The organism is Actinophytocola xinjiangensis (assembly GCF_001921215.1).
GTDB classification, from domain to species: Bacteria; Actinomycetota; Actinomycetes; order Mycobacteriales; family Pseudonocardiaceae; genus Actinophytocola; species Actinophytocola xinjiangensis.
Genome location: NZ_MSIF01000014.1, coordinates 1 through 55,698, shown reverse-complemented (window position 1 = coordinate 55,698; position 55,698 = coordinate 1). Strand labels below are relative to the sequence as shown.

The window sequence follows — 55,698 nt, the reverse complement described above, 5'->3', positions numbered from 1 at the left end:
GACCAACCGACTGCTGGCGGATTTCCTGGCCCGGTCGTAGTCGCGGGGCCTGAGTCTCCTCGGTTGTCCACAGCCACCTCGCTCACCGCCCAGAACTGTCGGTGCCACTCGGTAGACTGGAAAACGGGGGGATCCCCGCGCCCCAGAGGGTCTCCAGAGGGTCTGACGGTGAGAGGTCAGGCGGCGCAGGAGCCGGTGCCGACGGCCCGGGACAGGCCCGGGGCGGCGCGTAGTTCGTCCTCGACCTCGTCGGCGGTCAGTGCGAAGCCTGTTTCCGACTCGTCCACCGCCGCGCCGAAGATCACGCCGATCACGCGGCCCTGGGTGTCCACCAGCGGACCTCCGGAGTTCCCGCTTCGCACCAGTGCCCGCAGGGTGAACACCTCGCGGTTCACCGTGCTCGCGTCGTAGATGTCCGGCCCGGTGAGGTCGATCCGGTCCCGCACCCGGGCCGGCGACGCCGTGTAGGGCCCGTCGAGCGGATATCCCAGCACGATTCCGTCCTGTCCCGACCGCGCCGGTTCCCCCGCGAACGGCAGCGCCGCGGCCGACAACCCGGGCACCGCCAGGATCGCCACGTCGGTGTTGGGGTCGTAGTGGACCACCCGCGCGTCCAGGGCCCCGTCGTCGGTCTCGACGATGACCTCGCTGGTTCCGGCGACCACGTGCGCGTTGGTCATCATCCGCTCGCGTGAGATGACGAACCCGGTCCCCTCCAGCGCCCGCGAGCACGACGGCGCCTTGGCGTGGATCTTGAGCACGCTGGGCCGCACCCGCTGCACGACGGCGCTGCCCTGCAACGCGGGGTCCGGCGGCGCCACCTCCTTGCTGGGGGTCCGGTCGAACGGGTCGACGGCGGCCGGGAAGCCGGACACGTCCAGCAGTTTGCGCAGTTCGTCTGGCAGGTTCTGGGCGGCGGAGGGCATCACGTTGTTGACCCCGCCGAGCACGGTCGAGCCGCGGATCGCCGACGCGAGCCCGGGCAGTCCACCCACGGTGACCAGCGGCAGCGCGATCAGCCAGGCGACCACGAACACCACCGCGCCCTGCACGATCGCGCCGAGGGCGTTGTCGACGCCGGTCAGTTTCGGGGAGCGGATCCGTTGGCGGATGCTGCGCCCGAGCCACACCCCGAGGGTTTCGCCCAGCGCCACGAGCAGCACGAACACGGCGACCGCGAACGCCACTCTGGTCGGTGTCGATTCGATGTACTGGACGACCAGCGGCGCCAGTTTGATCCCACCGATCGCCCCGAGCAGCACCCCGATGAACGCGGGCAGCGCCGTGATGACGCCCTGTCGCGCACCCGAGATCGCCGCCAGTACCGCGAGCGCGATCACGACCGCGTCGACCCAGTTCACCCGTCAACCTCCCCGACCACAGAGCCAACTGAAGCCCAGGCCGCGTCAAAGTCGCGTATGTCCGTACCGTCCCATGGCCGGTCGAACCCGCCGATGCGCAGCAGGTGCGTCAGCACTCCCGCGGTGAATCCCCAGACCAGCATGCCTGGCAGGGCGAACGCCGGTCCGGAGAATCCGGACGGATGGCGCAGCCGAAACCGGTTGGCCGGGTCCGCGAGCGTGGCCAGCGGCACCCTGGCGACGGCGGCGCTCTCCGCCGGATCCACCGCCCACACCCTGCTCGGTCGCTCCCAGTGTGCGATCACCGGGGTCACGTGGAACCGCGAGACGGGAATGTGCAGGGTCGGCAGCAGCGCCACCGGCCGCACACCGGACGGGTCGACGCCGGTCTCCTCGACGGCCTCGCGCAGCGCGGTGGCGACCGGGCCGTCGTCGTCGGGTTCGGCGGAGCCGCCGGGGAAGGCGACCTGGCCGGAGTGCGCGCCGCCGCCGTTGGCCCGTAGTTGCAGCAGCACGTCCGGGCCGGCGGCCAGGTCGTCGCCGAGCAGGATCAGGACGGCGGCGTCACGCCCGCCTGGCTCGGGCGGGGGCATGCGGTCGCGCAGTTCGGGGTCGCGTGCCGAGTTCGCCATGGCCGCGAGCCAGTCCGGCAGTTCGGCCGGATCGACCAGCGGCCCGGGTTCGGCGCTCATCCCTGTCCGACCGCCTGCCGGATCTCCTCCAGGGTGCGGAACAGCCGGGGGTTGTCCACCAGCGCCACGGTGCCGTCCGCCTGGACCAGGTAGCTGGCCGGCAGGCCGCGCGGCAGCCGCAGTGCCCTGGACGCGGCACCGTCGCGGTCGAGCACGGTCGGCAGCGCGACGCCGAGCTCGTCGAGCAGGCCGAGCGCGTCGCCCTCGCCGCTCTGCACGGCGACGCCGACGACCGGGATCGCGTTCTTCTCGGCGGCGTACTCGGCCAGCAGCGGCAGCTCCTCGCGGCACGGCTGGCACCAGGTGGCCCACACGTTCACCAGTACCGGGCCCCGCGCCAGGGTCCGGGCGAGGTCGACGGTGGACCCGTCGGCCAGGCAGCCGACCTCGACCCCGGCCAGCGTCGCCGGGCCGGGTCGGTCACCGGACGGGCAGGGCTCCAGCGCCGCCTCGGCACGAACCGCGGCGACGTCGGGCGTGTCGGGCGGTTCGGCCGGCGGGTCCTCGCCTCTCGGCCAGATCGCGATCACGGCGGCGACCACCAGGACCAGCCCGGCGAGCGACCACCGTGCCGCGTTCGTCACGCCTGGCCCCGCCCTGGCTTGTAGCCGTTGCGGACGCGTTCGGCGAGGTCGATCAGGTCGGGCGCCTCGGGGCCCTTGACCAGCGCGGCGGCGGTTTCGAACTCGGTGGGGCCCTCGCCGTAGGAGGGGCAGTCCTTGGCGAGCACGCAGGCGCCGCAGGCGGGTTTGCGGGCGTGGCAGACCCGGCGGCCGTGGAAGATCACCCAGTGGGACAGCATCGTCCAGTCCTTGCGGGGGATCAGCGCGCCGACGGCGTGTTCGACCTTGACCGGGTCCTGTTCGTCGGTCCAGCCGAAGCGGCGGACCAGCCGCCCGAAGTGTGTGTCGACGGTGATGCCGGGGACGCCGAAGGCGTTGCCGAGCACGACGTTGGCGGTCTTGCGGCCGATGCCGGGCAGGGTGACCAGGTCTTCGAGCTTGCCGGGGACCTCGCCGTTGAACCGCTCGACCAGTGCGGCGCCCAGGCCGATCAGCGAGGTCGCCTTGTTGCGGAAGAAGCCGGTGGGCCGGATCAGCTCCTCCAGCTCGGCGCGGTCGGCGCCGGCGTAGTCGGCGGCGCTCTGGTAGCGCTTGAACAGCGCGGGCGTGGTCAGGTTGACCCGCACGTCGGTGCTCTGCGCGGACAGGATGGTGGCGACGGTCAGTTCGAGCGGGTTGGTGAAGTCCAGCTCACAGTGCGCGTCCGGGAACGCCTCGGCGAGGACGCGGGTCATCCGGCGCGCCCGGCGGACCAGCGACACGCTCGGTGACGGCGCGGTTTCGGCCTTCTGCCCACGGGGTAGTTGTCGGGAGGCTGGTGGCACCCCGCTAGCCTACGGGCCGCCGAACAACCCTGACCGTGCCCTGGACGTCTACCGGAAAGTCCCGCCAAGCCGACCTGAGCGAGGATCTACGACTCATGGCCATCTGGTTCGTGTTCGCGGTACCCATAGTGGTGATGTTCTTCGCGTTGTTCATGGAACGTGTGGAGAGCCGACTGCGGCATGTCGCGGTCCAGGAGGACGAGGTCGGCGAGTTGCTGGAGCACGCGCGGCCGGACGAGGTGCGCGCGCTCTACGGTCACGGCATCGGCCGGGCGCTGGAGATGTTCCGGCTGCGGCGGCGGGGGCGGAACAAGGCCCGCGCGCGGAAGGTCATGAACCAGCCGACCGTGCGGATCCCCAGGCCAGGCCCCTGACCTGGACCGGTTCCGACATACCGCTAGTACGCCCCATGAGGTGAACCCCCGCACACGCCCTACACTCCCCTTAGTGATCAGGGGCGTCGTTGCCCTCGGTCAGGGCCGGCCCACGTCGGCCCGTGTCTGATTGGGAGGGACGAAGGTGGACGAGACCCTGGCCAGGGCCGGCATCTTCCAGGGCGTCGAGCCGGCGGCCGCCGAGGCGCTTGCCCAGACGCTGGAGACGGTCGAGTTTCCGCGCGGGCACGTGATCTTCGCCGAGGGCGAGCCGGGTGACCGCCTGTACATCATCCAGTCGGGCAAGGTGAAGCTCGGCCGAAAGTCTCCGGACGGCCGGGAGAACCTGCTGGGCATCATGGGCCCGGCGGACATGTTCGGGGAGCTGTCGATCTTCGACCCCGGGCCGCGTACCTCGACCGCCACCACGGTCACCGAGGTCGTCGCCCGCACGATGGACCGGCCGGCGCTGCGCCAGTGGATCGCCACCAGGCCGGAGATCGCCGAGCAGTTGCTGCGCGTGGTCGCACGACGGCTGCGCCGGACCAACGGCATGCTCGCCGACCTGATCTTCACCGATGTGCCCGGCCGGGTCGCGAAGGCCCTGTTGCAGTTCGCCCAGCGGTTCGGCAGCCAGGAGGCTGGCCTGCTGCGGGTCATGCACGACCTGACCCAGGAGGAGATCGCCCAGTACGTCGGCGCCTCCCGGGAGACCGTCAACAAGGCGCTGGCCGACTTCGCGCACCGTGGGTGGCTGCGCCTGGAGGGCAAGAGCGTGCTGATCCTGGACCCGGAGCGGCTGGCTCGACGCGCCCGCTAGCGGAACCGAACAAGACGAAGAGCCGGCCGCCGCCCCCGACGCGGCGTACCGGCTCTTCGCTTCGCGTGAACCATCCCCCGACGGCTCACGCTCCCCGCCCTCCGGCAAACAGGCCCCGACCCATATGCGTCCGGAGGGAGTTGTGTTGGCCCCCGCAGTGGGGGACTCCCTGGGGTGCCCTCGCGTTGTTCGGAAACACCAGATTTCCGGTTTCCGTTATCTTATCGTGACCTTTCGGGCTGAACCAGGCGGGTCGAGCGGCTCCGGCAAATAACTGGTACGCGCGTACCAAAGACCTGCATACTGGGGCTCGTGTCGCACACCGCCCGCTTCTCCGACTACCGCGTCGCGCTCACCACGCCCGGCGCGGGTTGGCCCGTCCTCACCTCGCTGCTCGCCAGGATGCCGATCGCCATGATCGGCCTGTCCCTGCTGCTCTACGTGCAGCGGGAGACCGGCTCGTTCGCGGTCGCCGGGGCCGTGTCGGCCGGGTCGCTGACCGGCGTCGCGCTCGGCGCCGTCGTCCAGGGGCGGATCATGGACCGGCGCGGGCCCACCGTTCCGCTGCTGGTCACGGTGTCGCTGTTCGTGATCGCAGTCACCGCCGCGGTGCTCGCTGTGGAGACCGGGCAGTCGTCGGTGGTCCTCGTCCTGCTCGGCGGCCTGGTCGGGCTCACCGAGCCGATGGTCGGCGCCGCGTCCCGCTCGCTGTGGGTCCACCTCGTGCCGGCCGGGCCCGTCCGGCACGCCGCCTACGCCTACGAGGCCATCAGCCTCGAGGTGTTCTTCATCCTCGGACCCGCCCTGGCCGGCGTGCTGGTCGCCGCCCCCTGGGCGGGCACCGGCGTCGTGCTCGGCGCCGTCTGCATGGTCGTGGGCAGCGTCGGGTTCGCCCTGACCCCCGCCGTGCGCCGGGTCCGGCCGGTCCGGGTGAGCGCCGGGCGGCTGCTCGGCGCGCTCGCCTACCCCGGCATGCGCACCGTCGCGCTCGCCGCGCTCGGGTTCGGCATCACCGTCGGGTTCGTCGAGGTCGCGGTGCCCGCCGTGGCGACCGAGGCCGGCCGCGCCCCGCTCGGCGGCGTGCTGCTGGCGCTGTGGTCGCTCAGCTCGGTCGCCTTCGGCCTGTACTACGCGGTGCGGCCGTGGCCCAGGCCCATGCACCTGCGGCTGCCGGTGCTGCTCGGACTGTTCGCGCTGCTCGTCGCGCCGATGGCGATCCCCACGAACCTGCTCTGGCTGGCGCTGGCGATGCTGGTCGCCGGCGTCTGGATCACCCCCCAGTCCACCACCCACTCCACGACGATCGAGATCGTCGCCCCGCGCGGCCTGGCCACCGAGGCGTTCGGCTGGGTCGTCACCTCGGTGACCATCGGCCTCGCCGCCGGGCACTCGACCAGCGGATACCTCGTCGAACACGTCGGCATCCCGTCCGCGTTCCTCGCCGCCAGCGCCGCCGGCACGCTGATCGCCGTGCTGGTGTGGCTGCGCCGCGACACCATCGCCGAGCCGGTCAACGACCCCGACGCCGAGAACCGGCCGGACGCCGAACCCGACCCGGACCCCGAGCCGGAGACCGCCGCCGCCAACTGACGGACGGAACTGTCGGACCGGCGCGCTAGGTTGCCCGGCATGGACCTCGACCTGACCGCCACCACCGCCGACCTGGCCTCCGCCGCGTCGGCGCTGGTCCGCCTGGTGCCCGGCAAGCTCATCGACCCGGTGCTCTCCGGCGTGCTGCTCACCGCCACCGCCGAGGGCGTGGCCCTGGCCGCCAACGACCGGGAGCGGGCCGTGCGGGTGGCGCGACCGGCGGTCACGCACACCGAAGGACGGGTCCTGGTGCCGGCCAAACCGCTGGCCGACACGTTACGGGCGTTGGAGTTCGAGCAGGTCAGGCTGGTCGTCGAGGGGTCGCGGCTGGCCATCCGGGGCCCCGGCGCGCGGTTCGCGCTGCCGCTGCTCGACGCCGACGTGCACCCCGGGGTGGCGCCGCCGCCACCGCTGGCCGGCACGGTCGACGGCGCGGTGTTCGCCGCGGCGCTGGCCACCGTGTCCACCGCCGCCTCCCGCGACGACGCGCTGCCGATGTTCACCGGCGTGCGGATCCGCTCCGAGGACGACCGCCTGGTCCTGCTGGCCACCGACCGCTACCAGATGGCCGTCGCCAGGATCTCCTGGCAGTCGGCCGGCCAGACCGTCGACGCGCTGGTCCCGGCCACCCTGCTCGGCGAGATCGCCAAGCAGGTCGACCACGGCGGGCCGGTCGCGCTGCACGCCGACCAGGACCGCTTCGGTCTGGTGTGGACGAACCTGGCGGCGACCACGTCGGTGCTGGACGGGAGTTTCCTGCACGAGTCCAAGGTCTCGGTGTCCGACGTGGACACCGAGGTCGAGCTGGACGCCGACGCCCTGGCCGGCGCCGTACGCCGCGTCGGCCTCTACACCGACGCGCGCGGCGTGCTGCTGCTGGAGGTCGGCGACGGCGAGGTCCGGCTGCGCGGCGCCGACCAGCGCGCCGGTGAGGCCGAGGAGACGGTCAAGGCGGACGTCACCGGCGGGCGCACCCCGCAGGCCTACCAGTCCCGCTTCCTGACCGACGCGCTGCGCCCGTTCCACGGCGGCCGGGTGCGGCTGCGCATCCAGCCCGGCATGCGCGCCACCGAGTTCAGCGCCACCGAGCCGACCGACACCAACCTGCGCTACGTGGTGATGCCCATGCTGCCGCCCAAGAACTGAGCCTCAGGAGCGCAGGTAGTCCAGCTGCGCGCGCACCGACCACTCCGCCGGCCCCCACAGCGACCGGTCGACGTCGGCGTACACCAGCTCGACCACCTGGCGCGCGGTCGCGTCCGGCCCCAGCTCGACCAGCGCCGCCCGCACCTGGTCCAGCCGCTGCTCGCGGTGCGCCAGGTACTCGGCGGCCACCGCCGCGACGTCCGGCAGCTCCTGGCCGTGCCCCGGCAGCGCGACCGTGCCGGCCGGCAGCGCGACCAGGGTCCGCAGCGTCGCCAGGTAGGGGCCGAGCGCGGAGATCACCGTGGTCCCCCGGCCCAGGATCGTGTCGCCGGTGAGCACGGCGCCGCCCTGCTCGCCGGTCACGGCCAGGCAGACCGAGTCGTCGGTGTGCCCGGGAGTGTGGAGGACCCGGACCTCCAGGCCGGCCTCGGCGAGGGTCTCGCCGTCGGTCAGCGGCGCCGCGCCCGAACACAGGGCCGGGTCGAACGCGCGCACGGGCGCACCGGTGCGCTCCGCCAGCCACGGCGCGCCCTGCACGTGGTCGGGGTGGCCGTGGGTCACCACGATCAGCGCGACCCGGCCGGCGTCGGCGACCCGCGTCAGGTGCTCGACGTCCTCATAGCCGGGGTCCACCACGATCGACGCGTCCGCGCCGGGCGCGCGCAGCAGCCAGGTGTTCGTGCCGTCCAGGGTCATCGAGCCCGGGTTGTCCTCCAGCAGCACCGAAGCCACCGGCGTCACCGGGCGCACGACGCCGTACGCGGGATGCCCGGTCATGACGGGTCCCGGGGGTCGAGGTGGGCGGCGGCGCCGTCGTAGGCCGGGTCGCCGGGCAGCACCACCCGCAGACCTCCCTCGTCGCGCACGACCTTGGGCATGAGCTTGGTGATCGTCCGGTCCTGGCGCATCGCCTCGGCCACCGTCGGGCACTCCTCCAGCTCGGCGAGCGTGGCCCAGGTCGGCGGCAGCAGCCCGACCCGGCCGGCCTGCCAGTCGTCGAGCGCCTCGCCCGGCCGCTGCCAGTGCACGGCCGACGCCTCGCTGGTCTCGCCGTCGGCCCGCTGCCCCGCCGGCAGCGCCGCCAGGAAGAACCGGGCGTCGAAGCGGCGGGTCTCGGCCTCCGGGGTCACCCAGTCCGACCACGGCCGCAGCAGGTCCGCGCGCAGCACCAGCCCCGCCTCGGCCAGGAACCCGGCCATCGACAGCTCCCGGTTCACCAGCTGGGCGCGCGCCTGGGTGTAGGGCCGCACATCGGACACGACGGTGTCCTCCGACGGTCCGGCCAGCAGCACCCCGGACTCCTCGAACGTCTCCCGCACGGCCGCGCACACCAGTGCGCGCGCCAGCCCGATGTCGCAGGAGAACCGGGAGGCCCACCACGCCGGCGGCGGCCCGTGCCAGGCCAGCGAGGTGTCGGCGTCGCGCCGGTCGACCCCGCCGCCGGGGAACACGGTCATCCCGCCGGCGAAGGCCATACCGGCCACCCGGCGCATCAGGAACACCTCAAGGCCGTCGTCGGTGTCGCGCACCAGCATCACCGTGGCGGCGTCCTTGGCCGGCACGGGCGGGTCGGGCACCTCCGGGGGGACGAAACCACTCGGCAGGACCAGTTCCCTCGGCACCTCACGCACAGCAAGAGCCTACGCAGCCCACCGGCCCGGGGCGGGCAGGATGTGACCATGAACGACACCCGACCGCGCATCGGACTCGTCGGCGCCGGCCCGTGGGCGCAGCGTGTCCACGGGCCCGGCGTCGCCGCCCACCCCGACACCGACCTCGTCTCCGTGTGGGCCCGCCGCCCGGAGGCCGCGGCGGCGATCGCCGCCCCGCACGGCGCCACCCCGACGACCTCCTTCGACGACCTGCTCGCCGCCGTGGACGCGGTCACCTTCGCCGTGCCGCCGGCCGTGCAGGCGCCGCTGGCGCTGCGGGCGGTCGAGGCCGGCAAGCACGTGATCCTGGAGAAGCCGCTGGCCGCGTCGGTCGAGGAGGCCGGGCAGCTGGTCGACGCCGCCGAGCGCGCCGGCGTCACCACGCTGATGATGCTGACGTTCCGCTACGCCCCCGAGGTCGCCGACTGGCTGGCCGCCACGCACCGCACCGGCGGCTGGCACGGCGGCGCGGCGCGCTGGCTGTCGGCGACCCTGCTGGACAGCAAGTACGAGACGTCGGCGTGGCGGCATGCCGGCGGTGCGCTGGCCGACATCGGCCCGCACACCTTCGACCTGCTCGACGCGGCCCTCGGCGAGATCACCACCGTGCTGCACGCGCACTTCGCCGAGCGGGGCCGGACCTGGCACGTGCTGTTCGGCCACGACAGCGGCGCCACCAGCACCGCGACGATGACCATGCACACGCCGGCCGAGCCGCCGATCAACGACTTCAGCGTGTTCGGCGAGCACGGCCTCAGCTACCTCGACCCGAGCGGCGACGCGTCGGTGCGCTACGCCGCCCTGCTGGACCAGTTCGTGGCGATGGTGCGCGCCGGAGCCACCGAGCACCCGACGGACATCCGTCGGGGCCTGCACCTCCAGCGCCTGCACCACCAGGTCCTGGCCCACCTGGACTGAGCCCACCTGGACCGGGTCAGGCCGAGCCGCGTCCCCGGTCGTGACGGGGCGCCTGGCCCGGTTCGAACGGCGAGCCCGGCTTGCCGTGCCGCCCGGAGCGCCACGGTCCGCTCTGGCTGTCCTGCTTCTCCCGGCGGGCCAGCTCGTCCTGCAGCTCACGCAGCAGGTGCCGCTCCTGGGTGTTGAGCATGTCGTCGATCAGCGCGGCGGCGTGCCCGTCGCCCGCGGTGTCGTCGGCGGAGTCGCCGGGGGTGGTGTCGACCGGGGCGGGCACCAGCCTGGGGCGGGCCGGCGCGTCGTCCTGCGCCCGCTTGCGCCGCCGGGGCGATGGCCGCTCGACCCCTTCCTGCTCGAACACCGACCTGATCGACTCGACCGGCCTGGGTCGGGCCGGGCGCACCGGGAGCTCCGCGGCCGGCGGAACCGCCCGCACGGAGTCGATGGTCGGCGGCTCGACCCCGAACGGCGAGGGCAGCTTCGGCTCGGGCGTGCGCTCGGCCGGTGGCGTCTCCCGGCAGACGGCCGGCATGACCGAGGTGGTCTCGGCGGCCGACACCTCGCTCGCCGGGTCCGTCGGGGTGACGCTCGTGAAGGCGGGCTCGGCCGCGACGACCGGTTCCGGTGCCTCGGGCACGGCGGCCGGGCCGTCGGCCAGCTCCAGCGCGGCGGGCTGGGCGACGGGGACGGCGGCCACCGGAACGGCCGCGACGACCGGTGCGGGTGCCGACAGCTCCAGCATCGCCCCGTCGTCCGAACCGACCTCGCTGAACGCGGCCACCGCCGGCCGGGCCGGCGCGGCCTCGGCGACCGGAGCCTGCGCGACCTCGACCGGCTGGGCCGGCGCGACGACCTCGGCCGGCGGTGCGGCCGGGGGTGCGGCCGGGGGTGCGGCCGACGCGAAGGCGGCGAGCCCGGCGGTCGGCGCGGGTCCGTCCTGCGACGACACCTCCACCGACACCTCCGCCGGCACGACCTCGGCGACCTCGGCGACCTCGACAACGGGCGCGACCTCGACCGGCTCAGCCACCGGCGCGACCTCAACGGGCGCGACCTCGGCAACCGGAGCCACCGCGGCGAGGGGCACGACCTTGACCGGCGCGACCTCAGCGACCGGCACGACGTCCGCCGGCGCCGCTTCGGCGACCGGAGCGGCCTCGACCGGGGCCTCGACCGTCGCCTCGGTAACCGGCGCCGTGGGGGCGACCGGAGCGGCCACCGGTGTCTCGGAGGCCGGGGCCTGGACGACCGGGACAACCTCCGCCACCGGCGCATCCTGACCGATCAGGGCATCGGCGACCGGAGCCTGGGCGACGGAGGCCTGGGCGACGGGGACATGAGCGACCGGAGCGGCCTGGGCGACCGGAGCCTCGGCCACCGGAGCGGCCTCGGCCGGGGCCGCCTGGGCGGCCCGGGAACGCTTGGGCTTGGGAGGCTGCGCCGCGAAGGTGTCCACCGGAACGGGATCGGCCGGGCTCACCGGCCGACCGCCACCGCCACCCGGTCCGGGGTCATCGAAAGGGACCTGTCGCGCGCAGCGCATCGCCTCCTGGTGGTAGGCGGTCGGCTGGCCACCGTCGACGAGGACCTCCACCGACGCGCGCACCCCGGCGCGCCGCAGCGCGTACTCCACGCGGTAGGCCGTGGCCGGCGCGAAACCCGCCGGTCCGACCCCCACCAGCACCACCCGGTGCGGCACCGGGCCGGACACCGGGCCGGCCGGCGTCAGCCGCCACACGCACCACACCGACCGCACGTCCGGCAGCACGTCGAGCACCGGGCGGACCGCGTCGGCGACGCCGTGGTCGGGTTCGGTGCCGGCCACCGGGCCGACGGCGAACCGGTGCCGGTAGGCCGGCAGGTCCTCGCTCACCGCCACCCGCTCGATCACCGACGGGTCGAGATAGGTACTGGCGAACAGCTCGTCGATCTCGGCGCGCTGCTGGCCGGACAGCGACACGCCGCCCGCGACCAGACACCCGGCGACGAACTCCAGCGAGCGGTCAAGCTCGGCGGAGGCCAGCATCTGGCGCGCGTCGGCCAGGGCGTCGTCGTCCAGCCGGCCGGCGAGGCCGAGCAGGAGCTCGTGTATTCGGATCGGCAACGCAACACCTGGTCGGTTCCCCCTGGGGACCTGGGTCACGGCTAGCTCCTTCCAGCTCGTCCGGCGTCGATCGGGCCAGCGGAGGAGCAGCTAACCCCGTGCTCCGACCAGCCCGGGCAGCAGCGGCTCCGAGGCCGCGAGCGCCGCCTTGTGGTAAGGCGGCAGGTCGATGCCTTCCGGCATGACCTCGACGCCCGGTTCGTGTGTCCCGAGCGCCCGCAACACACGCTGCAGCTCCCCGGTCAATCGAGCGCAGCCCGCTGACGCCGTGACGAGCACGATCCGGGTGGCCTGTCCCAGCCCGGAACGGTGTCGTCGCCAACTCCCACGCACGTCGACCATCTCGGGACGGCCATGGAGTACCGCCCCGAGCACAACCGCTTCGGAGTCCCCCGCATTCACCCGTTCGGGCGACTCCGAGGTGAATGTGTAGTCCACTTCGTCGATTTGGTCCACCCAGGGGACCGCGTGCAGCCGTCCGGCGTCCGCGCCCGCGTCCAGCAGAGCGGCGTTGAGCAGCAGCGACTCCCGAGCGGTGATCGCGACACGCTCACGGAGCAGGGTCAGCGGCAACGCGCGGGCGAGGGCGTCCAGCGCACCGCCGGCCAGCCAGTCACGCAGCCGCCACAGCTGCCGGTCGGGCAGCCGTCCGGCGAGCCGCAGCAGTAACTCGTGGCACGGGTCGCCGTGGTCTTCGATCTCGGTCATGCTGCCTCCCCTTGGCGAGAAAACTCAGGAAACCTCGACGATGAGCTCAACCTCGACCGGCACCCCGAGCGGCAGCTCCGCGACGCCGACGGCCGACCGCGCGTGCCTGCCCGCGTCACCGAACACCTCGCCGAACAGCTCGGACGCGCCGTTGATCACCGCGGGCTGGCCGGTGAAGCCCTCCGCGGAGGCGACGAACCCGACCACCTTGACGACCCTGGTCACCGCGTCGACGCCGACCAGGTCGTGCACCGCGGCCAGCGCGTTGAGCGCGCAGATCCGGGCCAGGTCCTTGGCCTCCTCGGGGCTGACCTCCTGGCCGACCTTGCCGGTCGCGGCGATCTTCCCGTCGACGAACGGCACCTGGCCGGCGGTGTACACGAGGTTGCCGGTCCGGATGGCCGGCACGTAGGCGCCGGCCGGCGCCGGCACCGCCGGCAGGTCGATCCCCAGCTCGGTGAGCCGCTCGCTCCAGCTCACCGGCTCAGCCCTTCGGCCGCTTGAGGTAGGCCACCATCTGCTCGCCGGTCGGCCCCGGCATCACGGTGACCAGCTCCCAGCCGTCCTCGCCCCACTGGTCGAGGATCTGCTTGGTCGCGTGGCTCAGCAGCGGCACGGTGGCGTACTCCCACTTCGTCATGACCAGGGACTGTAGCGCTGGCATCAGCGGTACCGTGACCCGCGTGGAATCCTGGCGGGTGATCGCGACCGTGCTGCTCGCCGCGGCCGGAATCGTGCTGGTGCTGCTCACCATGGCCAAGACCCGTGACCGGCGCGGCGCGACCGGTGGCCAGGTCGCGATCAACGGGGCCATCGCGTTCACCGTGCTGGTCGTGCTGGCGGTGCTGACGCTGACCACGCTTGCCCCGACCGTGGTCTGGATCGTGGTCGGGGTGGTCGTGCTGGCGGTCGGCGTGATGATGCTCGCTAGTTGACCGCCTGGGCGGCACCCGCCCGAAGTGTCCACTTACCCTGAAGTGGTGGGCGTATCCCCCATCGGCTGGACCGAACAGGTCTCCCGGGCGCGGCTGCATGTCGTCACCGGCAAGGGCGGCACCGGCAAGACCACCGTGGCCGCGGCGCTCGCGCTCGCGCTGGCCACGGGTGGGCGCCGGGTGCTGCTGGTGGAGGTCGAGGGCCGGCAGGGCATCGCCCAGCTGTTCGACACCCCGCCGCTGCCCTACGAGGAGCGCCGGATCGCCTCGGCGCCCGGCGGCGGCGAGGTCCGCGCGCTGCACGTGGACGCCGAGGCCGCGCTGCTGGAGTACTTCGCGATGTTCTACAACCTGGGGATCGCCGGGCGGACGCTGCGCCGGATGGGCGCCATCGAGTTCGCCACGACGCTCGCGCCAGGCCTGCGTGACGTGCTGCTGACCGGCAAGCTCAAGGAGACCGTCGGCCGGGCCGAGGACAAGGGCCGGCACACCTATGACGCGGTCGTGCTGGACGCCCCGCCGACCGGCCGGATCGTGAAGTTCCTCGACGTCACCAAGGCCATGGCCGACCTGACGAAGGTCGGCCCGATCAAGGGTCAGAGCGACGGCGTGGTCCGCCTGCTGCACTCCCAGGACACGGCCGTGCACCTGGTGACGTTGCTGGAGGAGATGCCGGTCAGGGAGACCATCGAGGCGGTGGCCGAGCTGTCGGCCGCCGACCTGCGGCCGGGGGCGGTGTTCGTGAACCGGACCCGCCCGTCGCGGCTGCCGGCCCGGTCGGTGTCCCCGGCGGCGGCCGGGCGGGTGGACGGGTCGCGGGTGCGGGCCGGTCTGGCCGCCGCGGGCCTGCACCTGGCGGCCGAGGACGTCGCGGGCCTGGTCGACGAGACGGTCGAGCACGCCATCGGGGTGCTGGCCGAGCAGCGGGCCCGCGAGCAGCTGGCCGAGGTGGACCTGCCGGCGCTGGAGCTGCCGGACACCAACCACGGCATCGACACCGCCGCCCTCTACGAGCTGGCCGAACAGCTCGTAGACCAGGGGGTCCGATGACCACGACGCTCGACGTCGACCGGCTGATCGACAACCCGGGAATGCGGGTGATCGTGTGCTGTGGCTCCGGCGGGGTCGGCAAGACCACCACGGCCGCGGCCATCGGGCTGCGCGCGGCCGAGCGCGGGCGCAAGACCGTGGTGCTCACGATCGACCCGGCGCGCCGGCTGGCCCAGGCGCTTGGCCTGCGGGAACTGTCGAACACGCCGCGCGAGGTGGAGGTCGAGGGGTTCGAGCCGGCCGGCCAGCTCTCGGCGATGATGCTGGACATGCGCCGCACGTTCGACGACATGGTGCTCGCGCACGCCGGGGAGAAACGGGCCCAGGAGGTGCTGGCCAACCCGTTCTACAAGACGATCTCGACGTCGTTCTCCGGCACCCAGGAGTACATGGCGATGGAGAAGCTGGGGCAGCTGGCCGGTGAGGGCACCTGGGACCTGATCGTCGTGGACACCCCGCCGAGCCGTTCGGCGCTGGACTTCCTGGACGCGCCGCAGCGGATGTCGACGGCGCTGGACGGGCGGATCATCCGGATGCTGTCGGCGCCGGCGCGCACCGGTGGCTGGGGGTTGCGCAAGGTCGTCGGCGCGGGCGTGATGATGTTCGCGAAGGTGGTGTCGACGATCGTGGGCGGGCAGCTGCTGGCGGACGCGTCGGCGTTCGTGCAGGCCTTCGACTCGATGTTCGGCGGGTTCAAGCAGCGGGCGCGCAAGACCTACGAGCTGTTGCGCTCGGAGGGCACGTCGTTCGTCGTGGTCGCCTCGCCGGAGCCGGACGCGCTGCGGGAGGCCAGCTACTTCGTGGAGCGGCTGGCCACCGAGCAGATGCCGCTGGCCGGGCTGGTCATCAACCGCACACACCCGGTATTGTCCGGATTGTCCGGCTCACGGGCGTCGGCGGCCGCCGACAAGCTCGACGAGAACGGCGAGGCGCCGCTGGCCGCGGCGGTGCTCCGGCTGCACGCCGACCGGGTGGCCGTGCGCGACCGGGAGCGCCGCCTGTTGGCCAGGTTCACCAAGGCGCATCCGTCGGTGAAGGTGGTCGGCGTCCCGGCCATGCCGGCCGACGTGCACGACCTGGACGGTCTGCGCACCATCGGCGACCGGCTGACCGGGAGCTGACCACGTCCCCAACCGACTGCTCGACCGACTTCTCGGCCGCGATCTCAGCCGACGCGAACGTCCTCGTCCTCGTCCGAGTGATCGCGTCGGGCCGACTGGAGCAACTCCAGCCAGGAACTCACGTCCGGGCGACGACGCAACAGTGCACGTCGCTCACGCTCGGTCATTCCGCCCCAGACCCCGAACTCGATCCGGTTGTCCAACGCCTCGGCCAGACACTCCATGCGTACCGGACACGCGATACACACGAGCTTGGCCTTGCGCTGCTCCTTGCCACGGACGAACAGCCCGTCCGGGTCCTGTTCGCGGCATGACGCGTTGACTCGCCAGTCCGCCTGCTCGATATACATAACCCCCGCCCCTAGCGTCGTCGCGACCCATCGCTCCGGTCCCCCTCGTGGCGCCACATCATCGTGGGCGTCCCCGTTTCCACCGGAGTGCCGATCGCCGGGTCGTGTTTACCCCGTCGGAGTCGGCTCTTGTCGTTGAGACGTTGACGGACTCTAGAGCCACCTGGTTCCCATTGGAGTGACGGGGTCCACAAGCCGTTACCAATTGTCAATAACTCGGTTGGGTAACGTGGCCTTCATTCCACCCCGCGTAGGCTGGTCCGCGTGCGAGTGGGAGACGGTCTGCTGAAACTTGTCGGTCTGTGCCTCCTGGCCGGTGTGCTGGTCGCCGGCATGCTGTTCCCCATGGTGGGAGCGTTGGGGGTGGTGTCCAACCGGGCCAGCGACACGATCGACAGTGTGTCGGCCGACCTGGTCGCCACACCGCCGCCGTTGATCACGCGGATCACCGATTCCAAGGGCAAGGACATCGCCTACCTGTACGACCAGTACCGGTTGCCGGTGACCGCCGACCAGATCTCGCCGTCGATGAAGGCCGCGTTGATCTCCATCGAGGACCGCCGGTTCTTCGAGCACCACGGCGTGGACTGGAAGGGCACCATCCGCGCGCTGATCAGCAACCAGACCAGCGAGGACACCCAGGGTGCCTCGACGCTCACCCAGCAGTACGTGAAGAACTACCTGATCAACGTCGTGTACCGGGACCAGGTCGGCGAGGCCGACGAGGACCCCGGCAAGAAGATCGAGCGCGAGCGGGCCCAGGAGCAGACCGTCACCCGCAAGCTGCGCGAGGCGCGGCTGGCCATCCAGCTCGAACAGACGATGAGCAAGGAGGAGATCCTCACCGGGTACCTCAACGTCGTCGAGTTCACCGAGCGGATCTTCGGCATCGGGTCGGCCGCCAAGGCGTACTTCAACACCACGCCAGACAAGCTGACGATCGCCCAGTCGGCGCTGCTGGCCGGCATGGTCAACAACCCGTACCTGTACAGCCCGTGGAGCAACCCCGAGGAGTCGCTGCGCCGGCGCAACCTCGTGATCGACGCGATGGTGGAGACCAAGAGCATCAGCCAGGAGGCGGCGACGACGGCCAAGGCCGAGACGCTGGGCATCCTGCCCGAGCCGGTCAAGCCGGCCGCGAACTGTGTCGGTGCCGGCCCCGACTACGGCTTCTTCTGCCAGTACGTCGAGGAATACCTGATGGACATCGGGTTCACCGCCGACCAGCTCTACACCGGCGGCTACACGATCAAAACCAGCTTCGACGCGGCCGCGACGCGCATCGCGAAGCAGGCGGCCGAGCACCAGGTTCCCAAGACCACCAAGGACATCAACAACTCGATGGCCATCGTGCGGCCCGGCAAGGAACGGCACGAGGTCGTCGCGCTGGTCTCCAACCGTGACTACGGCCTGAACATGGACGCCGGCCAGACGACCATCGGCTACCCGTACGGCGTGGAGAACAAGTTCGGCGCCGGGTCGATCTACAAGATCTTCACGTCGGCCGCCTACCTGGAGAAGGGCGGCGGGATCAACAACTCGATCCGCACGCCCGCGCACCACGTGTCGAACAAGTTCACCGGCGGCAACCCGGCGAACTGCCCGCAGACCTCCAACCCGACCGACGGCAACACGACCTGGTACTGCCTGTCCAACGCCTCGGACAGTTATCCGTCGTCGATGACGCTGCGCAAGGCGCTGGCGACCTCGCCGAACACGGGCTTCGTCATCCTGGAGGAGATCATCGGGATGGACGCCGTGGTCGACATGGCGAGCCGGCTCGGGCTGCGCGAGAGCATGGCCACGAACATGGACGGCAACACCCCGGACCCGACGGCGGAGATGTACGAGCGGAAGGTCAGCCAGAGCGAGTTCTTCCGCAGCAAGGGCCCGAACCGTCCGGGCAACGCGTCGTTCACGCTCGGCCCCGCCCCGCTGTCCACACTGGAGCTGGCGAACGTCGGCGCGACCCTGATGAGCGGCGGCGTCTGGTGCCCGCCGACGCCGATCGTCGAGGTGCTCGACCGTGAGGGCCGCAAGGTGCACATCGCCGAGCCGCCGTGCGAGCAGGCCGTGTCCAAGGGCCTGGCGAACACCCTGGTCCACGGTTTGAGCGACGACGACAAGCCGGGCGGCACCGCCGGTCAGGCGGCGGCCCAGTTCAACTGGACCCGTCCGATCCTGGGCAAGACCGGGACGACCCAGCAGCACCGCTCGGCCGGTTTCATCGGCGCCACCCCCCAACTGTCGGCGGCGGTGCTGACGTTCAACGACGGCACCCGCCCCCAGGGCATCTGCGACACGACACCACCGTCCCTCTGCGGCGACAGCGGAAACATCTATGGCGGCAAGATTCCCGCCAGAACCTGGTTCGAGGCCATGGGCCCGATCCACCAGGGTTCGAAGGTGATGCAGCTGCCGCCGATCGACCAGCGCTACGTGAACGGCGGCCCGGAGGCCCAGGTCCCCGACGTGGTCGGCGACAGCGAGCAGGAGGCCGTCGACACCCTCAAGCGGGCCGGCTACGAGGTCGTCACCGACGAGATCAACTCCTCCCAGGCGAAGGGCACCGTGGTGAGCCAGTCACCCCGAGGCAACGCCCTGCGCGGGGAGACGATCACGTTGCGTATCAGCACCGGCTACGTGCCACCCCCGCAGACGTCCGACGAGCCGTCCACACCGCCCAGCTCACCGCCGCCCAGCGGCGGGAACGGCCCAGGGGACAACAACGGGCGACCAGGAGGCGGCGGACGCCCCGGAGAACCCGGCTAGGCAGTGAAACGGCCCGGACCACATCTGGTCCGGGCCGTTCTTGTTTTCGGATCGCCAGAAATCAACCCTGGAGACGAGCCCGGACGAATCCCGCGACCCGCCCACCCTCGGCCCGCCCGGCGACCTTCCCGTTGGCCACCTTCATGACCTGCCCCATCTGCCGCTGCCCCGGCGCACTCCCCAACGCCTCACTCACCTCGGCGACAGCCTCAGCCACCAGCCCCTCAAGCTCCTCGTCGGACAACTGACGGGGCAGGTACTCCCCGAGCACGGCGGCCTCGTCCCGCTCAGCCTGCGCCTGTTCCACCCGGCCGGCGCCGTCGAAGGCCTCAGCGGCCTCCTTGCGCTTCTTGACCTCCCGGGCGAGCACCCGCACAACCTCGTCGTCGGCGAGCTCCCGCGCGGTCGTCCCGGCGACTTCCTCGGTGGTGACCGCCGCCAACGCCATCCGCAGCGACGCCATCCGGACGGTCTCCCGGTTCTTGATCGCCGCCGAGAGGTCGGCCTGCAAGCGTGCCTTGAGCTCAGCCATGCGTCGAACCCTACTGGCCGTTACCGGTCACGCGGCGCACGCATCTAGGCTCGGGTCGTGGGCAACTTGGCGAGAACCATCGGACGGGCGGCACTGGGCGCCACGGCGGTCGGCACCGCGACCGTGGCCTATGCGGCGGGCATCGAACGGACCCGGTGGACCCTGCGCCGCGCCGAACTGCCGGTGCTGGCGGAGGGGGCGCGGCCGCTGCGCGTGCTGCACCTGTCCGACCTGCACATGATGCCCGGCCAGAAGTCCAAGCAGCGGTGGGTCGCCGAACTCGACGCGCTCAACCCTGACCTGGTGGTCAACACGGGTGACAACCTGGCGCACCGGCACGCCGTGCCGGCGGTGCTGCGCGCGCTGGGCCCACTGCTGGACCGCCCGGGCGTGTTCGTCTTCGGCAGCAACGACTACTACGCGCCACGCCCGAAGAACCCGGTCCGCTACCTGGTCAAGTCCAAGCGCAAGATCCACGGCATCCCGCTGCCCTGGCGCGACCTGCGCGCGGCCCTGATCGAACGCGGCTGGCACGACCTGACCCACGTCCGCCAGCTACTGACCGTGGACGGCCAGTCCATCGCCGTGGCCGGCGTCGACGACCCGCACCTGCACCGCGACCGCTACTCCGAGATCGCCGGCCGCCCCGACCGCGCGGCCGCGCTGCGCCTGGGCGTGACCCACTCCCCCGAACCGAGGGTCCTCGACTCCTTCGCCGAGGACGGCTACGACCTGGTGATGGCCGGCCACACCCACGGCGGCCAACTCCGCGTCCCCGGCTACGGGGCCATCGTCACCAACTGCGAACTGGACCGCTCCCGCGCCCGAGGAGCGTCCCGCTGGGGCGCGCACATGTGGCTGCACGTGTCCGCCGGCCTCGGCACCTCGCCCTACGCCCCGGTCCGCTTCGCCTGCCCACCCGAGGCCAGCCTCCTGACCCTCGTCCCCCGCCCGACCGGCAACAACACCCCCGACAACCACAAACACGGCGCCCGCTTCGGAGCCGGCGCCGACGTCCGCTAGACTTCCTCTCGGACCACGGGGTGTGGCGCAGCTTGGTAGCGCGCTTCGTTCGGGACGAAGAGGTCGCAGGTTCAAATCCTGTCACCCCGACCAGGTCAGAGGCCGTCCATTTCGGAATGGACGGCCTCCGCCATGTTCAGGAGTGACTAACTGCCTGACTAAGCAACCGGGTTGAGCTGGTGCCGATAGACGGTCTCCGTCACGGCGGTGCCACTCGATGGTCAGCCCACCGCCCGAAGCAACGACACGAAGCTGTGACGAAGCTCACGAGGCGCCGGTCCTTCGCGCCCAGTTCCGTCCCGACCTCCGACGCGAACACCAAGCCGCGTTCGCGCCAGGTCTCCCCCGCCGCGTCCCGAGCAACGTTGTGCCGTCCCTGCTGCGCCCGTAGGGCATCGATGCACCGTTGTGGGATACCAAGCGAGCGGCGCGACTTCTTGGTCTTGGTGTCCCCACCCGCACGCACCCACCGCCACACCTTGACGTACCCGCACGGCTTCGATGTCCGAATCATTTTGATTTTTGGCATAGTTCTTCCAGTGAGACCACGGTACATTCGTTCAGTTTCCGTATGAGATTCATCGCCCGCGCCCAACGAAGGGCCGAGTTGCCATAGGGGATGTTTTTCTCGCCGATCGGATTCAGTCCATCAGGACCACTGCGGTAGATCATGGCGCGAACACCACTGACGGGAAAACTGCGGGCACGGATGGCCGCGGCTCCTTTTCTCAGCGCGGGGCACTGGCGCGCGGCCACCGGGACGCATGACAGGCAGACAGGCGGTTCGGTGACACCCATGCCCTTGGGCCAGTCAGGCCAGTCGGTGCGTTGGTCCTTGAGCAGCCACAGAACGCCGTCCTCGGTCACGTCCGCGGGTTCAGCGCATACCTGGCAGAGGAGTCGACGCATGGCCCGACGCTGGCGGAGAGGGTGTACACGCTGGAAGTTGGGACGCCCTTGACGTGGCCGGGATATCGTTCGGAACCAGAGGACGCCTCGGTCGTCGCGGTCGGTCACCAATTCATCGGCGTAGACAAGTCCCCTGCCCGGGATCTCGATGACTTTACCGGGAGGGTCTTCCTCCTCGGACCAGGCATTGATGTAGGGCACGAGAGGGTGCCGACTGGAAGGACCGTCGTGAACTTGCGGCGCGTGTCGCACATTATCGGTCATCACTTCTGCTATCCATTGTCGGCGCGGTCATCTTCGATTGGAATCAGCCGGGATCGTAGGCATGAACCGGCCATCGAACGGCGAGAAGGAGAGTCCCACCACGATTACGAACGAGATCCACTCCGACCTGACGCCTCGGACACACCACGTGGGACACACCTTCTTTCGATCGACAAACGCGACCGTATGAAGAGTTCCCAGGTGAAAGGTAGGACGCTCTGCCCCAGTACACGATCGGTGGTAGGACAGAGCGTCCTACCACCGATCGTCTTAGTCAGGATATGCGCCGAGTCGAATCGCCAGCTCACGGAGCGGCGCACTGACACGCCGTTCTTGCTCAACCAACTCGGAAACCATCTGCCGTGGCAGCGCCTGATACTCGATCCAGTCAGGTGCCAATTGCTCCATCGACAGAATTGTCGTCAAGGCGCGGTCGCCATGACCCAGACGAAGGTGCGCCATTGCCACGTCGGCAAGGTGTCGAGCGCGGGACGCGAGAGGCAACGCCGCATCTCTCGGCAGGTTGCGCGCGTTCGCGAGCGCATCGCCGTAGTCGTCCTGGACGACGGCGCAGTCCACACTCATCATGGCGACCTTCGCCGGGCCGAACGTGGTCTGACACTCGGACCGCTCGTACCCCAGCCTGTTCGCCACTTCGCCGGCAACCCCCAACAGATCGTTGGCGGTCGAGGCGCGGCGGCTGCGGGCGGCGGCGGTAGCGGCGGTGCTGGTCAGGACGCCGTACGTGGCCAGTTGAGCGTCATTGACGTCACCAGCCGGTTCGACACCACGTGCGGCGGCGAGCGCCACCCGCTCAGATTCGTCGTAACGACCCTGCACCAGCAGCTGCCAAGCCACCGACACACGCAGCGCCGCGTCGAGCAGTTCGTCGTTGGACTCGCGGGCGGCACGCATGGCTTCACGGATGGCCAGCCACGCGGCGTCCGGCTGGTCGAGATGAACGAGCGTGTCCCCTGCGGCTTGGTAGCCCCGGGCGAGAGCGCGCGCGGCGCGTGGCCTGTCGGCGACCGGCACGGCGGACGCGGTCGCGCGCAGCCCTATGAGCGCTTCAGGCAGCAACCGAGACAGCAACTCGTACCGTCCGGACCAGTAGCACCCCCACATGTAGGTGACGGTGCGTTCGGCGTCTTCGACGGTGAGGGGCGCTGTGTCGATGACGTCATCGTCAAGCAGGTCATCAACCGGGGTGAGTGCGTGGCGGATCGCGACGACCCCAGCGTCGGGGTCCTCGGACGGTACAGCGTCCTGCTTGTCGAGCAGTCGCGAAAGGGGTACGTCGAGCGCACGCGCGATGCGCTGGAACACATCGACCGACGCCGTGTGCCGCTGACCCTGCTCAAGTTTGCGAATCACATCGACACTCACCTGAGCGCGATCAGCGAGTCCCTGTTGGGTGAACAACTTGCCGCGCCGCTTCGCGATGCGTTTGCCAACGCTGTCGTCCATTGGATCACCTTCTTCGCGGATACCCTCCCCGCGTGTCCCCGACCCGTCGGCCGGGGGCGTTCCTCCACGAAGAGGTACACACACCGAGAGTACCTTCGTGCCCACCAGGTGCTGTCGAAAGGCAAGTCGCGCAGAACGGATCCCGTCGCAGCTCGTGAGCGGTTGACATGTGGCCGCGTGGCCGCAGCATCTCAGCGATCAGGCCGCACCTGACGGACGCACTCGAACGCCAGACGACTTTCCCGCACCGGACTCTCTGAACCACCACAAACGCGCGCAATGACCGATAGCGTCAAGCCCAGACCAACGTCACACCACATCCCACCACAATTCAACGGAACTGGAAAAAGCCGAAAAGTGAATGAGAAACGGCACCACCGCGAGCATCGTCCCTGCTCAGGAAGTGTCGTCCCCGCGAGCGCGGGGCTGGTCCGGCGGCGGGCGTGACCATCTCCCCCGCGACGGCGTCGTCCCCGCGAGCGCGGGGCTGGTCCCAGCGCCGCCTCCTCGGGCGTCAGCTCCCGGCCGTCGTCCCCGCGAGCGCGGGGCTGGTCCGTAGTGGTGCTCCCCGCCGCTCTGGGTGCGCACGTCGTCCCCGCGAGCGCGGGGCTGGTCCGTGCTCGCCGAGCGGCGTCGACAAGACGAGACGGTCGTCCCCGCGAGCGCAGGGCTGGTCCCGATCAGGGCATCGCGTGGGGCTACCTGATCCAGTCGTCCCCGCGAGCGCGGGGCTGGTCCTCCGGGCGACCACGTCGAGATCGGCGCGCGGTTGTCGTCCCCGCGAGCGCGGGGCTGGTTCGCTGGTGCGGGCAAGGGGTTGGGTGATGGCGGCGTCGTCCCCGCGAGCGCGGGGATGGTCCGATCGGCACCGTTTCCGGAGGTTCGGGTGAAGATCGCGCTCGTGCTCGCCGAATTAGGTCGCCAGCTGGAAGCCACCGAATCGGGTGCGGTACCGCACAGAAACGAGTGACCAACTGAGTGACAATCGGCGCATTCAACCCGGCACAACCTTGGACGCCCACGGACGCACGATGGCCCCTGAACAGCACATTTATGCCGATCAGGGGCAGCATGGCTTGCATTCGGGACGAAGAGGTCGCAGGTTCAAATCCTGTCACCCCGACCAGGTCAGAGGCCGTCCATTTCGGAATGGACGGCCTCCGCCATGTTCAGGAGTGATCAAGCAATCCGGGTCGGCAGGATGCGATCTATCGCCGTCGCTCCGTCCACCGTGAGGGTTGAGCCGGTGCCGTAGATGGTCTCCGTCACGGCGGTGCCGCCGCGGCCGACAAGGCGCGAAATCTGCTCGATGGGCAGCCCACCGTCCGAGAGCAACGACGCAAAGCCGTGACGAAGCCCCCTGGACGTCCGGTCCTTCGCGACCAGCCCGGCTTCCTTCGCGATCCGGCGGAAGCCACTTCTTACGTTGGCCGCGTCCAGTTCCGTCCCAACCTCCGACGCGAACACCAAGCCGTTCGCGCCAGGTCACCCCCGCCGCGTCCCGAGCAACGCAGCGCGTGATCAGGGGTTACCGCCCCAGGAGCACTGCGCGATTCATAGCTCGCAGTCTGCGTGACGATCACTTCAAACCCGATCTTTCGAACTTGACCGAGCGGCTGGAAGTTGGGATCACGGCTCAGCTGAACCGCGCTGAACACCGTCCCAGCACGCGCCCCCACTTTCCGGGAAGAACTTCTCGCGTACGGCACAGTCGCCACTACTGGGACCGACAAGGTAGTCGACGAGATCGGGGACAACCGGATTGAAGGGCGTGTAAACCCCGGGAGCTAGTGCCACCACCTGCCCGTCAATCAACTGACCCTCGAACCAGGACACGAGCCGCCTGTCAATCGTGCCGACAGGCACGATCAGCGGGTAGCCGGGCAGCACTGGGTCACCTGACGGGTAAACGAACACCACCTCCATTGTAACCGGTGGCGTCGTGGTTGTTGTGGTGGTCGTCGGTACTGGCGTCGTAGTCGTGGTGGTGGTGGTTTCTCCTGCACGCTCAACCGCTTCATCAGATCCGGTACGCGAAGAACAACCGAGAAGAAGTATTGAGGCAGCAACCAGCACACCAACTGCAGGAGATCTTCGCATCTTCGTGGTTTCTCCCTGGACTGGGAACACTCAGGCATTTGCCGGGTACGTCGCAAGGAGGTTGCGGAACGTATCATCACCCGACAGCACAACTACGCAGAGTCAGCTCGCGACGTCACTTCGCCATTGCCCAGCTAAGGTCAGGGCCTGTTCGCCGAGTGCGGGCAGGCCCTTCAGGTCGGGATGCGGCGGATGGGGTGGTGGGAGCAGCGGAAGCCGCCGCCGAAGGGGGTTACGGCGTCGTAGTCGAGGGTGTGGACGGTGACGTCGTGGGTGCGCAGGGCGTCGGCCAGGGCGGGGGCTCGGGGGTCGACGATGACCTCGTTGGGGGCCAGGACCAGGACGTTGGCGGCGAGCAGGTTGAGGGCGTCGTCGAGGGTGACTTCGATGTGGGTCCAGTCTGCGATCAGGGGTGGGAGGCCGTCGGGGAACTGGTCGGGGGCGACGATCGCCAGGCCTTCTCGGACGGCGGCGAGGCCGTCGTCGAGGTGGAGGGCACGGGGGTGGAGGCGGACGGGGTGCACGCGATAGCCGTCGCCCAGTTCGGCACGTAGCCAGGCCACGCCGGCCTCGTCGGTGGCGTAGCGGCCGTCGCCGACGCCGACCAGGACGTCGTCGCCGAAGAGGAGGACGTCGCCGCCTTCCAGGTAGGGGCCGGTGGCGGTGGGGACGCGGTTGAGGGGAACCGGGCAGCCGGGCGGCACGACGACGTGGCGGGCGCCTCGGGCCGCCAGGTCGGCGAACAGGGAGCGCAGGCCGAAACGTTCCCGGAAGCGGTGCGGCATCCGCAGCGACGCCTCGATCACCCGGTCGCCGATCACGATCATCGGGTCCCTGGTGAACACCTGGCTCGACATCGACGACAGGTCCGCCAGCACCGCCTGCTCGTCGTCGGTCAGTTCCGTGGGGCGGTGGACGGCCACGCCCCGGTCGGCCAGGAAAGCGGCCAGGGCGTCGACCTGGGCGCGGCAGCGCTCGTAGGTGTCCGGGTCGGCCTGCGACCAGCGTCTGCCCTCGGCGCCGACCCAGTGGTCGCCGACGCCGGCCGGCAGGAAGTCCAGTGTTGGCGCTGCCTTGACCAGCGCCGGGGTGATGGTGAAGTCGGCCACCCGGCCGACCACCACCTCTTCCAGCCGGTCCCACTCGCGGTCCACCCGTACCGTCATGGGCTCCACGATCGCAGAGCCGGGGCGTTTCGGCAGACTGTCGGGATGGACGTCGACGAGTTGGTCAAGCGGCGGGACCGGGTCGAGTACCTGCTGTTCTGGGGGCACCGGCCCGAGCCCGACGGGCGGATCGGGAAGGGCTGTCTGAGCCAGTGGTGGCCGGCGCCGTTCGTCGTCGACGGCGTCGAGTTCGCGACGGCCGAGCACTACATGATGTGGCGCAAGGCCGAGCTGTTCGGCGACCGGGACAGCGCCGCGCGGATCCTCGACGCCCGGCATCCCCGGCAGGCCAAGGAACTCGGGCGCGGAATACCGGGATTCGACCAGGGCGAGTGGGAGCGCCACCGCTACGACATCGTCGTCGCCGGCAGTGTCGCCAAGTTCGGGCAGCGTACCGAACTGCGGGACTATCTGCTGGCCACCGGGACGCGGGTGCTGGTGGAGGCCAGCCCGCTGGACCGGGTGTGGGGCATCGGGCTGGCCGCCGACGACCCCCGCGCGCAGGACCCCACGGCCTGGCGTGGCCTGAACCTGTTGGGGTTCGCGCTGACCGAGGCGCGGGCCGTGCTCGCCGGCCCACCGGGCGCGGGCGATGAGGCAGGATCTACGGCGTGACCAACCATCCCCTGGCCGAGGTGCCCGACACCCTGTTCGCCGACGCCGACGCGGAAGCCCGCTGGCGGGCACGGTTCACCGCCGCCCGCGTGTCGTTGCCGAGGTGGGCCCACGACGCCCCCGACCGCAACCTGTACCTGTCCAACCTGAGCGGGGTCTGGGAGGTCTACGCCTGGGACCGCGCCACCGACACCCGGCGCCAGGTCACCGACCGGCCCAACGGCACCTCCTACGCCACCATCAGCCCCGACGGCGAACACCTCTGGTGGTTCGCCGACTCCGACGGCGACGAGTTCGGCAACTGGGTCCGGGAGCCGTTCGCCGGGCGGCCCGCCGCCGGAGCGCCAGAAGGCGCGGTGCCGGGCAGTGACGCCGGCTACCCCGCCGGGATCGAGCTCGGCCGGTCGGTGTCGGTCGTCGGGGTCTCCAACGACGACGGCACCACGATCTTCCTGTCCCGCGACAACGCCCCCGCCACCGTCCTGTACCGCGACGAGCACGACGGCGGGGTCGCCGCGCTGTCCCGCGACGAGACCCTGCTGGCCATCGCGCACTCCGAGCACGGCGACAACCGCCACTCCGCGCTGCGTGTGCTCTCGACCGCCGACGGGTCGACGGTCGCCGACAAGTGGGACGGCCCCGGCAAGGGCCTGGACGCCATCGGGTTCAGCCCGGTCCCCGGCGACCAGCGGCTGCTCGTGCTGCACGAACGCCGGGGCCGCGAGGAGCTGCTGATCTGGGACGTGGCCGCCGGCACCGAGACCGAGCTGGTCGTTGACCTGCCAGGGGAGCTGACCGCCGAGTGGTACCCGGACGGCAGCGCGATCGTCGTCGTGCACACCCACGAGGCGCGCAACACCCTGCACCACCTCGACCTCGCCACCGGCACCCGCACCCAGCTGCCGACCGCGCCCGGCACCATCGGCTCGGTCTCCGTGCGCCCCGACGGCACCATCGAGTACGCCTGGTCGGACGCGGCGTCGCCGTCGGTCGTGCGGGCGTTGTACGGCGACGGCACCGAGCGGGTGCTGCTCTCGCCGCCCGGGCACACCGCGCCGCCGTCGGTGCCGTTGCAGGACGTGTTCGTGCAGCGGGAGGGCGTCGGGCAGGTGCACGCGCTGTACGCGCGGCCGCCGCACGCCGGCGACGGGCCGCTGCCGACGGTGTTCGCGCTGCACGGCGGGCCGCACTCGGCCGACGAGGACCGCTTCTCCGCCTACCGCGCGGTGTGGCTGGACGCCGGGTTCGCCGTGGTGCACGTCAACTACCGGGGCTCCACCGGCTACGGCTCGGCCTGGCGCGACGCCATCGAGGGCCGGCCGGGGCTGACCGAGCTGGCCGACGTCGCGGCGGTGCACGCGTGGGCCGTGGACAAGGGCCTGGCCGACCCGGCGCGGTGCGTGGTCAACGGCGCGTCCTGGGGCGGGTACCTGTCGCTGCTGGCGCTGGGCACCCAGCCGGGGCTGTGGGCGGCCGGGATCGCCGGGGTGCCGGTGGCCGACTACCTGGCGGCCTACGCCGACGAGATGGAGCCGCTGCGCGCGTTCGACCGGGCCCTGTTCGGCGGTTCCCCCGACGAGGTGCCCGACCGGTACACCGAGTGCTCGCCGATCACCTACGTCGACCAGGTGCGCGCCCCGGTGCTGGTGGTGGCCGGCGAGAACGACCCCCGGTGCCCGATCCGGCAGATCGACAACTACCTCGACCGGCTCGCCGCGCGCGACGCCGACTACCAGGTGTACCGCTACGACGCCGGCCACGGCTCGCTGGTGGTCGCCGAGACGATCAAGCAGATCGCCATCGAGGTCCAGTTCACCCGCACCGCGCTCGGGCTCTGAACGGGAGGGGGTCCCTTCACGCGGAAGGGACCCCTCGCCTCACGCGGTCTGGGCCTGCCACATCCAGTGCTGCTTCTCCAGCTCGGCGGCCAGCGCGATCAGCAGGTCCTGGGTGACCAGGTCGGACTTGTCGGTCTCGTCGATGCCCTTGCGGACGCGGGCGATGACCGCGCCGAGCGTCGCGACGATCGCCGCCACGGTGGCCTCGACGGACTGCCAGTTGTCCGGGTAGTCCGGCAGGCCGGAGCTCTCCACGACGGTGCGGGCCTTGCCGTTGGGCGAGACGCCGATCGCGTTGGCGCGTTCGGCGACCTCGTCGGTGTACTGGCGGGCGGTCGAGACCAGCTCGTCGAGCTGGAGGTGCGCGCTGCGGAAGTGCGGGCCGACCACGTTCCAGTGCGCCTGCTTGGCGATCAGCGACAGGTCGATCAGGTCGACGAGCGTCGTCTGCAGGACGGCGCCGGTGGACTTGCGGTCGGAATCAGACAGTGGGCTGGTGATCGGAGACTTCGTCATGGCAGCGGCGTACCCGCTGCGGCGCGGTCATACCCGTGATGTGGCGAACTCGACGACCTGTGACCCGATCGTGCGCAGCGAGTCGGCGACCTTCTCGTCGGTGCAGTCGCCGTCCGGGCCGAACACCACGTGCCGGGCGTTGACCGCCGCACCCAGCGGGGTCGGCCAGCCGCGCAGCGCGTGCACGATCGAGCGCAGCGAGGCCAGCGTGTTCACCGCGGCCTGCCAGCCGTGGGCGGTGGCCACACAGCCCACGGCCCGGCCGTCGAGGTAGGGCCGGTCGTCGCCGCGCATGTCCTCGATGTAGTCCAGGGCGTTCTTCACCAGCCCGGAGATCGCGCCGTGGTAGCCGGGCGAGACCAGCACGACGCCGTCGGCCGCGCGCAGCTCCTCGACCAGCCGGCAGGCCTCGGGTGAGCGGTGCGGGTCGGCCGGGTCGTAGAAGGGCAGCACCAGGTCCGAGCCGGAGACCAGGGTGGTTTTCGCGCCGGCCAGGGCCGCGCCGGACAGGGCGATCCGCAACGCGCGCTCGGACTGCGACTCCTGGCGCAGGGACCCACCGATCCCCACCACGTTCACCGTCACACCACATCCCTCTCCCACGCCGGCCTGCGCTCCTCCGATCATCCCCCATTCGATGCCACGATGGGGGAATGGTGGGGACGCTCATCTTCGACGGGGACTGCGGGTTCTGCACCCGCAGCCGCGACCTGCTGGCCCGGCTGGACCGGCGGGGCCGGATCCGGACCGTGCCGTTCCAGCGGGCCGGGGTCGCCGAGGACGCCGGGGTGCGCCGGGAGGACCTGGCCCGCGCGGTGTTCTGGGACGGCGGACCGGGCCGGCGGTACTGGGGCGCCGAGGCGGTCAACGCCGCGCTGTCGGCCGCGCTGGGGACGCGGCTGCCGCTGTGGTTCTACCGGCTGCCGGTGATCCGCCAGGTGCAGGACAGGGTGTACCGCTGGGTGGCCGACAACCGACACCGCCTACCGGGCGTAACGCCGTGGTGCACGTCACACCCCGAGTTCTGCGTGTCACACTTTCGTGCAGGTCAGGATGCACACGAGGCGTGATTTCGGTGAGTAGCCTCTTCCGGGACGTTCTGGGAGGCCAACACAACATGTCCACGGCGATGAGCAGGGTGGCGCTGTCCGTCCAGGGGGCCGCGCTGCACGCGGTCTTCGCCCTTCCCCGGCCGGTGCGCCGGGCACTGGCCGGCCCACCGGTCCGCCGTGACGGCCTCGAACTGGCGTTGGACGCGCAGCTGTTGCTGCGAATGGTGGCGCTGGGCGACCGGCGGCCGGCGGTTCCGTCGGTCGAGGACGCCCGCGCACGGGTCGAGGCGGGCCGCACGATCCTCGGCGGGCCGATCGTGGACGGTGTCGGCACCCGTGCCCTCACCCTGCCTGGCTCCGACGGCCCGATCCCCGGGCGCCTCTACGAGCCGGACGGCCTGCCGACCGGGTCGCCGCTGCTGGTGTACCTGCACGGCGGCGGCTGGGTCGTCGGCAGCATGGACACCCACGACGGCGTGTGCCGCTACCTGGCCAAACACGCGAACGTGCGGGTGCTGTCGGTGGGCTACCGGCTGGCGCCGGAGTACCCGTTCCCGGCCGCGGCCGACGACGCGTACGCCGCGTTCCGCCACGCCGCCGAGAACGCCGAGTCGCTGGGCGCCGACCCGCTGGCCATCGCCGTCGGCGGCGACAGCTCCGGGGGCAACCTGGCCGCGGTGGTGTGTCTGGACGCGCTGCGCCGGGGCGGCCCGCGGCCGGTGTTCCAGCTGCTGTTCTACCCGGCGACCGACCCGTCGATGCGCCGCCCGTCGCGGGACCTGTTCGGCGACGGGTTCCTGCTGACCGACGATGACATGACGTGGTTCATCGAGCGCTACTGCCCCGACCTGTCGGCCCGCACCGACCACCGGCTGGCGGTGCTGCTGGCCGACGACCTGCGCGGGCTGCCGCCGGCCTACGTGGCGACCGCCGGTTTCGATCCGCTGCGCGACGAGGGCAACGCGTACGCCGACCGGCTGCGGGAGGCCGGCGTGCCGGTCGTGAAACGCCAGCACGACGACCTGATCCACGGGTTCGTGACCTTCGTCAGCCTGGGTTCCCGGTTCCGGGAGGCGGTCTCGGAGGCCGCCGGGGCGCTGCGCACGGGCCTGGCGCTGCGGTCGCGGGCCAACGTCGTGGACCTGTTCCGCCCCACCGGCTGACCTGCTCGCCCGCCGCTGTCGGTGCCCGCTCGTAAATTGGGTTGCCGGCACCCGGCGAGGAGGAGGTCAATTCCAGCCATGCGCCTCTACCGCCAGACGCTGGCCCTGCCCGGGGTGCGCGGGCTGATGATCCTGGTCTTCTTCGCGCGGATCCCCGCCACCGCCGCCGGCATGGTGCTGACGTTGCACGTGGCGGTCGGTCTCGGCCGGGGCTACGGCGCGGCGGGCACCGTCGGCGCGGTCGCCACGATCGGCATCGCGCTGGGCGCGCCGGTGTGGGGGCGGGTCGTCGACCGGTTCGGCTTACGCCCGGTGCTGGTGGTGACGACCCTGGGCGAGGCGGCGTTCTGGCTGTTCGGCCGGTTCCTGCCGTTCCCGCTGCTGATGGTCGCCGGGTTCTTCGGCGGGTTGCTGGTGCTGCCGGCGAACTCCATCGGCCGGCAGGCGATCGCCGCGCTGGTGCCGCCGGACCTGCGGCGCACGGCGTACTCGATGGACTCGATCTCCGCGGAGCTGTCGTTCATGGTCGGGCCGGCGGTGGCGGTGCTGCTGGTGACCCAGTACTCGTCGACGGTGGCGATGCTGGGGATGGCGATCGGCCTGGTCGGCGCGGGGGCCGCGCTGATGGTGACGAACCCGTCGGTGCGCACCGAGGAGGAACGGGCGGCCGACACCGGGGAGCGGATCCCGCGCCGCAGCTGGCTGACGCCGAGGATGTACGCGGTGCTGCTGATCGGCGCCGGCGCGGTGTTCATCCTGGCGGGCAGCGAGGTGGCGCTGGTCGCCCAGCTGCGGGAGAACGACGAGCTGGCCTACACGGGGCTGGTGATGATCGTGTGGTCGGTGGCCTCGGCGGCCGGCGGCATCGCCTACGGCGGGCTGCGGCGGGCACCGACGCAGGTGACGCTGATGGCCTGGCTGGGTCTGCTGACGCTGCCGATCGGGTTGGCCGGCGGGCAGTGGTGGCTGTTGGGGTTGGCGTTGGTGCCGGCGGCGGCGCTGTGCGCGCCGGCGATCGCGGCGACCGCCGAGGAGGTGAGCCGGCTGGCGCCGGCCGCCGCACGCGGTGAGGCCATGGGGGTTCAGTCCTCGGCGTTCACGCTCGGCTCGGCGGCCGGCGCGCCGCTGGTCGGTTTCGTGGTGGACCACTCGTCGCCGGTGTGGGGGTTCGCGCTGGCCGGGACGGGCGGGGTGCTGATCGCCGGGGTGGCGTCGGCGCTGATCGTGCGGCAGCGGCGGGTCGAGCCGGTGCCGGTCGCCTGAGGAGTTGTCCACAGGCTCCATCCACACTGTCCACAACCCTCAGGCGCGAGCGGCCCAGACCGCGCTCTGGACGTAGTGGTTGTCGAACCGGTCCTGGGTCTCGACGAGTTCCCGCTGGTCGGCGTCGCCGGTGTAGAGGCGTTCGAGCAGGCGGTAGTAGTCGAACCGGGGCTTGCTCGGGGTGTACACGAACACCACGTCGGCGCGGCAGCCGGCGCTGGGCGCGAACGCGTGCGGCATCCCCGCCGGCACGACGAGCAGGTCGTGGGCGGTGATGGTCACGATCTCCTCGTCCAGCAACACGTCCAGCGATCCATCGAGGACGAGGAACAGTTCGGCGGCTCCCGCGTGGAAGTGCGGCGGGGCGCCGGCGGAGCCGATGTCGAAGCGGGACCGGTTGCTGGTCAGCGCGCCGGCGGTGTCCGGCGCGTCGACGAGCAGGGTCACGCCGCTGGCCGGCAGGACCTCGGCCTCGGCGGCCCGGACGAGAGTGAATCCTGGATTCGTCATATCCAGGACCTTACATATCCAGAACTTGACCGACAAGTGGTTGCGGCAGATTTCCTGGATACGTACTGTCCAGGACATGCGCATGGCCGAAGGCGTCGAGTGGGCACTGCACAGCTGCCTCAACCTGTCCTGGATGGACGTGCCGGTCCCCGCCGCCAGGCTCGCGGCCTACTTCGACCTGCCCGCCCCGTACCTGAACAAGCAACTCCAGGCGTTGGCCAGAGCCGGCATCGTCGCCTCCACCCCCGGCCCACGCGGCGGGTTCCGGCTCGACCGCGCACCGGCGGCGATCACCCTGCTGGACGTGGTCGTGGCCATCGAGGGACCCGAGCCGGCGTTCCGGTGCACCGAGATCCTGCGCGGCTCCCCCTTCGGCGACCCGAAGGGCAACTACCTCGACGGCTGCGTCGTGTCGGCGGCCATGTCCCGCGCGGAGCTGTCCTGGCGGCGCGAACTGGCCGCCACCACGGTCGCCGACCTGGCCGGCGACGTCGAGCGGACCTACCCCGGCTCGGCGGACCAGAGCCGGGACTGGCTGGCCGCGGCCAGGGCCTGACCGCTCACGCGTACGGGTCGAACGGGATCCCGGCGGGCCTGGCCTTCGCCAGGTTGGACTCGAACGCGCCGTTCTTGATCGCCAGGCTGGCGCTGCCGAAGTTCGCGCCGGTCAGGATGTCGCGGATGCCCGGCGGGTAGTGGTCCCAGCTGACCAGGTCCGGGTACTGCCAGGTGCCGTAGTGGTTCTCCGGTTGCTCGGTCGCGCCGGCCAGCCGGAAGCAGTGCGTGCTGATGCCGTCCTTGTGGTAGACGACCTTCGCGTGTGTCCCCTCCCAGGCGACCGCCGACCGGGGGTAGGTCAGGTACTCGCCGTGAGCGGAGACCGACACGTGCTCCGCGCTGTCGGACGCCTGGTTCACCCACACCACGACGTGCTCGATGTCGTGGCGGTGGCCGCAGCAGTCGATCAGCGGGACGGCCTGGTCCTTCTCGAAGTACAGGTCATACAGGTACGCACACCACCCGGCGTCACACTTCGACCGGGCATAGGAGTTGGTGTTGTCCAGGTCCGACTGGTCGTGGCAGTTGCCGTTGAGCGCGCCGGAGTTCTTCAGACCGGGGTTGAGCGTGCCGTCGGGACCGATCGCCGGTGTCGGGTAACAGCCGTCGCCGTCGTAGTCGAACGCCGGCTGCCAGCGGGCGTCAGCCGCCGTCGCACTCCCCGGCAACGCCGACGGTGGCTCGGCCGACGCCACTCCAGGAACCAACACGATCAGGGCAACGGCCCCGAGGACAGCACGCAGCGTGAACGCAACCCGACCCATTGTCCGACCGTAACCCGACGTGGCCGGTCGAACACAGGGCCGAAGGTGTGCATCACGCCCTGGCGGCCAGCGCCTCCGCGATCTCGTAGGTGTTCAGCGCCGCGCCCTTGCGCAGGTTGTCCCCGCACACGAAGAAGTCCAGCGTGTTCGGGAAGTCCAGCGCCTGGCGGATCCGGCCGACATAGGTCGGGTCGCCGCCGACGACGTCCGCCGGGGTCGGGAACACGCCCCGCTCCGGGTCGTCCACCAGCACCACCGACGGCTGGGCGTCGAACACCCGCCGCGCCTGCTCGACGGTGACCGGCCGCTCGAACGTGGCGTGCACGGCCAACGAGTGCGTGGTCACCACCGGCACCCGCACGCAGGTCGCGGAGACCTTCAGGTCCGGGATGCCCAGGATCTTGCGGGACTCGTTGCGGACCTTCAGCTCCTCGGAGTACCAGCCGTCGCCCTTGTAGGAGCCGGCCGAGGGCACCACGTTCAGCGCGAGCGGCGCCGGGAACGGCGAGTCGGCCAGCGGCAGCCCGGCCGCCTCCAGCGCCTCGCGCACGTCGCCCGCCCGCACGCCGACACCCTTGCCGACCACGGCCGCCAACTCGGCGTAGAGCCGCTCGACACCGGCGACGCCGGCCCCGGACACCGCCTGGTAGGAGGCCACGACCAGCTCACGCAGGCCGAACTCGCGGTGCAGCGCGCCGAGCGCGGCCATCATCGACAACGTCGTGCAGTTGGGGTTGGCGATGATCCCGCGCGGACGCTCACCGATCCGGTCGAGGTTGCACTCCGGCACGACCAGCGGCACGTCGTCGTCCATCCGGAACGCGCCGGAGTTGTCCACGACGACCGCGCCGCGTTCGGCCGCGACCGGCGCCCACCGCGCGGAGATCTCGTCCGGCACGTCGAACATGGCGACGTCCACGCCGTCGAAGACCTCGGGGGCCAGGGCCTGGACGGTCAGCTCCTCGCCGCGCACGGTCAGCTTCCGGCCGGCCGAGCGCGGGGAGGCGATCAGCCGCACCTCGCCCCACGGCCACTCCGGGCGGCCGTTCAGGATGTCGATCATGACCGAGCCCACGGCGCCGGTGGCGCCGACGAGGGCGAGCGTGGGGGCCATCAGCGACCACTCCCCGCGTACACGGTGGCGACCTCGTCGCCGCCGAGGTCGAACGCCGCGTGGATGGCACGGACCGCGTCGTCCAGCTCGGTGTCGCGGATCAGCACGGAGATCCGGATCTCCGAGGTGTTGATGATCTCGATGTTCACGCCGGCCTTGGCCAGGGCCTCACAGAACGCAGCCGTGACACCGGGGTGTGACCGCATTCCGGCACCGACGAGTGACACCTTGCCGACGTGGTCGTCGTAGAGGACGGCGGTGAAACCCAACTCGTCCTTGATCTTCTCCAGCGAGGCGACCGCCGTCGGACCGTTGTCCTTGGACAGCGTGAAGGTGATGTCGGTGCGGCCGGAGACCGTGCTCGACACGTTCTGCAGCACCATGTCGATGTCGATCTCGGCGTCGGCGACCACCCGGAAGATCCGGGCCGCCACACCGGCCTGGTCGGGCACACCGGTCACGGTGACCTTCGCCTCCGACCGGTCGTGGGCGACGCCGGTGATCATTGCCTGTTCCACGGGAAGATCCTCCACTGAGCCGGTGACGATGGTGCCCGGCTTGTTGGTGTACGACGAGCGGACGTGGATCGTGACGCCGTAGCGGCGGGCGTACTCGACGCAGCGCAGCATCAGCACCTTCGCGCCCGAGGCCGCCATCTCCAGCATCTCCTCGTAGGGCACCCGGTCCAGGCGCCGCGCGTTGGTCACGATCCGTGGGTCCGCGGTGTAGACACCGTCCACGTCCGTGTAGATCTCGCACACGTCCGCGTTCAGTGCCGCCGCCAGCGCGACGGCGGTGGTGTCCGATCCGCCGCGACCCAGCGTGGTGATGTCCTTGGTGTCCTGGCTGACGCCCTGGAAACCGGCGACCAGGCAGATGTAGCCGTCGTCCAGGGCGTGCTGGACGCGGCCGGGGGTGACGTCGATGATCCGCGCCTTGCCGTGCGTGGAGTCGGTGATCACCCCGGCCTGCGAGCCGGTGAACGACAGCGCCTCGGCGCCCAACGCGCTGATCGCCATCGCGACCAGCGAGTTCGAGATGCGCTCACCGGCCGTGAGCAGCATGTCCATCTCGCGTTCCGGCGGCACCGGGTTGACCCGCTGAGCCAGGTCGAGCAGCTCGTCGGTGGTGTCCCCCATCGCCGAGCAGACCACCACGACGTCGTTGCCCGCCTTGCGGGTGGCGACTATTCGCTCGGCGACCCGCTTGATCCGGTCCGCGCTCTCCAGGGAAGAACCGCCGTACTTCTGGACCACGAGCGCCACTGTCCGAAACCTCCTCGAAGCGACCGATCACGAGCGTAACCGAGGGGTCGAATCGATAAGGTCGCGCTTGTGGCGCCCACCACGTGCGAGGACGGGCCCTAGGCTGTAGCGGCCGACGTCCGCCATGGGGAAGGGATCGGGGTGTCCGCGACGGATGTGACACGTGCTCACCCGGGGGAGGGTGAGCCGGCACACACAGCCGGGCCGACGACCGAACGGACCCCGCCCGGCCGGTCGTGGACCGCGCGGCGGATCTGGACCCTGCTCGCCCCGGCGATGATCTTCCTCGGCATCCGCGAGTTCGGCCTGCTGGTGCTGACCTGGATGGCCGCCGCCAACGACCGCTCGGTCACCGAGGCACTGCGCTCGTGGGACGGCCAGTGGTTCCTGGCGATCGCCGAAGGCGGGTACTCGGGCGTCACCGAGGGCCTGGTCGACGCGTTCGGCAACCGCAGCGCCGAGACACCGCTGGCGTTCTTCCCCGGCTACCCGGCCGTCGTGCGCTGGTTCGCCGCGATCGACGGCGCCGGCGGGATCGGCCTGGTGACCTCGGCGTTCACCGTGACCATCGCCTCGGGCGTGGCCTGCGCGTACGCCCTGGCCAGGCTGGGGCGACACATCAACGGCGGCTCGCGGCGGACCGGACTGATCCTGGTCGCGCTGTTCGCGGCGTCACCGATGTCGGTGGTGCTGTCGATGGCGTACTCGGAGGCGATGTTCTGCGCGCTGGCGGCGTGGGCGCTGGTCGGCGTACTCGAACGGCGGTGGCTGCTGGCCGGCGTGTTCTGCGCGGCGGCCGGCCTGGTCCGCTCCACCGGCGCCGCGGTCCTGCTGGCCGTCGGCCTGGCCGTACTGGTCGCCGTACTGCGCCGCCGCGACGGCTGGCGCCCGTGGGTCGGTGGCCTGATCGCACCGGTCGGGCTGCTGGGCTACCTGGCGTGGGTCGGCGTGCGCACCGGCGAGTGGAACGGCTGGTTCACCCTGCAGGAACGCGGCTGGGGAACCGGTTTCGACGGCGGTCTCGCGACGGTCACGTTCAGCCTGGAAGCCCTGGCCGACGCCCGCTCGGTCCTCGAGGTGACGACCGTCGCGCTGATCGTCGTGGCCATCGCACTGCTGGTCATCGGCTTCGTGCGGCGGGTCGAATGGCCACTGATGGTGTACGCCGTCGGGGTGCTGGCGATGGACCTGGGCGCCAACGGCCTGATGAACTCGAAGGCGCGGCTGCTGGTGCCCGCGTTCACCCTGCTGATCCCCCTGGCCCTGGCCCTGGCCAAACGCCGCCCGTCGACGGCGGTGCTGACCCTGTGCGCGCTGACCGTCGCCAGCTCGTGGTTCGGCGCGTACTCGATCACCTCCTGGAACTACGCGATCTGAGGGACATGAACAAGGACGCCGAGACGAGTGCGCCGGTCCACCCGCTGATCCGTCAGCGCTGGAGCCCCCGCGCCCTGGACCCCGACGGCCAGGTCAGCGAGCAGGCCCTGCGCGCGATGCTCGAAGCCGCCCGCTGGGCGCCCTCACACGGCAACACCCAGCCCGCGCGGTACCTGATCGGGCGACGCGGGGACCAGACCCACCAGCGGATCTTCGACCTGCTGTCGGACCGGAACAAGGGGTGGGCGCGGGCCGCCCCGGTGCTGATCCTGGGCTGCGTCGTGACCAGCAACGAGAAAGGGCCACTGCCGATGCCGGAGTACGGCGCGGGGTTGGCCACCGAGAACCTGGTGCTACAGGCGGTCGCCGAGGGACTGGTCGCCCACCAGATGGGCGGCTTCCGCAAGGACGAGGCAGCAGCGGTGTTCTCCCTACCGGACGACGTGCGGGCACTGGTCGTCATCGCGGTGGGCGCCCTGGGCTCCCCCGACCTGCTCGACGACGACCGGCGCAGGAAGGAACTGTCACCCCGTTCCCGACTCCCGCTCGCGGACATCGCCCTGTCGGAATGGGGCCGACCGGCTTTCTGACAAGGTCGTCCACCACCGGGGTCGGCCCACCACCAACCGCACCCCGAGTTGTCCACACCCCACCCACGACCCCCGCTCCACCCCCCACCACCGGGATAGAATGGCGCTGAGGGGTGCCCCCGGAGGGTGGGGTTGCCTTCCTTGGGCGTGTTGAGCGAGAGCGCGTTTTTCTGGTTTGTTTGGTGGAGTTCACGGACGGGTTTTTGGTCGTCGTTCTCGGGAGTTGTTGGGCTGGGCTGTTGTCCGGTCGAAGTCGGTGGCGCGGATGCGGGCGGCCACGATTTCCCGTGTGGTCCGCAGGCCGGTCAGGTTCCGTAGACCGGTACTTCGGGTGGGGCGGCCGCGAGGAGGGACTCGACGGCTGGGCCGACGGCGTTCTGGTAGCCGTCGGTGCTGGGGCCCCGGGTGTGGCCGGCGATCACCGTGATCCGGTCGCCGGCGACCTCGAACACCCGGCCGGTGACCGCCCCCGACGCGCTGCTTCCCAGCCAGACCACCAGGGGCGCGACGTCCCGGGCTTCCGGCAGGCCGGGGAACAGGCCTTCGGTCAGTCGGGTTCGGGCGACGGGGGCTATGGCGTTGACGGTCACGCCGTAGCGGCCCAGCTCGGCCGCGCCGACCAGGGTGAGGCCGACGATGCCGGCTTTCGCCGCCGTGTAGCTGGCTTGGCCGACGCTGCCGAACAGGCCCGCGCCGGAGGTCGTGTTGATCACCCGCGCGGTCACGGGTTCGCCGGATTTCGACTGGGTGCGCCAGTGGTCGCCGGCGATCCGCATCGTGAGGAAGTGGGCTCTGAGGTGGACCTGGACCACCTCGTCCCACTCCCGCTCCGACGTGCCGACGAGCATGCGGTCGCGCAGGATGCCGGCGTTGTTGACCAGGACGTCGAGGCCGTCGAACGTCGTGCGGGCCTTGTCCACCAACGACTCGGCGCCCGCCCACGTCGACACGTCCTGGTCGTGGGCGACGGCCCGGCCGCCGGCGGCGGTGATCTCGGCGACGGTCTCCCCGGCGCCGGAGACGTCGTTGACGACGACGGCCGCGCCCTGCCGGGCGAACTCGAGGGCGTGTTCGCGGCCGATTCCCCGGCCGGCGCCGGTGATCGCCACAACTCGGCCGGCGCAGATCATGGGGCACCTCCGTGGACGGCGAGGGCGGCGCCGCTGACGTAGGCCGCCGCGGGGGACGCCAGGTACAGGCAGGCCGATGCCACGTCGGCCGGGGTCGCTGGTCTGCCCAGCGGGATGCCGGGGGCGTCGTCGGTTCCGACCGGGCCGACGACCAGGGTGTTCACCCGCACCTTCGGGGCCCATTCGACGGCCAGGCTCGCGGCCAGGTTCGCCAGGCCGGCCTTCGCGGCGCCGTAGGCGGCGTAGGTCGGGGACGGGCGGGCGCCGGCGACGCTGCCGATCATCACGATGGTGCCGCCGGTGTCCTGGCTCTGCATCACGACGTTCGCCCGCTGCGAGACGTGCAGGGGGGCCACCAGGTTCAGCTCGATGATCTTCGCGTGGAACCTCGGGGAGACGGTCGCCGCGTCGGCCGGTGGGGCGCCGCCGGCGTTGTTGACCAGAACGTCCAGCCGGCCGTGGTCGGCCAGGACGGCCGCCACCAGATCGTCCACCTGGGACGGGTCGCGGACGTCGGCCACGCGGTGGCCGGGCAGGTCCGACGGGGTGCGCCCGCAGCTCACGACGGTGGCGCCGGTGGCGGCGAACGCCTCGACGATGCCCCGGCCGACGCCCCGGGAGCCGCCGGTCACCAGTACGACGGTCACAGTCGCTCCAGGATGGTCACGTTGGCCTGGCCGCCGCCCTCGCACATGGTCTGCAGGCCGTAGCGGGCGCCGGTGCGTTCCAGGTTGCCCAGCAGCGTGGTCATCAGCCTGGCGCCGGTCGCGCCCAGCGGATGACCGAGGGCCAACGCACCGCCGGTGACGTTGACCCTGGTCGGGTCGACGCCGGTTTCTCGTTGCCAGGCAAGGACGACGCTGGCGAACGCCTCGTTGATCTCGACCAGTTCGATGTCCTGTATGGACAGTCCGGCGCGGCGGAGGGCGAACGCGGTGGCCTCGATCGGCGCGTCCAGCATGATCACCGGGTCGCCGCCCCGGGCGCTCAGGTGCGCCACGCGCGCCCGGGGCGTGAGGCCGTGGCGGCGCAGGGCCCGGTCGGACACGACCAGCAGCGCCGCGGCGCCGTCGGCGATCTGGCTGGCCAGGGCGGCGGTGAGCCGGCCGCCGGGCAGCAGCGGGTCCAGCGCGGCCATGCGCGTCAGGCTGGTGTCGGGGCGGGGGCACTCGTCGGTGGTCGCCGCGCCCAGCGGGGCGATCTCGGCGGCGTGCTGGTCGCGGGCCGCCAGCGCCAGGGAATGGCTGCGCAGCGCGAACTCCTCCATGTCCGCGCGGGTCAGCGACCACTTCTCGGCGATCGCCTCGGCGCCGTGGAACTGGGAGATCTCCTGGTCGCCGTAGCGGGCCTGCCAGCCGGTCGAGCCGCGGAACGGGTCGGCGAAGCCGTATTCGCGGCCGGCGAGCATGGCCGCCGAGATCGGGACGGCGCTCATGTTCTGCACGCCGCCGGCCACCACCACGTCGGCCGTGCCGGACAGGACGGCCTGCGCGGCGAAGTGCACGGCCTGCTGGGAGGACCCGCACTGCCGGTCGACGGTCACGCCGGGCACCTGCGCCGGCAGGCCGGCGGCCAGCCAGCAGGTGCGGGCCACGTCACCGGCCTGCGGGCCGATGGTGTCCACACAGCCGAAGATCACGTCGTCGACGGTGGCCGGGTCGAGGTCGACGCGGTCGAACAGGGCTGCCAGGACGTGGGCGCCGAGGTCGGCGGGGTGCACGCCGGACAGGGCACCGCCACGCCGGCCGACCGGGGTCCGCACGGCGTCGACGAGGTACGCCTCAGCCATCCTGCTAAGCTACCAAGCTAGCGCTTGGGTAGGAAGTGGAGACGATGGTCACGAAGCAGGGCAAGCCCTCCGAGCGGCGCGACGCGCTCGTGCGGATCGCCGCCGAGCTGTTCGCCGAACAGGGCTACCGGGCCACCACGGTCCGCCACATCGGCGACGCCGCCGGCGTGCTGTCCGGCAGTCTCTACCACCACTTCGACTCCAAGGAGACCATCCTCGACGAGCTGCTCTCCAGCTACCTCGACGAGCTGCTGGCCACCTACCGCACCGTCGTCGACGCCGGCCACGGCCCGGCCCGCACGCTGCGCGAACTGGTGAGGGCCTCGTTCCGGTCGATGGCCGGGCACCGCGCGGCGATCACCGTGCTGCAGAACGAGCGCAACCACCTGCGCACCCTGCCCCGGTTCGGCTACCTCGCCACGACCGAGGACGAGGTCCGCCACCTGTGGATCACCGCGCTGCGCGAGGGCGTCGAGACCGGCGAGTTCCGCGCCGACCTCGACCCGGCGATCGCCTACCGGTTCCTGCGCGACTCGGTCTGGGGCTCGGTGCGCTGGATCCGCCAGGACGGCGCGCGCAGCCTCGACCAGCTCGCCGACCAGTACCTCACGCTCACCTTCGACGGGCTCACCGCAACAGGCGCTTGAGCACCTTGCCCGACGGGTTGCGCGGCAGCTCGTCGACGAACTCGACCGCGCGCGGCACCTTGTAGTTCGCCAGCCCGGCCCGGCAGTGCTCCAGCACGTCCTCGGCGGTCAGCAGCGGGATCACGTCGGGCCGGCGCACGACGAAGGCCTTGCCGACCTCGCCAAGACGCCCGTCCGGCACGCCGACCACGGCCGAGTCGGCGATCCGGATCATCCGCGCGAGCACCTGCTCCACCTCGGCCGGGTAGACGTTGAAACCGCCGCAGATGTACATGTCCTTGAGGCGGTCGGTGATCGTCAGGTAGCCGCGCTCGTCGACCCGGCCGACGTCGCCGGTGTGCAGCCAGCCGTCGCGGTCGATCGCGTCGGCCGTGGCGGCCGGGTCGTCGAGGTAGCCGAGCATCACGTTGGGCCCGCGCAGCAGCACCTCGCCGGTGTCCGGCGCGATCCGCAGCTCGAACCCGGCGGTCGGGAGCCCGCAGGTGGCGGCGACGGTCGCGGCGTCGTCACCCGGCCGGCACATGGTCGCCACCACCGCCTCGGTCAGCCCGTAGGCGGTGAGCACGGTGTCGAACCCCAGCGCCTCCTGGATCCGGTCCACGAGGACGGCCGGCACGAGGGCCGCGCCGGTGACCGCGAGCCGCAGCGAGGAGAGGTCCACCGGCGTGACGGCGGCGCGGAAGATCATGGCCTGGTAGATCGTCGGCGCGCCGGGCAGCACGGTGATCTTCTCGGCGGCGACCAGCCGCAGCGTCTCGTCGACGTCGAAGGCGGCCTGCGGCACGATCGTCGCGCCGGTCAGCAGGCAGACCAGGATGCCCGCCTTGTAGCCGAAGCTGTGGAAGAACGGGTTGACCACCAGGTAGCGGTCCCCGGCGGTCACCTCGCCCAGCTCGGCCCAGGCGCGCGCGACGCCCAGCGCCTGGCGGTGCGCGCTCATCGCGCCCTTGCTCACGCCGGTGGTGCCGGAGGTGAACAGGATGTCGGCGACGTCGTCGGGGTCCACGGCCACCGGGGCCGCCGGCACGTGCTGGTCGAGGTCGTCGATCGTCGCCGTGTGCGGGGCGGCCGTCGGGCCGAGGACCAGCGTGGCCGGCACGTCGTGGCCGGCGGCCCGCAGTTCGGCGAGCCGGTCGCGGCCGAGGAACTCGCCGGCCACGACCAGCACACGCGCCCCGGTGCGGGTGAGGATGGCGGCCGTCTCGGCGGCGGTGTACCGGGTGTTGACCGGGACGAGCACGGCGCCCAGGTAGGTCACGGCGAGCGCGGCGGCGACCCAGTGGTGGGTGTTCGGCGCCCAGATCGCGACCCGGTCGCCGCGCTCGGCGCCCAGCCCGCGCAGGCCGGTGGCGACGACCCGGACCCGCTCGTGCAGTTCGGTCCAGGTCAGCCGCACCGGCCCGTCGACGACGGCCTCACGCTCGCCGAAGCGGTCGGCCGCTTCGGCGAGCGCGGCCGGGATGGTGGTCACCGGCCCATACTAGAACAAGTTCTCATCAGTCTCAGCTGACGATCCTGGCGACGAAACCGGCCACCACGACCCAGAACACGGCCGCCAGACCGTAGTTCAGCAACGTCTCCAGACTGTTGTTGGCGAGGTTGAACAGGCCGGGGAAGAACAGCGCCAGCGGTTCGGCCAGCGACTTCACGAACTGGAAGAAACTGTTCACCTGGTTCGCACCGAAGAGGATCAGCAGGATGTAGACGACCTCGATCAGCGCGAACAGCGCGCCGACGCCGGTGATGATCCGTGCCGCGGTGCCCCGACCGTTGCTGACTGCCCACCTACGTCGTGTAGTCATGAAAAAGGAGTGCCCGTGCACCCGGTGACCAAACAGCCCCCCGGAGCAACTTGACTGGTCCGTTCGGCGTAGCGCCGCCGCCCCTGGTGTCGTCCCTCCTGGACACGGTGGTTAGGCTCCAGGGCGTGGCGCGTGTTCTCCTCCTTCGCTGCCGCGACGGGGCCTGACCAGACCGGCTCCCCGCCGCGGGGCGAAGCCTTGCCGGTCGCTCTCATCCGTATCCGGCCAGCAGGAGCAACTCCACCATGACCATTCAGGACGTCCACCGCAGCAATGCCACCAGCCGCCTGCGCCAGCCGTCGCGGCCGGCCCCCGCCGACCAGCCGGCGTGGAACACCCAGCGCGGGTCGGCCATGCCCGTGCACCGCTACCGCCCCTTCGGCCAGCTCGTCGAGCCGGTGTCGCTGCCCGACCGCACCTGGCCCGACCGGGTCATCGACCGCGCCCCGCAGTGGTGCGCGGTGGACCTGCGCGACGGCAACCAGGCCCTGATCGACCCGATGTCACCGGCGCGCAAGCGCAAGATGTTCGACCTGCTGGTGCGCATGGGCTACAAGGAGATCGAGGTCGGCTTCCCCGCCGCGTCCCAGACCGACTACGACTTCGTCCGCGAGATCATCACCGACGGCGCGGTCCCCGACGACGTGTCGATCCAGGTGCTCTCGCAGTGCCGCCCGGAGCTGATCGAACGGACCTTCGAGTGCCTGGCCGGCGCCCGCAAGGCGATCGTGCACATCTACAACTCGACGTCGATCCTGCAACGGCGGGTGGTGTTCCGCGAGGAACGCGAAGGCATCAAGAAGATCGCCACCTCGGCCGCCGAGATGGTCCAGGAACTGGCCGGGAAACACCCCGACACGGAGTTCCGCTTCGAGTACTCCCCGGAGTCCTACACCGGCACCGAGCTGTCCTACGCCGCCGAGGTGTGCAACGCGATCACCGAGATCTGGCGCCCCACCCCCGACCGTCCGGTGATCATCAACCTGCCGGCGACCGTCGAGATGGCCACCCCGAACGTCTACGCCGACTCGATCGAATGGATGCACCGCAACCTGGAACGCCGCGACGCGGTGGTGCTGTCGCTGCACCCGCACAACGACCGGGGCACCGGCGTGGCCGCCGCCGAACTGGGCTACCAGGCCGGGGCGGACCGCATCGAGGGCTGCCTGTTCGGCAACGGTGAGCGCACCGGCAACGTCGACCTGGTGACGCTGGGCATGAACCTGTTCAGCCAGGGCATCGACCCGCAGATCGACTTCTCGGACATCGACGAGATCCGCCGCACGGTCGAGTACTGCAACCAACTGCCGGTCCCCGAGCGCCACCCGTGGGGCGGCGACCTGGTGTTCACGGCGTTCTCCGGCAGCCACCAGGACGCGATCAACAAGGGCTTCGACGCGCTGCGCGCCGAGGCCGACCGCGCCGGCCACCCGGTCGAGGACCACCCGTGGGAGGTCCCGTACCTGCCGATCGACCCCAAGGACGTCGGCCGCACGTACGAGGCGGTCATCCGGGTCAACTCCCAGTCCGGCAAGGGCGGCGTCGCCTACGTGATGAAGACCGAACACCAGCTCGACCTGCCCCGGCGGCTGCAGATCGAGTTCTCCCAGGTCATCCAGCGCTACACGGACAACGAAGGCGGCGAGGTCTCCCCCACCCTGATGTGGGACACCTTCGCCACCGAGTACCTGACCGCCTCGGCGCCGCTGACCCTGCACGAGCACCGCATCACCGGCTCCGACCCCGCCCACGGCACCGGCCAGGACGAGATCACCGCCACCATCGAGGTGGAAGGCGACCGCCACGAGGTCACCGGCACCGGCAACGGCCCCATCGCCGCCTTCGTCGACGCCCTCGCCACCGTCGGCTACGACGTCCGGGTCCTCGACTACACCGAACACGCCCTCACCGCCGGCGACGACGCCCGAGCAGCCGCCTACGTGGAGTGCACCATCGCCGACCGGGTCCTGTGGGGCGTAGGTGTGCACAGCTCCATCGTCACCGCGTCACTGCGCGCGGTCGTCTCCGCGATCAACAGGGCACACCGCTGACCTCGGCGACGGACGACCACGACCGTCGCCCCACCCGGCCCCACGACGACGATTCCCACGGTTTTGCCTGGTCAAGGCCGTGGGGATCCCCCCGTTTTCCAGCCTACCGCGCAACACCGACGCCTTTCGGCGGCGAGCAGGGGCCTGTGGACAACTGTGGACGGCTGGTGCCTCGCTCTGTTGACGCGGCGAAGGCAGACGAAGAACCACAGCCGAAACCCGCGACAAACTCAAGAACCCAGAACCGAAGCCAAACAATCACCCAAGAGTCTCGGTGACCGAAGCCGGCCCGGCCAACGAAGAATCAGGCGACACATCCCAGTCGTCCTGCACCAGCTGGGCCTTCACCTCGTGCGCCCGAATCCGCCCGTCCCGAATGTCCTCGGCATAGTGGCAGGCGACACGATGTCCCGGCAGAACCTCCCGCAGTTCCGGCCGTTCGGTGTCACACAACGTCTCCTGCCGCCAGGGGCACCGGGTGTGGAACCGGCAGCCGGAAGGCGGATTGGCCGGCGACGGCAGGTCCCCGGCCAGCAGGATCCGCTCCCGCAGGTCCTCGACCTCGGGGTCCGGCACCGGAACCGCCGACATCAACGCCTTCGTGTACGGGTGCAGCGGTGTCGCGTACAGCTGGTCGGAGGACGCCTCCTCCACCAGCCCGCCCAGGTACATCACGCCGACGCGGTCCGAGATGTGTCGCACCACGGCCAGGTCGTGCGCGATCACCAGGTACGTCAGCCCGAACTCGGCCTGCAGGTCCTCCAGCAGGTTGATCACCTGGGCCTGCACCGACACGTCCAGCGCCGACACCGGCTCGTCGGCCACGATCAGATCCGGTTGCACCGACAGCGCGCGGGCGATGCCGATCCGCTGCCGCTGGCCGCCGGAGAACTCGTGCGGGTACCGGCGCAGGGACGTGCTCGGCAGACCGACCGCCGAGAGCAGTTCCCGCAGCCGCGCCGCCGTGGACGCCTTGTCCTTGTCCAGCCCGTGTGCCCGCATGCCTTCGACCAGCAGCGACTCGACCGACTGCCGGGGGTCCAGCGACGACATCGGGTCCTGGAACACCATCTGCATCCGCCGCCGCATGGTGCGCAGCGGCTCGCCCTTGAGCTTCGACAGGTCGACCCCGTCGAACACCACCCGGCCGGCGGTGGGCTCGGTGAGCTTGAGCATCGCCCGGCCGAGCGTGGACTTGCCGCAGCCGGACTCGCCGACCAGGCCGTAGGTCTCGCCCTGCCGGACCGCCAGGTCCACCCCGTCGACGGCGTAGACGTAGCCGACGGTCTTGTCCAGCACCACCCCGCGCCTGATCGGGAAGTGCACCTTCATGCCGTCGACCTCGACGAGGTTGGGGGCATCTGTCACGACAGCATCTCCTGCTCGGCACGGCCGGCCGGCTCGACCGGGTTGTGGCAGCGCAGCAACCGGTCACCCTCGACCACCTGGTCGACCACCATCTCCGGCGTCGTCTCGACGCACCGGTCCACCGCGTGCGGGCAGCGGGGCGCGAACGCGCAGCCGCCGGTCCACGGGATGTTGTCGGCCACCGAGCCGCGGATCGGCGAGAGCCGTTCGCCCTTGGGCGCGTCCAGCCGGGGGATCGAGGCCAGCAGCCCGTGGGTGTAGGGGTGGCGGGGCACCCGGAACAGGTCGTGGCGCCCGGAGCGTTCGACGACCCGGCCCGCGTAGAGCACGTTGACCTCGTCGCACAGCCCGGCGACCACGCCCAGGTCGTGCGTGATCATGATCAGTGCGGTCTCGGTCTCGCGGACCAGTTCGGCCAGCAGCGCCAGGATCTGCGCCTGGATGGTCACGTCCAGCGCGGTCGTCGGCTCGTCGGCGATCAGCAGCCGGGGGCGGCAGGCCAGCGCGATGGCGATCAGCGCGCGTTGGCGCATGCCGCCGGAGAGCTGGTGCGGGTACTCCGTGAGCCGCCGTTTCGGGTCGGGGATGCCGACCTTGTCCAGCAGTTCGGCGGCCTCGACGGCGGCCTGTTTGCGGGACAGTCCTCGGTGGCGTTCGAGCACCTCGGTGACCTGCAGGCCGATCGAGATGACCGGGTTCAGCGAGGACAGCGGGTCCTGGAACACCATGCCAAGGTCGCGTCCGCGCCGGTCGCGCATCTGCCTGTCCGACAACGTCAGCAGTTCGGTGCCGTCGAACTTCGCCGAGCCGGAGACCGTCGCGCCGCGTTTGGCCAGCAGGCCCATGATCGCCAGCGACGTGACCGACTTGCCGCAGCCGGACTCGCCGACCAGCCCGACCGTCTGGCCGGGTTCGACGTCGAAGCTGACGCCGTCGACCGCGACGGTCGACTTCTCGCCCCGGCGGTGGAAGGTGACCGACAGGTCCCGTACCTCGAGCAGTGCCATCTCAGCTCACCGCCGGCTCTTGGGGTCGAGGGCCTCGCGCAGCGACTCGCCGACCAGCGTGAAGCCAAGGGCCACGACGATGATGCAGCCAGCCGGCCAGAACGCCAGCTGCGGATGGCTGTCGATGACGGTCTGCGCCTGGCCGAGCATCTGCCCCCACTCCGGGATCCGGTCGTCCGGGTTGCCGAGTCCGAGGAACGACAGCGCCGCCGCCTCGATGATCGCGATCGCCAGCACCAGCGTCGCCTGGACGATCACCGGGCCGAGCGAGTTGGGCAGCATGTGCCGGAACACGATGGCCCGCTGCTTGACGCCCAGCGACCGGGCGGCCAGCACGTGGTCGCTGTGCCGTTGGGCCAGCATCGTGCCGCGCAGCAGCCGGGCGAAGATCGGGATCTGCACGATCGCGACCGCCAGGATCACCGTGTACTGGTTGGGCTGGGCGAACAGCGCCCCGATGGACACCGCCAGCAGCAGGCCGGGGATGGACAGCATCACGTCGACCGCGCGCATGACCACGGTGTCGACCCAGCCGCCCAGGGCGCCGGCCAGCGTGCCGAGCAGCAGCCCGCCGCCCAGGCCGATCAGCGTGGCGAACACGCCGACCAGCAGCGTCTGCTGCGAGCCGAGCAGCAGCCGGGACAGCAGGTCGCGGCCGTTCTGGTCGCCGCCGAGCGGGTGGCCGTCCTGGACCGCGGGGATCTGGTTGCGGGCCTTGACGACCTGGTCGCCGAGCATCGGCACGCTCGGGTCGTGCGGCGCGAGCCACGGCGCGGCCGCCGCCAGCACCACGAACAGCACGATGATCCCGGCGCCGGCCAGGAAGACCGGGTTGCGGCGCAGCCGGCGCCACGCGGCCGCCGCCAGGCTGACCCCGGCGTCGTCGGCGGCCCGCGCGCTCAGTTCGTCGATCTTGTCGGTGCGTGTGCTCATCGGACACCCCTGGTCCGGATGCGCGGGTCGATCACCGCGTAGGACAGGTCAACGAGCAGGTTGATCAGCACGAACACCCCGGCCGCACACAGGATCAGCAACAACAGGACCGGGTAGTCGCGGCGCTCGAACCCGAGCGCGAGCGCCTGTCCGATCCCGGGGAAGGCGAACACCTTCTCGGTCAGGACCGCCCCGGCGAGCAACGCGCCGGTCTGCAAACCGATGGTGGTCACCACCGGCAGCATGGCGTTGCGCATCACGTGCCGGCGGCGGATGACCGGGGAGGTGAGGCCCTTGGACTCGGCGGTGCGGACGTAGTCCTCGTCCACCACGTCGAGCACCGAGGCCCTGGTGATCCGGAAAACCACCGAGAACGGGATGCTGGCCAGCGCGATCGCCGGCAGGATCAGATGTCGCAGCGCGTCCCAGGCGGCGTCCCACTCCTGGGTGAGCAGCCCGTCGAGCACGAAGAACCCGGTCACCCGGGTCGCGTCGATGCCGCCGGCCTGTCTGCCCGCGGTCGGGAACCAGCCGAGGTCGACGGCGAAGACCTGCTTGAGCAGGAAGGCGAGGAAGAACACCGGCACCGCGACACCGATCAGCGAGCTCACCACGCTGAGGTTGTCGAGGATGCCGCCGCGGCGGCGGGCGGCGAGGTAGCCCAGCGGGATACCGACCGCCAGCGCGATGACGATCGCGAGGATCGACAGCTCCAGCGTCGCCGGGAAACGCTGGACGAAGATCTCGGCCGCCGAGTCACCGGGCTGCACACCGGTGGACACCCCGAAGTCGCCGGTCAACGCACGGCCGACGAACTTCAGGTACTGCACGAAGATCGGCTCGTTGAGACCTAATTCCTCGGTGAGCCGTTCGCGGGTCTCGGCGGTGGCGCGCTCCCCCAGGAGGGCCGAGACCGGCCCTCCTGGGAGCGAGCGCAGCCACGCGAACAGCAGCAGCGACAGCACCAGTACGACTACCAGTAGTTGCAGCAGCCGCCGAATCGTGTAGCGAAGCACCTAGTCGGTTCCTGTGGTCGGGTCAGCTGCTCGCGATGCTGACCGTGTCGAACCGCTCGTCGGTGAGCGGGCTCGCGACCAGACCCGACACGTCCTTGGTCACGACCAGGGCCGGCGGGGAGTGCGAGATCGGCACGGCCGGCAGGTACTCCGACTTGAGCTTCTTGTTCAGCTCGACGTACATCTGCTCGCGCTTGTCCGCGTCCGGCTCGGAGTCGGCGGCCTTGATCTCGTCGGACAGCGTCGCGCCCCACGGGGAGTTGCCGGTGCCGAAGCGGTTGTTCGGGTCGGAGAAGAAGTTGCCGACGAAGTTGTCGGGCGTGTTGTAGTCGCCGTTCCAGCCGAGCAGGAACAGGTCGGCCTTGCCGCTGTCGACGTCCTCCAGGTAACCGCCGTTCCACGGCTTGCTGACGACGGTCAGCTTGATGCCGACGGCCTCCAGGTTGCCCTGGATCAGGCCGAACAGGTCACGCGGGCTGGGCATGTACGGACGGGTGACCTCGGTCGGCCAGTAGATGTTGACCGTCAGGTTCTGCGCACCGGCCTCGGTGAGCAGCTGCTTGGCCTTGTCCGGGTTGTAGTCGTAGGACTCGACCTCGTCGGTCCAGCCGGTGACCGTGTCGGGGTAGAAGTTCTCCGCGACCTCGGCGCCCTCGGGCAGCTGCTGCTTGACCAGCGCCTCGCGGTCGATGGCGTGCGCGATGGCCTGGCGGACCTTCAGGTCACGCAGCTGCGCGACGTTCTTCTGACCGATGCCCAGGTAGAAGATGTTGAACGCCGGGCGGATCAGCAGCTGGTGGCCGGCGGACTTGAGGCCTTCCCAGTCGGCGGGACCCGGCAGGTCGTAGCCGTCGATGTCGCCGGCCTCAAGGGCCTGCTTGCGGGCGGTCTCGTCGGGGATGGCGCGGAAGATCAGCTTGTCCAGCTTGGCCGGCTCGCCCCAGTAGTCCTCGTTGCGGACCAGCTCGACGGTGCCGTTGGCCTCGTCGTACTTGGAGAACTTGAACGGGCCGGTGCCGGTCGGGTGCTCGGTGGCGTACTCCGGGTAGACGAAGGAGTCGCCCTGCGCCACGACCTCGTCGGCCTTGTACTTCTGCAGCGCCTCCGGGCTCTGCATCGCCCAGGACGGCAGGCCCAGGATGTCGGGCAGCTTGGAGGTCGAGCGGGTGACCTTCAGCTCGACGGTGCTCTCGTCGGTGGCCGCGCAGGACTCGTACAGCGACGGGGTCTTGCCGTCGGCGAACCCACCGAAGTTGTCCTGCCAGTACCCGGTGACCGCGGGGCTCTGCCCGGCGCCGGTCTGGTTGTACCAGCGGTTGAAGTTGAAGCAGACGGCCTCGGCGTTGAAGTCGGTGCCGTCGTGGAACTTCACGCCCTTGCGGAGGTTGAAGGTCCAGGTCTTGCCGTCCTCGCTCGACTCCCACTTCTCGGCGAGGCCCGGCTCGGCGTCCGCGGTGCCCGGCTTGAACTCGACCAGCCCCTCGAAGATCTGCTGGGACGTGCGGAAGGTCGCGCCGTCCGTCGCGTAGAAGGGGTCGAAGAGCTTCGGCGCGCCCTCGGTGGCGAAGGTCATGGTGCCGCCTGTTTGGCCGCCGCCTGACTGACCGTCGTCGTCGCCACGCTCGGATTCCGCGCACGCGGTCATGACCAGCGCGGCTGATATGCCGAGCGCCGCCAGGCGAACCGTGCGGATGTGGACCATTTCGCACCTCAGAGAGTTGGTGTCTCACGTTTCGGTTGGCGACCTTATCCCGCCGGGGTGCCGGCACAACAAAGCAGCCTGGTCACAACTCGGTCACGCATGCCCGTTATTCGAACTTTCGCTGGTGGTCGTCACCTGGTAATCGGCTCGTTGCCTGGTCCGGTCCACCGCGAACCAGCCGTTCTCGAACAACTGCCAGCGCGTCAGGGATTTCCTGGCCGGCTCGCCGTCGCGGGCCACCGCCCGCTCCAGGCGGCGCACCGGGTCCGGGTCCACGCACCAGACCAGGGCCGAGAGCAGGGGTCGCACCGAGCGGCGGCCGGCCGAGACACCTTCCAGGACGAGGACCGTCGGCACCTCGACGGTGACCGTCGCGCCGGGGTGCGGCCGGCCGGCGGTCCACTCGGTGCGCACGTAGCGCCCCGGCCGGCCGGCGGCCAGCGGCTCCAACACGCCCTCGACCAGGCGCGGCCACCAGGAGACCGGGTCGTCCCAGGTGGCGAAGTCGTCGGTGCTGATCAGCCGGGCCCCCAGCCGGGCGGCCAACCCGGCGGCCCAGGTCGACTTCCCGGACCCGGAGGGCCCGTCGACGGCCACCAGCGCCACCCCACCCAGCCGGGGCTCCCCCAGGATCACACCGTGCGACGCCCGGACATGGCCCGGCCCAGGGTCAGCTCGTCGGCGAACTCCAGGTCGCCGCCCATCGGCAGGCCCGACGCCAGGCGGGTGACGGTCAGGCCGGGGAAGTCCCGCAGCATGCGCACCAGGTAGGTGGCGGTGGCCTCGCCCTCGGTGTTCGGGTCGGTGGCCAGGATGACCTCGGTGACCTCCTGGTCGGAGATCCGCGCCAGCAGCTCACGCACCCGCAGCTGGTCCGGGCCGATGCCCGACAGCGGGTCCAGCGCACCGCCGAGCACGTGGTACCGGCCGCGGAACTCCCTGGTCCGCTCGATGGCCAGCACGTCCTTTGGCTCCTCCACGACACACACCGCACTCACGTCGCGGCGCGCGTCGCGACAGATGCGGCAGGTCGCCTCCTCGGAGACGTTGCCGCAGATGTCGCAGAACACGACACCTTCCTTCACCCGCTGCAACGCCTGCTGGAGCCGGGCGATGTCCGCCGGGTCGGCGCCGAGCAGGTGGAAGGCGATGCGCTGCGCGCTCTTGGGACCGACGCCGGGCAGCCGCCCCAGCTCGTCGATCAGGTCCTGGACCGGGCCCTCGTACATGTCCTCACATGCCCGGCAGGCCGAGCCCACCCAGCCCGCCGGCCAGCGGCCCCATCCGTTCCTGGGCGAGCTGCTGGGCACTGGTCGACGCGTCCCGCACGGCGGCCACGACCAGGTCGGCGAGGGTCTCGACGTCGTCCGGGTCGACCACCTTCGGGTCGATCGTCAGCGACTTGAGCTCGCCGGCACCGGTGACGGTCGCGGTCACCAGGCCACCGCCGGCCGAGCCGGTGGTTTCCGCGTTGGCCAGGTCCTCCTGGGCCGACATCAGCTGTTCCTGCATCTTCTGCGCCTGGGCCAGGATCTGCTGCATGTCTGGTACGCCACCGGGTTGCACGCCGGCTCCTCTCCTCGGGTTGTCGACGTCGGCTCCAGCGTAGCCGGGTCGGGGGTGTGGCATCGTGAGCGCGGTGTGGAAGCGCGCGCTGCTGGTGACGTCGGTGTTCGCACTGGCCGCCTGCGGCGCCACCCCGGCCGCGACCGTCCGGCCGACGGCCACGACCACCCGGTCGCCGGTGTCGACCGCTCCCCCGGCCACCACCACCGCGCCGGCTCCCGCACGTCGGGTGGTGGTGCTCGACCCCGGGCACAACGGCGCGAACGCGGCGAACCCGGGGCGGATCAACCGGCGGGTGCCGGCCGGGCGGGGACGGACCAAGGCGTGCAACACGACCGGCACCGCCACCGACGCCGGCTACCCCGAGCACCGCTTCACCTGGGCGGTCTCGACGATGGTGCGTGAGCTGCTGGTCGCGCGCGGCGTCGAGGTCCGGCTGACCAGGCCCTCCGACGACGGCATCGGCCCGTGCGTTGACGAACGCGCGGCGGTCGGCAACCGGGCGGGGGCCGACGCGGTGGTGTCGATCCACGCCGACGGCTCGACCTCGCCCTCGGCCAAGGGCTTCCACGTCGCCTACTCGGCGCCGCCGCTCAACGCCGCCCAGGGCGAGCCGTCCCGGCGCCTGGCCGAGTCGATGCGCGACGCGCTGCGCGCCCGGTTCCCGGTCTCGACCTACATCGGCGACGCCGGCCTGTCCCCGCGCGACGACCTCGGCGGGCTGAACCTGTCGACCAGACCGGCGGTGCTGGTGGAGTGCGGCAACATGCGCAACGCCACCGAGGCCGGCGCGTTCAGCAGCCCGGACGGTCAACGCGCCTACGCGTCGGCGATCGCCGACGGAATCCTGGCCTACCTCGCCTGAAGCCCCGACCGGGTGACCGCGGGCTCAGCGGTCGATCGGGCGGGCGCCGAGCTTGTCGGTGAGCAGCTTGACCATGTCGTCCTCGGGACTGCTGACCGGCGGCGGCTCGGGGACCGGGCCGGCGTCGTAGTAGTCCTCGTCCTCCGGGGGTTCCGGCGGGAGCGGCTCGTCGGACACCGGGGCCGGGGCCGGCCTGGACGGCGGCGCCTCGGGTTCCTGGCGCTGCTGCCTCGGGGCCGGCTCGGGCGGGGCCTGCTGGGGTTGGGCCTGCTGGGTCGGGCGTTGGAAGGTCGGCGCGGCCTTGGGCTTGTCGGCGGCCGGCGCGGCGGCCGCCCCGGGCTCGGCGTGCACGCACCGGACCTGGAACTTGCCGCCGAACAGGCTCTCCAGCGCCTTGGCGATCGCCTCGACGTTGCGGGCCTCGCCGAGCCGGCGGGCCAGCGGGGCGGCCGTGTGCCCGATGGTGACCACGTCACCCTCGACGGACTGGACGCTCGCGTTGGTCAACATCGCCTCGGTGCTGCGGCTGACCTTGCGCACCTCACCGAGCAGGTCCGACCACAGCCGCCGGATCCCGGCGGCGTCGACCGTCCCCTGCGCGGCCGGCGCCTCGGCCGGCGGCGCGCTGGCCTGCGGTGCGGGAGCCGGCGTACCGACCTGGGCCGGTGCCGGCCAGCTGTCGGCGGGAGCCGGCGCACTCGGCCGGACCGGGACCGCCGGGGCCGGCGGGGCCGGCGAGATCGGAGGAGCGTCGTGTAG

58 protein-coding genes, 1 tRNA gene, 1 pseudogene and 1 CRISPR repeat array (1 of these 61 only partly in view) are annotated in these 55,698 nt (G+C 71.1%); of the genes and pseudogenes, 23 read left to right on the top strand and 37 right to left on the bottom strand.

The features are described 5' to 3' along the window. Positions 1-40 carry the end of an alpha/beta fold hydrolase gene (locus BLA60_RS25720; RefSeq protein WP_075135576.1) on the top strand. Its footprint begins 902 nt before the window's first position, so only the last 40 of its 942 coding nucleotides appear in the window; its start codon lies beyond the left edge, outside the window; the stop codon is at positions 38-40. A 136-nt stretch (positions 41-176) separates the two neighbouring features. Here the strand turns inward: BLA60_RS25720 and BLA60_RS25715 are convergent, their stop codons facing one another. The 4 genes from BLA60_RS25715 to nth are packed head-to-tail and all read right to left on the bottom strand — an operon-like array spanning position 177 to position 3,350. Then, positions 177-1,361 (bottom strand): MarP family serine protease, encoded by a 1,185-nt coding sequence (locus tag BLA60_RS25715; protein WP_075135575.1) that lies wholly within the window; start codon positions 1,359-1,361, stop codon positions 177-179. Then, on the bottom strand, positions 1,358-2,053 hold the full coding sequence (locus BLA60_RS25710; protein WP_075135574.1) for an NUDIX hydrolase: 696 nt from the start codon (positions 2,051-2,053) through the stop codon (positions 1,358-1,360). The genes BLA60_RS25715 and BLA60_RS25710 overlap by 4 nt, the downstream gene beginning before the upstream one ends. Further along, positions 2,050-2,637, bottom strand: a complete 588-nt coding sequence (locus BLA60_RS25705; protein ID WP_075135573.1) for a TlpA family protein disulfide reductase — start codon at positions 2,635-2,637, stop codon at positions 2,050-2,052. Before BLA60_RS25705 ends, BLA60_RS25710 begins: the two co-directional genes overlap by 4 nt. Further along, positions 2,634-3,350 (bottom strand): endonuclease III, encoded by a 717-nt coding sequence (gene nth / locus BLA60_RS25700; protein WP_084735278.1) that lies wholly within the window; start codon positions 3,348-3,350, stop codon positions 2,634-2,636. The genes BLA60_RS25705 and nth overlap by 4 nt, the downstream gene beginning before the upstream one ends. Positions 3,351-3,535: 185 nt before the next feature. On the opposite strand from nth, the gene BLA60_RS25695 reads away from it, so the two are divergent. The 4 genes from BLA60_RS25695 to dnaN all read left to right on the top strand — a co-directional run bounded on the left by BLA60_RS25695 (position 3,536) and on the right by dnaN (position 7,370). After that, a complete protein-coding gene (locus tag BLA60_RS25695) occupies positions 3,536-3,814 on the top strand; it encodes a hypothetical protein (protein WP_075135571.1) in 279 nt (92 codons plus the stop codon). Positions 3,815-3,959: 145 nt separating this feature from the next. Next, positions 3,960-4,634 carry a Crp/Fnr family transcriptional regulator gene (locus tag BLA60_RS25690; protein WP_075127188.1) on the top strand — a complete coding sequence of 225 codons (675 nt, stop codon included), beginning with the start codon at positions 3,960-3,962 and terminating at the stop codon, positions 4,632-4,634. 312 nt (positions 4,635-4,946) lie between these two features. Beyond that, entirely contained in the window at positions 4,947-6,224 is a 1,278-nt protein-coding gene (locus tag BLA60_RS25685) for an MFS transporter (protein ID WP_075135570.1), read from the top strand. Between the two features lie 39 nt (positions 6,225-6,263). After that, positions 6,264-7,370: a DNA polymerase III subunit beta gene (gene dnaN, locus BLA60_RS25680; RefSeq protein WP_075135569.1), complete on the top strand. Its 1,107-nt coding sequence runs from the start codon at positions 6,264-6,266 to the stop codon at positions 7,368-7,370. Positions 7,371-7,373: 3 nt separating this feature from the next. Here the strand turns inward: dnaN and BLA60_RS25675 are convergent, their stop codons facing one another. After that, entirely contained in the window at positions 7,374-8,147 is a 774-nt protein-coding gene (locus BLA60_RS25675) for an MBL fold metallo-hydrolase (protein ID WP_075135568.1), read from the bottom strand. Continuing rightward, positions 8,144-8,992 carry an NUDIX hydrolase gene (locus BLA60_RS25670; protein WP_425427093.1) on the bottom strand — a complete coding sequence of 283 codons (849 nt, stop codon included), beginning with the start codon at positions 8,990-8,992 and terminating at the stop codon, positions 8,144-8,146. Before BLA60_RS25670 ends, BLA60_RS25675 begins: the two co-directional genes overlap by 4 nt. Before the next feature lie 57 nt (positions 8,993-9,049). Between BLA60_RS25670 and BLA60_RS25665 the strand changes: the two genes are divergently transcribed. Next, entirely contained in the window at positions 9,050-9,940 is an 891-nt protein-coding gene (locus BLA60_RS25665; protein ID WP_075135566.1) for a Gfo/Idh/MocA family protein, read from the top strand. 16 nt (positions 9,941-9,956) lie between these two features. Here the strand turns inward: BLA60_RS25665 and BLA60_RS25660 are convergent, their stop codons facing one another. From BLA60_RS25660 to sp36, 4 genes are all read right to left on the bottom strand, one after another. Then, on the bottom strand, positions 9,957-12,041 hold the full coding sequence (locus BLA60_RS25660; protein WP_075135565.1) for a flagellar biosynthesis protein FlhF: 2,085 nt from the start codon (positions 12,039-12,041) through the stop codon (positions 9,957-9,959). A 90-nt stretch (positions 12,042-12,131) separates the two neighbouring features. Further along, a complete protein-coding gene (locus BLA60_RS25655; protein ID WP_075135564.1) occupies positions 12,132-12,749 on the bottom strand; it encodes a hypothetical protein in 618 nt (205 codons plus the stop codon). A gap of 24 nt (positions 12,750-12,773) precedes the next feature. Then, complete coding sequence (locus BLA60_RS25650; RefSeq protein ID WP_075135563.1) at positions 12,774-13,229, bottom strand: RidA family protein; 456 nt, start codon at positions 13,227-13,229, stop codon at positions 12,774-12,776. Between the two features lie 4 nt (positions 13,230-13,233). Then, positions 13,234-13,395, bottom strand: coding sequence for a Sp36 family protein (gene sp36, locus BLA60_RS25645; protein ID WP_211288850.1), 162 nt, complete (start codon positions 13,393-13,395; stop codon positions 13,234-13,236). Positions 13,396-13,432: 37 nt separating this feature from the next. Between sp36 and BLA60_RS25640 the strand changes: the two genes are divergently transcribed. From BLA60_RS25640 to bagB, 3 genes are read left to right on the top strand one after another with little or no spacing between them, the layout of a single operon-like run. After that, a complete protein-coding gene (locus BLA60_RS25640) occupies positions 13,433-13,684 on the top strand; it encodes a hypothetical protein (protein WP_075135688.1) in 252 nt (83 codons plus the stop codon). A 45-nt stretch (positions 13,685-13,729) separates the two neighbouring features. Beyond that, positions 13,730-14,734: an ATPase BagA gene (gene bagA, locus BLA60_RS25635; RefSeq protein ID WP_075135687.1), complete on the top strand. Its 1,005-nt coding sequence runs from the start codon at positions 13,730-13,732 to the stop codon at positions 14,732-14,734. Continuing rightward, the gene (bagB, locus tag BLA60_RS25630) at positions 14,731-15,855 is read left to right on the top strand and encodes an ATPase BagB (RefSeq protein WP_075135561.1); all 1,125 of its coding nucleotides are present in this window, start codon (positions 14,731-14,733) and stop codon (positions 15,853-15,855) included. Before bagA ends, bagB begins: the two co-directional genes overlap by 4 nt. Positions 15,856-15,899: 44 nt before the next feature. On the opposite strand, the gene BLA60_RS25625 is transcribed toward bagB, so the two are convergent. Then, the gene (locus tag BLA60_RS25625) at positions 15,900-16,205 is read right to left on the bottom strand and encodes a WhiB family transcriptional regulator (protein ID WP_075135560.1); all 306 of its coding nucleotides are present in this window, start codon (positions 16,203-16,205) and stop codon (positions 15,900-15,902) included. A 264-nt stretch (positions 16,206-16,469) separates the two neighbouring features. On the opposite strand from BLA60_RS25625, the gene BLA60_RS25620 reads away from it, so the two are divergent. Then, positions 16,470-18,977, top strand: a complete 2,508-nt coding sequence (locus BLA60_RS25620) for a penicillin-binding protein (RefSeq protein ID WP_075135559.1) — start codon at positions 16,470-16,472, stop codon at positions 18,975-18,977. Positions 18,978-19,038: 61 nt separating this feature from the next. Here BLA60_RS25620 and BLA60_RS25615 read toward each other — a convergent pair whose 3' ends face one another. Then, entirely contained in the window at positions 19,039-19,509 is a 471-nt protein-coding gene (locus BLA60_RS25615) for a GatB/YqeY domain-containing protein (protein WP_075135558.1), read from the bottom strand. Positions 19,510-19,566: 57 nt separating this feature from the next. Between BLA60_RS25615 and BLA60_RS25610 the strand changes: the two genes are divergently transcribed. Continuing rightward, positions 19,567-20,532, top strand: coding sequence for a metallophosphoesterase (locus BLA60_RS25610; protein WP_245812149.1), 966 nt, complete (start codon positions 19,567-19,569; stop codon positions 20,530-20,532). A gap of 16 nt (positions 20,533-20,548) precedes the next feature. Further along, positions 20,549-20,625, top strand: a tRNA-Pro gene (locus BLA60_RS25605). A 417-nt stretch (positions 20,626-21,042) separates the two neighbouring features. Here BLA60_RS25605 and BLA60_RS43570 read toward each other — a convergent pair. From BLA60_RS43570 to BLA60_RS25580, 5 genes are all read right to left on the bottom strand, one after another. Beyond that, entirely contained in the window at positions 21,043-21,399 is a 357-nt protein-coding gene (locus BLA60_RS43570; protein ID WP_154814575.1) for a hypothetical protein, read from the bottom strand. 576 nt (positions 21,400-21,975) lie between these two features. Continuing rightward, on the bottom strand, positions 21,976-23,172 hold the full coding sequence (locus BLA60_RS25595; protein WP_075135557.1) for a helix-turn-helix domain-containing protein: 1,197 nt from the start codon (positions 23,170-23,172) through the stop codon (positions 21,976-21,978). A 405-nt stretch (positions 23,173-23,577) separates the two neighbouring features. Then, a CRISPR array of direct repeats spans positions 23,578-24,030; the repeat unit is 26 nt; unit sequence GTCGTCCCCGCGAGCGCGGGGCTGGT. A gap of 321 nt (positions 24,031-24,351) precedes the next feature. Beyond that, positions 24,352-24,639: a site-specific integrase gene (locus BLA60_RS25590; RefSeq protein ID WP_245812148.1), complete on the bottom strand. Its 288-nt coding sequence runs from the start codon at positions 24,637-24,639 to the stop codon at positions 24,352-24,354. Between the two features lie 162 nt (positions 24,640-24,801). Then, on the bottom strand, positions 24,802-25,089 hold the full coding sequence (locus BLA60_RS25585; protein ID WP_154814574.1) for a hypothetical protein: 288 nt from the start codon (positions 25,087-25,089) through the stop codon (positions 24,802-24,804). A 356-nt stretch (positions 25,090-25,445) separates the two neighbouring features. Continuing rightward, positions 25,446-26,438 (bottom strand): arginine deiminase family protein, encoded by a 993-nt coding sequence (locus BLA60_RS25580; RefSeq protein WP_075135554.1) that lies wholly within the window; start codon positions 26,436-26,438, stop codon positions 25,446-25,448. Positions 26,439-26,483: 45 nt separating this feature from the next. Here BLA60_RS25580 and BLA60_RS25575 point away from each other — a divergent pair, with 45 nt between their 5' ends. Together BLA60_RS25575 and BLA60_RS25570 are read left to right on the top strand one after the other, a co-directional pair. Beyond that, the gene (locus tag BLA60_RS25575; RefSeq protein ID WP_075135553.1) at positions 26,484-27,053 is read left to right on the top strand and encodes a riboflavin biosynthesis intermediates N-glycosidase; all 570 of its coding nucleotides are present in this window, start codon (positions 26,484-26,486) and stop codon (positions 27,051-27,053) included. Continuing rightward, entirely contained in the window at positions 27,050-28,891 is a 1,842-nt protein-coding gene (locus BLA60_RS25570) for a S9 family peptidase (RefSeq protein ID WP_075135552.1), read from the top strand. Before BLA60_RS25575 ends, BLA60_RS25570 begins: the two co-directional genes overlap by 4 nt. A gap of 39 nt (positions 28,892-28,930) precedes the next feature. Here the strand turns inward: BLA60_RS25570 and BLA60_RS25565 are convergent, their stop codons facing one another. Continuing rightward, complete coding sequence (locus tag BLA60_RS25565) at positions 28,931-29,407, bottom strand: Dps family protein (RefSeq protein ID WP_075135551.1); 477 nt, start codon at positions 29,405-29,407, stop codon at positions 28,931-28,933. Positions 29,408-29,434: 27 nt separating this feature from the next. Further along, the gene (locus BLA60_RS25560) at positions 29,435-29,992 is read right to left on the bottom strand and encodes an NADPH-dependent FMN reductase (protein WP_075135550.1); all 558 of its coding nucleotides are present in this window, start codon (positions 29,990-29,992) and stop codon (positions 29,435-29,437) included. A gap of 68 nt (positions 29,993-30,060) precedes the next feature. Here BLA60_RS25560 and BLA60_RS25555 point away from each other — a divergent pair, with 68 nt between their 5' ends. The 3 genes from BLA60_RS25555 to BLA60_RS25545 all read left to right on the top strand — a co-directional run bounded on the left by BLA60_RS25555 (position 30,061) and on the right by BLA60_RS25545 (position 32,885). Then, positions 30,061-30,477, top strand: coding sequence for a thiol-disulfide oxidoreductase DCC family protein (locus tag BLA60_RS25555; RefSeq protein ID WP_075135549.1), 417 nt, complete (start codon positions 30,061-30,063; stop codon positions 30,475-30,477). Positions 30,478-30,524: 47 nt separating this feature from the next. After that, positions 30,525-31,622: an alpha/beta hydrolase gene (locus BLA60_RS25550; RefSeq protein WP_075135548.1), complete on the top strand. Its 1,098-nt coding sequence runs from the start codon at positions 30,525-30,527 to the stop codon at positions 31,620-31,622. A 78-nt stretch (positions 31,623-31,700) separates the two neighbouring features. Further along, entirely contained in the window at positions 31,701-32,885 is a 1,185-nt protein-coding gene (locus BLA60_RS25545) for an MFS transporter (protein WP_075135547.1), read from the top strand. 39 nt (positions 32,886-32,924) lie between these two features. Here the strand turns inward: BLA60_RS25545 and BLA60_RS25540 are convergent, their stop codons facing one another. Then, positions 32,925-33,395, bottom strand: a complete 471-nt coding sequence (locus BLA60_RS25540; protein ID WP_075135546.1) for a cupin domain-containing protein — start codon at positions 33,393-33,395, stop codon at positions 32,925-32,927. A gap of 76 nt (positions 33,396-33,471) precedes the next feature. On the opposite strand from BLA60_RS25540, the gene BLA60_RS25535 reads away from it, so the two are divergent. Next, complete coding sequence (locus BLA60_RS25535) at positions 33,472-33,951, top strand: RrF2 family transcriptional regulator (protein WP_211288845.1); 480 nt, start codon at positions 33,472-33,474, stop codon at positions 33,949-33,951. 4 nt (positions 33,952-33,955) lie between these two features. Here BLA60_RS25535 and BLA60_RS25530 read toward each other — a convergent pair whose 3' ends face one another. From BLA60_RS25530 to BLA60_RS25520, 3 genes are read right to left on the bottom strand one after another with little or no spacing between them, the layout of a single operon-like run. Then, the gene (locus BLA60_RS25530; RefSeq protein ID WP_075135544.1) at positions 33,956-34,717 is read right to left on the bottom strand and encodes an NPP1 family protein; all 762 of its coding nucleotides are present in this window, start codon (positions 34,715-34,717) and stop codon (positions 33,956-33,958) included. 52 nt (positions 34,718-34,769) lie between these two features. Further along, entirely contained in the window at positions 34,770-35,831 is a 1,062-nt protein-coding gene (locus tag BLA60_RS25525; RefSeq protein WP_075135543.1) for an aspartate-semialdehyde dehydrogenase, read from the bottom strand. Beyond that, positions 35,831-37,096: an aspartate kinase gene (locus BLA60_RS25520; RefSeq protein ID WP_075135542.1), complete on the bottom strand. Its 1,266-nt coding sequence runs from the start codon at positions 37,094-37,096 to the stop codon at positions 35,831-35,833. Before BLA60_RS25520 ends, BLA60_RS25525 begins: the two co-directional genes overlap by 1 nt. A 156-nt stretch (positions 37,097-37,252) precedes the next feature. Between BLA60_RS25520 and BLA60_RS25515 the strand changes: the two genes are divergently transcribed. Then, on the top strand, positions 37,253-38,473 hold the full coding sequence (locus BLA60_RS25515; protein WP_245812147.1) for a mannosyltransferase family protein: 1,221 nt from the start codon (positions 37,253-37,255) through the stop codon (positions 38,471-38,473). Positions 38,474-38,478: 5 nt separating this feature from the next. After that, entirely contained in the window at positions 38,479-39,063 is a 585-nt protein-coding gene (locus tag BLA60_RS25510; RefSeq protein WP_075135540.1) for a nitroreductase family protein, read from the top strand. Between the two features lie 305 nt (positions 39,064-39,368). Here the strand turns inward: BLA60_RS25510 and BLA60_RS25505 are convergent, their stop codons facing one another. From BLA60_RS25505 to BLA60_RS25495, 3 genes are read right to left on the bottom strand one after another with little or no spacing between them, the layout of a single operon-like run. Then, positions 39,369-40,193 (bottom strand): SDR family NAD(P)-dependent oxidoreductase, encoded by an 825-nt coding sequence (locus tag BLA60_RS25505; protein ID WP_075135539.1) that lies wholly within the window; start codon positions 40,191-40,193, stop codon positions 39,369-39,371. Beyond that, a complete protein-coding gene (locus tag BLA60_RS25500) occupies positions 40,190-40,840 on the bottom strand; it encodes an SDR family oxidoreductase (RefSeq protein WP_075135538.1) in 651 nt (216 codons plus the stop codon). Before BLA60_RS25500 ends, BLA60_RS25505 begins: the two co-directional genes overlap by 4 nt. Further along, positions 40,837-41,982: an acetyl-CoA C-acetyltransferase gene (locus BLA60_RS25495; protein WP_075135537.1), complete on the bottom strand. Its 1,146-nt coding sequence runs from the start codon at positions 41,980-41,982 to the stop codon at positions 40,837-40,839. The genes BLA60_RS25500 and BLA60_RS25495 overlap by 4 nt, the downstream gene beginning before the upstream one ends. A gap of 44 nt (positions 41,983-42,026) precedes the next feature. Here BLA60_RS25495 and BLA60_RS25490 point away from each other — a divergent pair, with 44 nt between their 5' ends. Next, on the top strand, positions 42,027-42,629 hold the full coding sequence (locus BLA60_RS25490; protein ID WP_075135536.1) for a TetR/AcrR family transcriptional regulator: 603 nt from the start codon (positions 42,027-42,029) through the stop codon (positions 42,627-42,629). Here the strand turns inward: BLA60_RS25490 and BLA60_RS25485 are convergent. Together BLA60_RS25485 and BLA60_RS25480 are read right to left on the bottom strand one after the other, a co-directional pair. Further along, positions 42,610-44,100 carry a FadD3 family acyl-CoA ligase gene (locus BLA60_RS25485; RefSeq protein ID WP_075135535.1) on the bottom strand — a complete coding sequence of 497 codons (1,491 nt, stop codon included), beginning with the start codon at positions 44,098-44,100 and terminating at the stop codon, positions 42,610-42,612. The two genes, BLA60_RS25490 and BLA60_RS25485, sit on opposite strands and share 20 nt — an antisense overlap. A 31-nt stretch (positions 44,101-44,131) precedes the next feature. Then, positions 44,132-44,431: a hypothetical protein gene (locus tag BLA60_RS25480; RefSeq protein ID WP_075135534.1), complete on the bottom strand. Its 300-nt coding sequence runs from the start codon at positions 44,429-44,431 to the stop codon at positions 44,132-44,134. Between the two features lie 245 nt (positions 44,432-44,676). Here BLA60_RS25480 and leuA point away from each other — a divergent pair, with 245 nt between their 5' ends. Further along, positions 44,677-46,482 carry a 2-isopropylmalate synthase gene (gene leuA, locus BLA60_RS25475; RefSeq protein ID WP_075135533.1) on the top strand — a complete coding sequence of 602 codons (1,806 nt, stop codon included), beginning with the start codon at positions 44,677-44,679 and terminating at the stop codon, positions 46,480-46,482. A gap of 258 nt (positions 46,483-46,740) precedes the next feature. Here leuA and BLA60_RS25470 read toward each other — a convergent pair whose 3' ends face one another. The 8 genes from BLA60_RS25470 to BLA60_RS25435 all read right to left on the bottom strand — a co-directional run bounded on the left by BLA60_RS25470 (position 46,741) and on the right by BLA60_RS25435 (position 54,050). Beyond that, entirely contained in the window at positions 46,741-47,814 is a 1,074-nt protein-coding gene (locus BLA60_RS25470; RefSeq protein WP_075135684.1) for an ABC transporter ATP-binding protein, read from the bottom strand. Positions 47,815-47,846: 32 nt separating this feature from the next. Then, complete coding sequence (locus BLA60_RS25465; RefSeq protein WP_075135532.1) at positions 47,847-48,857, bottom strand: ABC transporter ATP-binding protein; 1,011 nt, start codon at positions 48,855-48,857, stop codon at positions 47,847-47,849. A gap of 6 nt (positions 48,858-48,863) precedes the next feature. Then, positions 48,864-49,790, bottom strand: a complete 927-nt coding sequence (locus BLA60_RS25460) for an ABC transporter permease (RefSeq protein ID WP_075135531.1) — start codon at positions 49,788-49,790, stop codon at positions 48,864-48,866. Further along, complete coding sequence (locus BLA60_RS25455) at positions 49,787-50,806, bottom strand: ABC transporter permease (RefSeq protein WP_075135530.1); 1,020 nt, start codon at positions 50,804-50,806, stop codon at positions 49,787-49,789. Before BLA60_RS25455 ends, BLA60_RS25460 begins: the two co-directional genes overlap by 4 nt. Positions 50,807-50,828: 22 nt before the next feature. Then, the gene (locus tag BLA60_RS25450) at positions 50,829-52,508 is read right to left on the bottom strand and encodes an ABC transporter substrate-binding protein (protein ID WP_075135529.1); all 1,680 of its coding nucleotides are present in this window, start codon (positions 52,506-52,508) and stop codon (positions 50,829-50,831) included. Positions 52,509-52,601: 93 nt separating this feature from the next. Then, positions 52,602-53,144, bottom strand: a complete 543-nt coding sequence (locus tag BLA60_RS25445; protein WP_075135528.1) for a uridine kinase family protein — start codon at positions 53,142-53,144, stop codon at positions 52,602-52,604. Continuing rightward, on the bottom strand, positions 53,141-53,737 hold the full coding sequence (gene recR / locus BLA60_RS25440) for a recombination mediator RecR (protein WP_075135527.1): 597 nt from the start codon (positions 53,735-53,737) through the stop codon (positions 53,141-53,143). Before recR ends, BLA60_RS25445 begins: the two co-directional genes overlap by 4 nt. A gap of 4 nt (positions 53,738-53,741) precedes the next feature. After that, positions 53,742-54,050 (bottom strand): YbaB/EbfC family nucleoid-associated protein, encoded by a 309-nt coding sequence (locus BLA60_RS25435; RefSeq protein WP_245812146.1) that lies wholly within the window; start codon positions 54,048-54,050, stop codon positions 53,742-53,744. An 88-nt stretch (positions 54,051-54,138) separates the two neighbouring features. Between BLA60_RS25435 and BLA60_RS25430 the strand changes: the two genes are divergently transcribed. Beyond that, the gene (locus BLA60_RS25430; protein ID WP_154814573.1) at positions 54,139-54,939 is read left to right on the top strand and encodes an N-acetylmuramoyl-L-alanine amidase; all 801 of its coding nucleotides are present in this window, start codon (positions 54,139-54,141) and stop codon (positions 54,937-54,939) included. A gap of 24 nt (positions 54,940-54,963) precedes the next feature. Here BLA60_RS25430 and BLA60_RS44280 read toward each other — a convergent pair. Continuing rightward, positions 54,964-55,698: pseudogene (locus BLA60_RS44280) on the bottom strand (DNA polymerase III subunit gamma/tau); the annotation flags it as partial.

Excerpts from the sequence above, each read along its gene's own strand:
- BLA60_RS25710 (WP_075135574.1), bottom strand. The coding sequence starts at position 2,053 with ATGAGCGCCGAACCCGGGCCGCTGGTCGATCCGGCCGAACTGCCGGAC.
- nth (WP_084735278.1), bottom strand. The coding sequence starts at position 3,350 with ATGACCCGCGTCCTCGCCGAGGCGTTCCCGGACGCGCACTGTGAGCTG.
- BLA60_RS25695 (WP_075135571.1), top strand. The coding sequence starts at position 3,536 with ATGGCCATCTGGTTCGTGTTCGCGGTACCCATAGTGGTGATGTTCTTC.
- dnaN (WP_075135569.1), top strand. The coding sequence starts at position 6,264 with ATGGACCTCGACCTGACCGCCACCACCGCCGACCTGGCCTCCGCCGCG.
- BLA60_RS25675 (WP_075135568.1), bottom strand. The coding sequence starts at position 8,147 with ATGACCGGGCATCCCGCGTACGGCGTCGTGCGCCCGGTGACGCCGGTG.
- BLA60_RS25665 (WP_075135566.1), top strand. The coding sequence starts at position 9,050 with ATGAACGACACCCGACCGCGCATCGGACTCGTCGGCGCCGGCCCGTGG.
- BLA60_RS25655 (WP_075135564.1), bottom strand. The coding sequence starts at position 12,749 with ATGACCGAGATCGAAGACCACGGCGACCCGTGCCACGAGTTACTGCTG.
- bagB (WP_075135561.1), top strand. The coding sequence starts at position 14,731 with ATGACCACGACGCTCGACGTCGACCGGCTGATCGACAACCCGGGAATG.
- BLA60_RS25625 (WP_075135560.1), bottom strand. The coding sequence starts at position 16,205 with ATGTATATCGAGCAGGCGGACTGGCGAGTCAACGCGTCATGCCGCGAA.
- BLA60_RS25615 (WP_075135558.1), bottom strand. The coding sequence starts at position 19,509 with ATGGCTGAGCTCAAGGCACGCTTGCAGGCCGACCTCTCGGCGGCGATC.
- BLA60_RS25595 (WP_075135557.1), bottom strand. The coding sequence starts at position 23,172 with ATGGACGACAGCGTTGGCAAACGCATCGCGAAGCGGCGCGGCAAGTTG.
- BLA60_RS25580 (WP_075135554.1), bottom strand. The coding sequence starts at position 26,438 with ATGACGGTACGGGTGGACCGCGAGTGGGACCGGCTGGAAGAGGTGGTG.
- BLA60_RS25575 (WP_075135553.1), top strand. The coding sequence starts at position 26,484 with ATGGACGTCGACGAGTTGGTCAAGCGGCGGGACCGGGTCGAGTACCTG.
- BLA60_RS25565 (WP_075135551.1), bottom strand. The coding sequence starts at position 29,407 with ATGACGAAGTCTCCGATCACCAGCCCACTGTCTGATTCCGACCGCAAG.
- BLA60_RS25555 (WP_075135549.1), top strand. The coding sequence starts at position 30,061 with ATGGTGGGGACGCTCATCTTCGACGGGGACTGCGGGTTCTGCACCCGC.
- BLA60_RS25550 (WP_075135548.1), top strand. The coding sequence starts at position 30,525 with ATGTCCACGGCGATGAGCAGGGTGGCGCTGTCCGTCCAGGGGGCCGCG.
- BLA60_RS25545 (WP_075135547.1), top strand. The coding sequence starts at position 31,701 with ATGCGCCTCTACCGCCAGACGCTGGCCCTGCCCGGGGTGCGCGGGCTG.
- BLA60_RS25540 (WP_075135546.1), bottom strand. The coding sequence starts at position 33,395 with ATGACGAATCCAGGATTCACTCTCGTCCGGGCCGCCGAGGCCGAGGTC.
- BLA60_RS25535 (WP_211288845.1), top strand. The coding sequence starts at position 33,472 with ATGCGCATGGCCGAAGGCGTCGAGTGGGCACTGCACAGCTGCCTCAAC.
- BLA60_RS25530 (WP_075135544.1), bottom strand. The coding sequence starts at position 34,717 with ATGGGTCGGGTTGCGTTCACGCTGCGTGCTGTCCTCGGGGCCGTTGCC.
- BLA60_RS25525 (WP_075135543.1), bottom strand. The coding sequence starts at position 35,831 with ATGGCCCCCACGCTCGCCCTCGTCGGCGCCACCGGCGCCGTGGGCTCG.
- BLA60_RS25510 (WP_075135540.1), top strand. The coding sequence starts at position 38,479 with ATGAACAAGGACGCCGAGACGAGTGCGCCGGTCCACCCGCTGATCCGT.
- BLA60_RS25505 (WP_075135539.1), bottom strand. The coding sequence starts at position 40,193 with ATGATCTGCGCCGGCCGAGTTGTGGCGATCACCGGCGCCGGCCGGGGA.
- BLA60_RS25495 (WP_075135537.1), bottom strand. The coding sequence starts at position 41,982 with ATGGCTGAGGCGTACCTCGTCGACGCCGTGCGGACCCCGGTCGGCCGG.
- BLA60_RS25490 (WP_075135536.1), top strand. The coding sequence starts at position 42,027 with ATGGTCACGAAGCAGGGCAAGCCCTCCGAGCGGCGCGACGCGCTCGTG.
- BLA60_RS25480 (WP_075135534.1), bottom strand. The coding sequence starts at position 44,431 with ATGACTACACGACGTAGGTGGGCAGTCAGCAACGGTCGGGGCACCGCG.
- leuA (WP_075135533.1), top strand. The coding sequence starts at position 44,677 with ATGACCATTCAGGACGTCCACCGCAGCAATGCCACCAGCCGCCTGCGC.
- BLA60_RS25470 (WP_075135684.1), bottom strand. The coding sequence starts at position 47,814 with ATGAAGGTGCACTTCCCGATCAGGCGCGGGGTGGTGCTGGACAAGACC.
- BLA60_RS25465 (WP_075135532.1), bottom strand. The coding sequence starts at position 48,857 with ATGGCACTGCTCGAGGTACGGGACCTGTCGGTCACCTTCCACCGCCGG.
- BLA60_RS25460 (WP_075135531.1), bottom strand. The coding sequence starts at position 49,790 with ATGAGCACACGCACCGACAAGATCGACGAACTGAGCGCGCGGGCCGCC.
- BLA60_RS25450 (WP_075135529.1), bottom strand. The coding sequence starts at position 52,508 with ATGGTCCACATCCGCACGGTTCGCCTGGCGGCGCTCGGCATATCAGCC.
- recR (WP_075135527.1), bottom strand. The coding sequence starts at position 53,737 with ATGTACGAGGGCCCGGTCCAGGACCTGATCGACGAGCTGGGGCGGCTG.
- BLA60_RS25435 (WP_245812146.1), bottom strand. The coding sequence starts at position 54,050 with ATGCAGCAGATCCTGGCCCAGGCGCAGAAGATGCAGGAACAGCTGATG.